Below are 56,073 nucleotides of genomic sequence, written 5' to 3' on the forward strand. Positions count from 1 at the left end.
CGGTTTCTCTGGCATGAAGTTCAAGGCGATTGCCACCCAGGACCAGGCCGGTTTCGATGCCTGGGTCGCCAAGGTGAAACAGTCCCCCAAGATGCTGAGCACCATGGGTGAGTTCGATGCCCTGGCCAAGAAGAGCGAAAACCACCCGGTTGAGTACTTCGCCAGCGCCGATCCCAAGCTGTTCGTCAATGTGATCAACAAGTTCATGGGCGGCATGTCCCATGGCGGCCATGACGCTGCAAAAGATGGCGCCATGGACCACGAGGCCATGAAGCATGACGCCGCGAAAGCAGAACCCATGGACCACAAGGCCATGAACCATGACGCTGCAAAAGCAGAACCCATGGACCACGCGGCCATGAGTCACGACGAGCATGCCGGACACATGGCCACGTCCATGGCTGACAAGAGTGTGAAAGCAGGATCCGAGGAATAATCGATGTTTGGAAAATTGACACTCGAGGCTGTTCCGTACCATGAACCCATCATCATGGTCACGATAGCCGGTATCATCTTGGGTGGGCTGGCGCTTGCCGGTCTCATCACTTATTACGGCAAGTGGCAATATCTGTGGAAAGAGTGGTTCACCTCGGTAGACCACAAACGCCTCGGTATCATGTATCTCATCCTGGGCATGGTCATGCTGCTGCGCGGCTTCGCCGATGCGGTCATGATGCGTGGTCAGCAGGTCATGGCCTCCGCCGGTAGCGAAGGCTACCTGAACGCGCACCACTACGATCAGATCTTCACCGCCCACGGCGTCATCATGATCTTCTTCGTGGCCATGCCGCTGGTGATCGGCCTGATGAACATCGTCGTGCCGCTGCAGATCGGTGCCCGTGACGTCGCCTTCCCCTTCCTGAACAACCTGAGCTTCTGGTTTACCGCCGCGGCCGTGGTGCTGATCAACGTCTCCCTCGGGGTCGGTGAATTCGCCCAGACCGGCTGGCTGGCCTATCCGCCCTTGTCGGGGCTGGAGTTCAGTCCCGGGGTCGGGGTCGATTACTGGATCTGGAGTCTGCAGATTTCAGGGTTAGGTACCCTGCTGACCGGTGTCAACTTCTTTGCCACCATCATCCGGATGCGTGCCCCCGGCATGACCATGATGCGTCTGCCGGTGTTCACCTGGACCGCCCTGTGCGCCAACATCCTGATCATCGCCTCCTTCCCGATCCTGACCGTCACCATCGCCCTGCTCACCGCAGACCGTTACCTGGGTACCCATTTCTTTACCAATGACATGGGTGGCAACATGATGATGTACATCAACCTGATCTGGGCCTGGGGCCACCCCGAGGTGTATATCCTGGTGCTGCCGGTGTTCGGGATCTTCTCCGAAGTGGTGGCGACCTTCTGCAAGAAGAAGCTGTTCGGCTACACCTCCCTGGTGTGGGCGACCGTGGCCATTACCGTGCTCTCCTTCGTGGTCTGGCTGCACCACTTCTTCACCATGGGGTCTGGCGCCAACGTGAATGCCTTCTTCGGCATCACCACCATGATCATCTCCATCCCGACCGGGGTGAAGATCTTCAACTGGCTGTTCACCATGTACCGCGGTCGCATCGAGTTCACCTCGCCCATGCTGTGGACCGTCGGCTTCATCATCACCTTCACCGTGGGTGGCATGACAGGGGTACTGCTCTCTGTGCCGGCCGCCAACTTCGTGCTGCACAACAGCCTGTTCCTGATCGCCCACTTCCACAACGTCATCATCGGCGGCGTGGTGTTCGGTTGCTTCGCCGGTATCACCTACTGGTTCCCGAAAGCGTTCGGCTTCAAGCTCGATGACGTCTGGGGCAAGCGTGCCTTCTGGTTCTGGATCACCGGCTTCTTCGTGGCCTTCATGCCGCTCTACGTGCTGGGCTTCATGGGCATGACCCGTCGTGTCAGCCAGAACATAGATCCCGAGTTCCACGGCTGGCTGGTAGTAGCCGCCTGCGGCGCCGGCCTGATTGCCATCGGCGTCTTGTGCCAGCTCATCCAGGTCGTGGTCAGTATCCGTGATCGCGAGAAGAACCGTGACTGGACCGGCGATCCCTGGGGTGGCCGTACCCTGGAGTGGGCTACTTCCTCTCCGCCGCCCTTCTACAACTTCGCCATCGAGCCCAAGGTGACCGGTCTGGACGCCTTCTGGGAAGCGAAAGAGGATGGCAGCGCCTATCGCCAGCCAGCCAAGTACGCTCCCATCCACATGCCGAAGAACTCAGGTGCCGGTGTCATCATCGCCGCCTTCAGCGTGGTGTTTGGCTTTGCCATGATCTGGCACATCTGGTGGATGGCCATCGCCGGCTTCGTCGGCATGATCGCCACCTGGATCATCCACAGCTTCAACGACGATGTGGACTACTACGTACAGGTTGACGAGATCGAGCGCATCGAAGGTCAGCATTTCGACAATATCAACAAGGTGGCTTAACTCCATGGCGACTGACGTTCTACATCACTCTCACGGTGCCCATGAGGATGGGCACCATGATGCCGGTGCCACCAAGGTATTCGGTTTCTGGATCTACCTGATGAGTGACTGCATCCTGTTCGCGACCCTGTTCGCGACCTATGCGGTCCTGGTCAACGGCACCGCCGGCGGCCCCACCGGCAAGGACATCTTCGAACTGCCGTTCGTGTTCGCCGAAACCATGCTGCTGCTGCTGAGCTCCATCACCTTCGGGTTCGGCATGCTGGCCATGAACAAGAACAAGGTCTCCGCGGTCAACACCTGGCTGCTGGTCACCTTCCTGCTTGGCGCCGGCTTCATCGCCATGGAGATCTACGAGTTCCATCATCTGATCGTCAATGATGCGGGCCCGGATCGCAGCGGCTTCCTGTCCGCCTTCTTCACCCTGGTCGGTACCCACGGTATCCACGTGACCAGCGGCCTTATCTGGATCATCGTGATGATGGTCCTGATCAGCAAGAAGGGGCTGACCGAGCGCAACCGCACGCGCCTGATGTGCCTGAGCCTGTTCTGGCACTTCCTGGACGTGGTGTGGATCTGCGTCTTCACCGTGGTCTATCTGATGGGGGTCATGTAAATGAGTCATTCTGTTGACAATATTGACTGTGCCAGCCACGACAGTGTCAGAACCTATCTGAAGGGGGTCATGTAAATGAGCACTCATTCCGTTGACAATCACGGCGCCAGCCACGGCAGCGTCAAGTCCTACATGACCGGCTTCGTGCTGTCACTCATCCTGACCGCAATCCCGTTCTGGATGGTGATGGACGGCTCCGCCTCCCATGCCATGGTGCTCGGCACCGTAGTGGCCATGGCGGTGGTGCAGATCTTCGTGCACCTGGTCTACTTCCTGCACATGAACACCTCCTCCGAGGAGCGCTGGAACCTGGTGGCACTGGTCTTTACCGTGCTCATCATCGCCATCGTGGTCGTGGGTTCCCTGTGGATCATGTACAACCTCAACATCAACATGATGGTTCACTGAGCGGGTTGATGTGATGATGAAGCAATACCTGCAAGTGACCAAGCCGGGCATCATCTTCGGTAACCTCATCTCGGTTATCGGCGGCTTCCTGCTGGCCTCGAAGGGGAGCCTGGATGTGCCCCTGTTCATCCTGACCATGGTGGGGGTGTCACTGGTGGTGGCCTCCGGTTGCGTGTTCAACAACTACATCGACCGGGACATCGACTGCATCATGGAGCGCACCAAGAACCGCGCCCTGGTGAGGGGGCTCATCGCCCCCGGTGTGTCGCTCTGGTATGCGACGGCCCTGGGCGTTGCGGGCATTGCACTGCTCTACTTCGCGGCCAATCCGTTGGCCGCCTTGCTGGCGGTGCTGGGCTTCCTGGTCTATGTGGGGGTCTACAGCCTCTACATGAAGCGTCATTCGGTCTATGGCACCCTGGTCGGCAGCCTCTCCGGCGCCGCGCCGCCCGTCATCGGCTACTGCGCGGTGAGCGGCCAGTTCGACTCTGGGGCGCTTATCCTGCTGGCGATCTTCAGCCTGTGGCAGATGCCGCACTCCTATGCGATTGCCATCTTCCGCTTCAAGGATTACCAGGCCGCCAACATCCCCGTGTTGCCGGTGGTGAAGGGGATCCCGGTGGCCAAGCTCCACATCACCCTCTACATACTGGCGTTCATGGTGCCGACCCTGATGCTGTTCCTCGGCGGCTACGCCGGTTATAAGTATCTGGTGGTGGCCACCGCGGTGAGCGTCTGGTGGCTGGGGATGGCGCTGTCTGGCTACAAGGCGGCGGTGGATGACTCCCTCTGGGCCCGCAAGCTGTTCATGTTTTCCATCGTCACCATCACGTGTCTGAGCGTGATGATGTCGGTGGACTTCCAGCCGGATGCTGCGCCCGTGCTGGTGAGCATGCTGCCCTGAGGCAGGTGCCAGCCAGACTCGGTGTTGTGATGCAACGCGGGAAAATCAATAGAATCCAGAGCCGGGAACCTTCCCGGCTCTGTTATTATGAGGCCCGCCCCACGGGGCACCCTGTCGGTTTTTTCGGGTGTGGCGTGCCTTGTCATCCGCCCCTTTCTGTCTCCTCTCCCTGACCTATCGAGGCCATCATGAATGATTTCACCATGACGAGGGGCGAGCGCCGCGCGACCTGGGCGCTTGGCTCTGTCTTCTCGCTGCGCATGCTCGGCATGTTCATGGTCCTGCCGGTGCTGACCACCTACGGCATGTCCCTGGCGGGCGCCTCGGAGGCGCTCATCGGCCTGGCCATCGGCATCTACGGCATGACCCAGGCGCTGTTCCAGATCCCCTTCGGCCTGCTTTCCGATCGCATCGGCCGCAAGCCCCTCATCGTCGGCGGCCTGCTGATGTTTGCGCTGGGCAGCGTCATCGCCGCCCTGAGCGACTCCATCTGGGGGATCATCGTCGGCCGCGCCCTGCAGGGGAGCGGCGCCATCTCCGCCGCCGTCATGGCGCTCCTGTCGGATCTCACCCGGGAGCAGAATCGCACCAAGGCCATGGCCTTCATCGGGGTGAGCTTTGGCATCACCTTCGCCATCGCCATGGTGACAGGCCCCCTGATCACCCAGGCGGTGGGACTCTCCGGTCTGTTCTGGCTCATCGCCCTGCTGGCGCTGGCGGCCATCGCCATGGTGATCTGGGTGGTGCCGACCCCGGCGGCTCACCTGCAGAATCGCGAGTCCGCCATGGTGCGCGGCGGTTTTCGCACCGTGCTGACCAACCCGCGCCTGCTCAAGCTCAACCTCGGCATCCTCTGCGTTCACACCCTGCTGATGTCGAGCTTCGTGGCGCTGCCGCCCCTGCTCGAACAAGCGGGGCTGGCTCGGGAGCACCAGTGGCAGGCCTACCTGGTCACCATGCTGGTCGCCTTCGTGAGCGTGGTGCCCTTCATCATCTATGCCGAGAAGCACCGCCAGATGAAGCGGGTCTTCATCGGGTGCGTGGGGGTGATGCTGGCCGCCGAGCTGGTGCTCTGGCAGAGCGGCCTGCAGCTCTGGGGCCTGCTCGCCGGGCTGCAGCTCTTCTTCGTCGGCTTCAACGTGATGGAGGCGCTGCTGCCGTCCCTCATCAGCAAGGAGTCCCCCCCGGGCTACAAGGGGACCGCCATGGGGGTCTACTCCACCAGTCAGTTCCTCGGGGTCGCCATTGGCGGCAGCCTGGGCGGCCTGCTCTACAGCCTGGGGGGCGGCCCCCTGGTGTTTGGCGGCTGCGCCGTGCTGGCCCTGCTCTGGCTCGGGGTGAGCCTCACCATGGCGGAGCCTCCCTATGTGAGCAGCCTGCGCATAGTGCTGCCGGAAGGGGTCGAGGCCACCCCGGCGCTGGAGCAGCGGATCCGCGCCTGCGACGGGGTGAGCGACGTGCTGCTGGTGCGCGAAGAGCACTCCCTCTACGTGAAGGTGGACAGCAAGCGCCTGACCCGCAGCGATCTGGAGCGGCTGGTCTCTCTCTGAGGGTGACCGGGCACCGAGGCGGCCAGGGGCACGGCTGCTATGCTGAGATCCTCAACCACAGGAGGAACCTCTCATGTCATATGTAGACGGATTCGTGATCGCCGTGCCCACGGTCAACAAGCAGGCCCTGATCGATCATGCGGGGCTGTTTGACCCCATCTTTCTCGAATATGGGGCCACCCGGGTGCTGGAGTGCTGGGGGGATGACGTGCCCCACGGCAAGCAGACCGACTTCTACCGCGCGGTGGCGGCGAAGGAGGACGAAGCCGTGGTCTTCTCCTGGGTGGAGTGGCCGAGCAAGGCGGTGCGGGACGAGGCCATGACCAAGATGATGAAGGACCCCAGGATGGATCCGGCCAGCCCCATGCACCAGACCATGCCCTTCGATGGGGCCCGCATGATCTTCGGGGGCTTCACCACAGTGCTGGAGCTCAAGGGCTGAGGGCCGTCAGCGACACCCAAGCACGCCTTTCAGCCTGATCTTGGGGCTTCACCATTGTGGCTGGAGCTCAAGGGCTGAGGGCCCGCCGCCGGTACAAAAAGCCCGCCATTCGGCGGGCTTTTTCATTGGGCGAGGTGACGTCGCGCGAGTCAGCTCGGGCGCCAGAATGGCTTGTCCCCGAGTATGGTGGCCCTGTGCATCACCCGGCGTGCCGGCAGGTAGTCGGCATTGGCATAGTGCTGGGTCACCCTGTTGTCCCAGATGGCGATGTCGTTCTCCTGCCAGCGCCAGCGCACCTGAAACTCGGGGCGGCGGATGTGCTCGAACAGAAAGCCGAGCAGTGCCTCGCTCTCCTTGGGGGGCAGCCCGGGCAGCCGGGTGGTGAACCCCTCGTTGACGAACAAGGCCTGCCGGCCGCTCACTGGATGGGTGCGGATCACCGGGTGGCGCAGGGGCGGGTGACGGGCCACGGCAGCCTGCCAGCGCTGGCGCTCCTCCTCGCTGTCATCATGGCGATGTGCCGGGAAGGACTTTGTGAAGTCGTGCTCGGCCTCCAGCCCCGCCAGCAGGGTTTGCAGGGGTGGAGAGAGGGCCGCCAGCGCCGCTATGCCGCTGGCCCAGAGGGTGTCCCCCCCAGTGGGAGGCAGCTGCTTGGCGGCCAGAATGGCCAGCGCCGGGGGCGTCTCGATAAAGGTCACGTCGGTGTGCCAGTTGTCGTTGTCCGGCGGATTGTCGTCGTGGGTATCGAGCACGATGATCTCCTCGGCCTCCTCCGTGTGGGGGTAGACGGGGTGGATGTGCAGATCCCCGAAGCGGTTCGCCAGCGCCCGCTGCGCTCGCGGGGTGATGGGCTGGTCGCGAAAGAACAGCACCTGGTATTTGAGCAGGGCGCGATGGATCTGCTCGAACTGCCCCTGGGTCAGGGGCTCGGCCAGATTGACCCCGGCGATCTCGGCGCCGATATGAGGGCCCAGGGGGCTGATGGTCAGCTTGTCGGTCATTGTCTTGCTCCATGCCAGGGGGCGCGCAGGCCCGGTTCCAATATGAAGGCGATGTGAAGGTTCGCGGTCAGCTTGTGGTTCATTGTCCTTCTCCATGCCTGGGGGTGAGCCTGCGCTGCAGGGCGCGCAGGCCCAGTTCCAATACGAAGGCGATGTGAAGGATCACCATGGGAGCGGTCAGCTTGTGGTTCATTGTCCTTCTCCGTGCCAGGGGGTGAGCCTGCGCTGCAGGGCGCGCAGGCCCAGTTCCAATAGGAAGGCGATCAGGGCGATCACCAGAATGCCTGCCAGCACCACGTCGGTGGCGAGGAACTCGCCGGCGGATTGCACCATGAAGCCCACCCCCCGGGTGGCGGCGATAAGCTCGGCCGCCACCAGGGTGGACCAGCCTACCCCGAGCCCGATGCGCAGCCCGGTCAGGATGTCTGGCAGGGCGCCTGGCAGGATCACGTGCCAGAGCACCTGGGGCCGGGATGCTCCCAGCGCCTGGGCCGCCCGTACTCGCACCGCGTTGGCGCTCTGCACCCCCGTCAGGGTCGCTAGGGCCACGGGGGCGAAGATGGCCAGATAGATGAGCAGCACCTTGGAGGTCTCGCCTATGCCAAACCAGATCACCATCAGGGGCAGGTAGGCGAGCGGCGGCACCGGGCGGTAGAGCTCGATGAGGGGGTCCAGCACGCCGCGCACCGTGGGGCTGAGCCCCATGGCGATACCCACAGTGATGCCAAAAAAGGCCGCCGCGACCAGGGCCACCAGGATGCGGCCCAGGCTCGCCCCCAGGTGTTGCCACAGGGTGGCATCCATAAAGCCCGTTGGGCCTGCGATGGTGATGAGCTGTGCCAGCACCCGCTCTGGGGGCGGCAGGAACAGGGGATCGACCCAGCCGAGCCGGGCTACCAGCCACCACAGGGCCAGCAGGACGAGCAGGGTGGTTAGGCTCAGGGTCAGACGACGGGGCAGGGGCCAGCTCGCTGCGCGTGCGTGGGTGACATCCCGTTGCCGGGCGAGAGCGAGGGTCATGGGAAGGCCTCCCGCTCTGCGAACACTCGCTCCAGCACGTATTCACGACGCTCGATGAAGGCCGGGTCGGACTTGATGCTGCGGCAGGGCTCCCCGGCGGCGAAGCGGCGACCGAACTCCAGGGTCAGTCGCTCCATCACCCGTCCGGGGGAGGAGGAGAGCAGCACCAGCTCGGTGGCCATGAAGATGGCCTCCTCGATGTCGTGGGTGATGAGCAGCACCTGGCGCCGATGCTCGTGCCACAGGCGCAGCAGCAGGGTCTGCATCTGCTCCCGGGTGAAGGCGTCCAGGGCGCCGAAGGGCTCGTCCAGCAGGAGCAGTCTGGGCCGGGTAGCCAGGGCTCGGGCGATGCCGACCCGCTGGCGCTGGCCGCCGGAGAGCTGCCAGATGGCGCGATCGCCGGCGCCTTCCAGCCCTACCTGACGCAGCAGTGCCAGGGCCTGTTCGGTGCGCTCGGCCCTGGGCACCCCCGCCAGTTGCAGGCCGAGGGTCACGTTGTCCAGCACGTTGCGCCAGGGCAGCAGCCCCTCGCTCTGGAACACCACGCCGCGCTCGGCGCCTGGGCCGGTGACCTGTTTTCCCTCGAGGCTTATCTGACCGTGGTGGCAGGGCTCGAAGCCTGCCACCAGGTTGAGGAGGGTGGTCTTGCCCGATCCCGAGGGGCCCAGCACCACCATCAGCTCCCCCTCGGGCAGGGAGAGGCTGATGTTGTCGAGCACCCGCCTGCCGGCGTACTCGGCGGACACATGAGAGAGCTGCAGCATGGTCGTCTCCTCCGATTTACTGGGCCACGGCTTTCACGAAGCGATCGGTCACGAACTGGCGGTAATCCGAGGCGGCGCTTGGCACCTTGCCCTGGCTCTCGAGGAAGCGGGCGGTGTCGATGATGGTCTGGTTGACCAGGCTGCCCAGCTCGGCGCTCTGGGCCTTCGCATCGAGATAGGTATTGCCCTTCACCAGGGCGGGGACGTCCGCCTCGGGAACGCCGCTCAGGGCCGCGAGCTTGCCAAGATGCTCGGGCTGGGCCAGCCAGCCGTCCGGGTTGGCGAGATAGGCCTGCTGGGCGGCCAGGGTACTGTTCACGAAGGCTTGCACCACCTCGGGATGGGCCTTGGCAAAGTCCTTGCGCACCACCCAGACATCCAGGGTCGGCGCCCCCCAGTCACCCACCTGGGCGGAGTCGGTCAACACCTTGCCCTCCCTGGTGAGCTGGTTGAGGGCGGGAGCCCAGACATAGGCGCCGTCGATGTCGCCCCGCTGCCAGGCGGCGATGATGGCCGGCGGTTGCAGGTTCACTATCTGCAGCGTCGCGGGGTCGACGTTCCAGTGCTTGAGGGCCGCCAGCAGGCTGTAGTGGGTGGTGGAGGTATAGGGCACGGCGATGCATTTTCCCGCCAGATCCTCTGGCCCGGTGAGCCCCTGCTTCACCACCAGGGCCTCGGACTCCCCGAGCTTGGAGGCGAGCAGGAACACCTCGATGGGCAGATTCTGGCTCGCCGCCACCGCCAGGGGGCTGGAGCCGATGTTGCCTATCTGCACATCGCCGGAGGCGAGCGCCCGTACCACGCTGGCGCCGCTGTCAAACTTGCGCCAATCCACGGTGGCGCCGCTCTCCCTGGCGAAGGTGTTGTCGGCCTGGGCTACCTTGGCGGGCTCGGCCGAGGTCTGGTAGGCCACGGTGACCTCGAGGGCCTGGGCGGACTGGCCGAGCAGCACTGAGGCCGCGAGCCACAGAGAGATGCCTTTTGCTGTCATGATGCACTTCCTTGTTGGGGGTGTTGGAAGCCACATCTTTATCTGAACATTCCCGAGTGCGAAGGAACGAGAAGGGTGCTCTCATGCCGTTTGGTTCTTAGAAAAAGAACGGTAAATCAATGATCTGTTTGAGATATGCCGGGAGGTGAATAGCTTGCTCGCCCACCGTCTATCGAATGGCTGGCGCAAGGGGCAAAGCGCCAGCCCCTAGGCGCTGGCAGGTGCGTGCAGGGGCAGGCCAACAGGGAGGGCAGAGGGGGCGCAGTGACTGGCAGGGGGAAGAGAGGAAAAGGCCCCGCCAGGGTGGCGGGGCCGGGGGATCAGCGCTCCACCAGCGGCGCCGAGCGGTAGCTCCACAGGCCATAGGTGCGCAGGGCGTCGCGGTAGATGCCAAGCCGCTCCTCCGGGCTCGCCTTGGCCAGGGCGGAGAGGGGCTTGTCCGGGTAGGCGACGCTGTCGATGCGGATAGTGGCCGGGCCGCTCTGCCAGCAGGCGATTTCCAGCAGGGTCTGGCCCCGGCGTACGTGGCTCGCCGAGCTCACCAGGGTGGCGTACTCAATCTCGTGGCGGGCGAGGACATAGCCGCTGTAGAGGGCGTTCTCCACCGTGCTGGTGGCGTAGTTCTCCTCGATGATACGGGAGCGGTCGATGCCCTTCTTCGCCAGCCAGTCCGCCATCAGCTTGCCCTCGGTCTGGCGGCTCTGGGGCACACCGCCGGTGAGGATGACGAGGGCCGCCGGATCGGCCTGGGCCAGGGCACGGGTGGTCTCGAGGCGCCCCAGCAGGATCTCGTGCATGGAGCCATCGGGATTGAGGGCATAGCCCAGGGTGACGATGGCGCGGCGCCCCTTCTTCTCGCCCCGTCCCTGACGCTCCTTGAGGGGGGTGGCGATCACCCGGTCCACGGTGGAGAACAGCCGCTGCAGATCGGCGGCGCGACCGGCGTTGAGCTCGCCGACCCGCTTGAGGTAGCCATCGGCCTTGGCCTGGTTGCCCTTGAAGCGCTGCCAGGTGGCCAGATAGGTGTTGATGTCCAGATCGTCCGGCGCGGCGCTCTGGGCCTGCTCGAACAGGGCGATGGCCCTGTCCACGTTGCCGTTGTAGATCTGGGCGTTGGCCGCCGAGACGAGCAGATCGGTGCGATAGGGCTCGAGCTGGTGCGCCTCCAGCAGCAGGGTGGTCACCTGCTCCATGTTACTCGGCATCTTGGCGGTGAAGCCCGCATCGGAGACCCGGGCGGGGGAGTGGAAGATGCGGGCGGCATCCGCCAGCAGCTGATCCACCACCTGGCGCTTGCTGATGAACTGCTCGTAATTCTGCTCCTTCTGCAGGGAGCGCACCGGGGCGGCCCAGGCATCGGGTGAGACAAAGAGCGGCAGCGCCAGCAGGCTGGCCAGGGTCAGGGCAATCGCGGTTTTCTTCATCATGGTACTCCACCTGGGGGGCCATGCCGTGGCATGACCCCGGAGTGCTTCTCCAATCAAAACAGATGCTTGGTTTGCTGCCTACTCTACTCCCTTCCCGATGAAAAAAACGTGAACCGTTCCGGTTATCGGGCCCTCAGCGCAGCCCCAGGCGCTCCTGCAGGAAGGCCAGCCAGGCCTCCACCTTGGCGGGCAGGTGGCGGCGCTTGGGATAGATGCACCAGATGCCGTGCTCGGGCAGGGCATGGTCTGGCAGCACGGGCACCAGCCGACCGGCGGCGAGATCCCGCGCCACGATGAAGTCCGGCATGTTGCCGATGCCGAGCCCCGCCAGCAGCGCGGTGTGGATGGCATCGCTGTTGTTGACCTCGAAATTGCCCCTGGGGGTGATGGCCACCTCTCCCTCGGGCCCGTGCAGCCGCCACTGGGTGCCGCCGCGAAACAGGGAGTAGAAGAGGCAGTTGTGGCGCTCGAGATCGGCCGGGGTACGGGGCGTGCCGGCCTGCGCCAGGTAGGTGGGGGCGGCGCACAATGTGCTGAGACAGGGGGCGAGGCGGCGGGCGACCAGGCTCGAATCCTCCAGCGCGCCGATGCGCACCGCCACGTCGAACCCCTCGGCCACCAGATCCTGCTGGGCGTCGCTCATCTCGAGCTGCAACTGCACCTCGGGGTGGAGGGCGAGAAACTCGGGGACAAGGGGGGCGATGTGGCGGCGGCCATAGACCATGGGCACCGTCACCCGCAGCAGGCCGCGGGGGACCGATTGCAGGGCGCCGATGGCATCTTCCCCGTCGCAGGCCAGGCGCACCGCATGGCGCACCGTTTCGAAGTAGCGCTCCCCCGCCTCGGTGAGGGTGAGGGAGCGGGTGGTGCGATAGAGGAGCTGGCAGCCGAGGGCCTGCTCGAGCTGGCTCACCTTCTTGCTCAGCACCGACTTGCTGAGACCGAGCTGGCGGGCGGCGCCGGAGAAGGTGCCCGACTCCACCACGGCGACGAAGGCCGGGAGCAGGGCGAAGGCTTCCTGGTTCATGCTGTTCTCGATGTGGAAACAATGTTGTTCCATGAGGGTAGATTATCCCCATATCAAAAACAATTTACCCTGCTCGTCAGTTCAACCAAGGAGCAACCCCATGATCCCCCCGCTTGTTGACCGCGGCCCCGGCCGCCCCGCCCTCGGCCAGACACTTGGCCAGACCCTGGGCGCCCTGGCTGCCTTCGCTGCCGGCCTGCTGCTGGCGCTGATGATCGCCCAGAACGGGGCCCTGTCCCGCGCCACCGACCCCTGGCTCGCGAGCTGGCTGGCCCACGGAGTTGGCAGTCTGGTGGCCGGGCTCCTGTGGTGGCTGGCCCCAAGGCCCCCGACGCCGGAGGCGGCCCCGCCCTGGGCCTGGCTCGGCGGTCTGCCGGGGGCGCTCACCGTGGTGCTGGCAGCCTTGTGCCTCAACTCGCCCCTGGGCATGGCGGGCACCCTGGCCCTGCTGCTGCTCGGCCAGCTGCTGTTTGGTGCCCTGTGCGATGGCCTCGGCTGGCTCGGGCTGGCCCGCCGCCGCCCCTCGGGAAAGGACGCGCTCGCCGCCCTGCTGGTGATGGCCGGCGCCCTGCTCATCGTACTGCATTAGGAGAGACACCATGACCCTATTGATCCTGCTGGGGCTGCTGAACGGCGTGGCGGTGAGCCTGTCGCGCACCCTCAATGGCCGCCTCGCCAGCGCCCGGGGCGCTATGACGGCGTCCCTTGCCAACCACCTGCTCGGCTTCGGGCTGCTCGGCGCCCTGCTCATCCTCAAGGGGGCGCCCTGGGAGCGGCTCGCCGGGCTCGATCCCTGGCTGTTGCTCGGCGGCGTGCTGGGGGCGCTCTTCGTCGCCATCAGCAGCTGGGCCATAGGCCGGGTCGGCGCCCTGGCCTGCGCCCTGCTCATCGTGACGGGCCAGCTGGCGGGGGGCGCCCTGCTCGATGCCCTGGCCGGACGGCTGGCCGCGAGCGATCTGCTCGGCATCCTGCTGGTGCTGGCGGGGGCTGCGCTGCAACGCTGGCAGGCCGGCAAGCCGCGCTCCTGAGAATGAGCGGTGCTGTGATGGTGCGGATAAACCAGCAGGGATGACAAGATCGCCGCCTTGCCTGGACGAAAAGGCCGTATACCAGCCGGATCAGGGCCCTGGCGGAAGGGAAAAAGGCGAAAGAAAGGGAGGGAAAGGAAGAAACAGGAAGGCAAAGGAGAACAAAGAAAGAGAACCCACCTATAAGCCAGGCCCGGCCCAAAACGCAGAACACCGGCGCTTGGCCGGTGCTCTGAAATAACAGGGTCGCACCCCTCAGGGGCGCGCTGTCAGGGCAGCTTAGGCGTAGAAGGCCTCGACGGTGCCCTTGACGGTGATCAGCATGGGGTTGCCGTAGCGATCCTTGGCCTTGGGGGAGGGGATCTTCACCCAACCTTCGCTGATGCAGTACTCCTCGACATTGGTGCGCTCCTTGCCGTTCACGCGAATGCCGATCTCGTGCTGGAAGCACTCCGCCACATGGTGCGGGCTGCGCGGGTTGGCCGCCAGACGGTCGGGCAGGGCAGGTTTGTTGTCGCTCATTTTATTTACCTGAGTGTGATAAAAAGTGGGTCATTGTAGGCAATGCCCGCCATGGGCTCAAGGCTGGCGGCACGCAACTTCACCTTCACTTCACCGAGCGGGGATAAGGTAGGCTCACGTTTTCAGTTGGAGCTTCACCTTATGCCCACCATCGTCACCCACGCCGCCGTCCCTCTCTGTCTTGGGCTCGGGCTTGGCAGCCGGATCATCCCGCCACGTCTGCTGCTGGCGGGGGTCGCCATCGCCATGCTGCCCGATGCCGATGTGCTCGCCTTCAAGTTGGGGGTTGCCTACGGCCATGTCTTCGGCCACCGCGGCTTTACCCACTCCCTGTTGTTCGCCTTTGCCCTGCCCACTCTGGCCGTGCTGTTTCACCGCCAATTTCGGGCGAGCGCCACCACCGTCTGGTCGTTTCTGCTGGTCTCTCTGCTTTCCCACAGCCTGCTCGATTCCCTCACCACCGGCGGCAAGGGGGTGGGCTGGCTCTGGCCGTGGCGTGACGAGCGTTTCTTCGCCCCCTGGCAGCTGATCCGGGTCGCCCCCTTCAAGCTGGAGGCCTATCTCACCGTCCGAGGTGAGGCGGTGATCCTCTCCGAGCTCTACTGGGTATGGCTGCCGGGGGTTGTATTGATGCTGGCGCTGATGGGGTGGCGGGTGTGGGGCAGGGGGCTAGTGGTTGGATTGGAAAGGATTATTGGGTATATCGTAAGCTGAGCCAAAAATAAAAACTTGGACACCCATCTTTGTAGTTTTCCTATGTATATCTTGCTGAGAAAGATAGGCATGCTAATTATTGCCTGCTGACATCCATTTATTGGTGATTTTTTAGGATAGTTTTCTGTTAACTTCTCATCCTTTATGCAACGGTTGATAATGTCCACCGCCAGATGAATAAGATCTTCAGCCTCTTCTATCTCATATATTTTTTCAGGATGATCAGTGGGGTTTCTAAATCTGACTCGCAAGTGATCAAGATGTGCCATTAATGTATCGTCAGGTTTTGGATTTTTGGGTTTGTTCTTAAGCTCTGATGTAAGACACCCCCAGGCTCTACCTGAATCCTCTTGGGAAGTATGCTCTAAAAAGAATGCGTACACACTCTTCTATTGCACGAAGAATATGAAATGCGGCAGCTGTTGGGCACTCAAAAGCAATACATTTACATGCCTGATTGATGTCATATTGAGCTTGGGCAGTTAGAAGGTCATAGACGCCCTTTCCCAATATTTCACCATGGTTCTCAAGTAGGTGGTTCAATATAAATCGTCTGGGGATTGGAGTTGCGATAATTCTTGTTTGTGCCTCGGCAAGAACAGTGTTTTCCATTTCAGCAATAGCATGTGTTAAATCGTTTTCTTGTTTTTCTGTAATTCTCCCTTCACTTTCTTTATTGTTATAAAGTGTTTCTATCTCTAAAAGTTCTTTTTCTATAGGGAGAACTTTAAAATTGTAAAGATTTTTAGAAACAGTGAACCCAAGTTCGGATAGGTCTTTTTGAACTCATTCAAATTGTCTAATATAAATCCATCACCAAAAACAAGATCTTGATTACTGCGGCCCATTAGATATCTCATTCTACCGCCGAGAGTCAAAAAACTTATGGGGTTCGTTATTTTCATAATCCATTCCTTATTTTATAGCGACCACTTAAATGGTTGCGAAAATATCATCCAACATATGAGTTCTATATATTATTTTTTGTTTGTTATTGAGTGAACTATAAATTGGCTGCTGGGTGGGCTGATATCAGTAAATGGTTTTATTTTTGATGGGTCAAAATCATCCAATATTATATTGTTTGTTTTTAGCAGTCTTTCCTCACATGGAGCATATATTTTTCCCATTCATTACGGAATAGCTCTTCAATTTTATATTGAATCTCGAAATCGCACATATTTTATAGACTTTCTCTTGTTTTGGCCAAAACTCAGAACCTTTCAAATCGGCCACCTGGTTTTTAGACCATTTCTCATCGTTTATTCTTTTGCTGAAGGCATTGTTAATACATGACTTTACTAATAAACTCTTAATAGATTTTTGTTTCAATAAATGCTGCTTCCCATGCTTCAAAGTTTGGGGTTGGGCATATTAAGTTCATTTTGTGTTTTTTTATGCCATTCTTGTATTGAGAGTAAAGTTTATATTTTGCAGCTTGGTTGATACCTTTTGCTGATTTATACGAATCATATAGCCTGGCTAAGTTTTCATTTGCATGCTTCAAGGGGGATAAATATGTTTTTCTAATTTTTCTTTAATGGATGCTTCATTTTCAAAATGAAATATGTCATATGATGAACCCGTGTTGTTTAATATTAAAATAAGATTGTCAGGTAATCTGGTTTTCCTAATAAAGTCTCTTTATGTAGTTCTAAAGGTCACTGGTTGCAACATTCACACTAGCTTTAGTCTTGACTAATTCAATATGGGTTTGATTATATTCACTTTTGATTTTATCAAGATTTGAACGTGATTTTTCTTTTTCTTGACTTAATTCTTCGATATCTAATAATAGTTGTTTTTTAGAGTCAATTAGTTTTTTTAACTCTATGTTTTTTTGATCTATTTTATGGGTTGCCTCGTTGAGCTGTTTATCCCATGATTTCTTTTCTAACTCAAGTTCAGCAAGTTGCTCAGAAATTTGTTCTTTTTGAACTACTGGTAATACTGTGTATATATAGCCATAAATAACTACAAGAAGCATGGCAACTTGCGACCAGTTAGCAAAAAACAATCCTAGTCTTTCATATTTTGGTTTCTGTCCTGCTAATCCACCTATCTGTTTTGATATTTTCTCTAATAATATCGTGGTTTCATTTTTAGTTTTTTTAAATGCCATTTTTTCTAAATTTAATCCTTGAGTTGAAATTTATTAGCAGGCGTGGATATTAAATCGATAGTAGGGGGCTTAATAAGGTTCCATAACGTTCTGATAATTGCCTCTAAAGATTTATTTTGATGGTCTCATATGCTTTGCTAAAAATCGTAGGTTGGTGCTGAACGAAGTGAAGCCCAACGTTTACCACGAAATGTATCTGTAAATCTGTTTTGCGGATCTGGCACGTCCTTGTTTATCCGGAGAGGGTTGGCGTAATAATGCTCGCCTGTTGGGCTTCGCTATGCTCTGCGCCAACCTACAAAAACCACGCTACCGCCCCTGAGTGACAGCTCCCAGTTCGCTGCTGTTAACCTGCGAGATAGCAACAATCGCAGCCATGGTGCGCTCCCGAGTGAGGGATTGTCGTTTGGCTATCTTAAGGGCGAGGGGAGAGGGTTGAGAAGCATGTTTTGGCGGGAATCTGTGTTGGATCAATAAATTAGTCATTAGGGCGTACGCTGAGTGAGCAACTCATTTGGCTGGGAATGCACCATCCCCTCACCCCAGCCCTCTCCCGTAGGGAGAGGGGGCAAGACGCCGAGATCTGCAAGCGGGGCGAGCGAGATAAAAAGAAAGGGAGCCGGTCTGGCTCCCTTTGATACGGAGATGCAACGATGGCTGCTATGCGTAATGTGGATACGCAGCCGGATCACTCACGGCCAATGGCATTTTGACCCATGCCGCCCCTTATCGGTTGGTCGCGGCCTTCATCCCTTCCACAAACTCCTTCAGACGGGTGAGCATATGCTCCGGGTTCTGGTGGTGGGTCTCGATGATCTTCACCACGGCGGAGCCGGAGATGGCGCCGGCGGCCCCGGCCTTGATGGCATCGCGTACCTGAGCCGGTTCGCTGATGCCAAAGCCGAGCAGGGCGGGGGGGGCCTTGAACTCGCGCAGGGTATTGATGAGGCCATCCACCGGCATGCCGGCCTTGGTCTCGGCGCCGGTCACGCCGGCGCGGCTCACCAGATAGGTGTAACCGGAGCCGAGCTCTGCCACGGCCTTGAGCGTCTCGGTGTCACCGTTCGGCGGGGCAATAAAGATGCTGTCGATGCCGAACCTGTCGGCGGCCGCCTTGTAGGGCTCGCACATCTGCACCGGCACGTCGGCCACCAGCACGGAGTCCACCCCCGCCTGCTGGCACTTCTCGTAGAAGCCGTCGATGTGGCGCACATAGACGAGATTCGCGTAGACCAGCAGGCCAATGGGCAGCTCCGGGTACTTGGCGCGGATGCGGCCAAGCAGGCCGAAGCAGTCGTCCGGGGTGGTGTGGCTGGCAAAGGCACGCAGGGCGGCACCCTGAATGGTGGGGCCATCCGCCACCGGATCGGAGAAGGGAATGCCGAGTTCGAGGGCGTCGGCGCCCCCTTCGACCAGGGCATCGACGATGGCGAGCGACAGCTCGGGGGTGGGGTCACCCAGCATCACGAAGGGCACGAAGGCGCCCTGATTGGCCTTGTCCAGACGGGAGAAGAGTTGTGCGTAGCGATTCATGACAAGGTTCCTTCTTTTTCAAAGATGTCGGCGACGGTGAAGATGTCTTTGTCGCCACGGCCGGAGAGGTTGACGATGAGCACCTGCTCTTTCTCGGGTTCACTGCGGGCCATCTTGAGGGCGTGGGCCAGGGCGTGGGAGGATTCCAGCGCCGGTATGATGCCTTCGGATTTGGCCAGCTCCTGGAAGGCGTCCAGCGCCTCCTTGTCGGTCACCGAGGGATACTCGGCGCGGCCGATGGCGGCCAGGTGAGCGTGCTGGGGGCCGACGGAGGGGAAGTCCAGCCCCGCCGAGACGGAGTAGGACTCCTGGATCTGGCCCTGGCTGTCCTGCATCAGGTAGGAGTGCATGCCAAAGAAGACCCCCTTGCTGCCGTGACCGAGCGGCGCGCCGTGCTCGCCGCTCTCTATGCCGTGACCACCGGGCTCGACCCCGATCAGACGCACCGAAGGCTCATCGATAAAGTCAGCAAACATGCCGATGGCGTTGGATCCGCCGCCGACGCAGGCGATCACGGCGTCGGGCAGGCGCTCCTCCTTCTCGAAGCACTGGGCCTTGGCCTCTTCCCCGATCATCTTCTGGAACTCCCGCACGATAGTGGGGAAGGGGTGGGGGCCGGCGGCGGTGCCGAGCAGGTAGTGGGCGGTCTCGTAGTTGGCAGCCCAGTCGCGCAGCGCCTCGTTGCAGGCATCCTTGAGGGTGGCGGAGCCGGAGTGCACAGGTATCACTGTGGCCCCCATCAACTTCATGCGAAACACATTGGGTTTCTGGCGCTCGCAATCCTTGGCACCCATATAGACCCGGCACTTGAGGCCGAGCAGGGCGCAGGCCAGGGCGGTGGCGACCCCGTGCTGACCGGCGCCGGTCTCGGCGATGATCTCGCTCTTGCCCATGCGCTTGGCGAGCAGGGCCTGACCCAGCACCTGGTTGGTCTTGTGAGCGCCGCCGTGCAGCAGATCTTCACGCTTGAGGTAGAGGCGGGTCTTGGTGCCCTTGGTCAGATTGCGGGTGAGGGTCAAGGGGGTCGGGCGACCGGCATACTCGGTGAGCAGGGACTGAAACTCGGCGACGAAGGCCGGATCATCCTTGGCATCGACGAAGGCCTTCTCCAGCTGGAGCAGGGCGGGGATGAGGATCTGGGGCACATACATGCCGCCAAATTCACCAAAAAACGGGTTGAGCAGGGTCATAGATTATTCCTTGTGCTTATAGGCAAATGCAGTTCATTAATTTGGTGCATGTTCAGAGGGTGCGCAGGGCACTCTTACAGTTGGCGCAGGGCGCCAAAGGCCGCCGCCAGCTTGTGCGCATCCTTCTGGCCCGGGGCACTCTCCACCCCGGAGTTGAAATCAAGGCCCACGCAGCCCACCCGGGCCGCCTGCAGGGCGTTGTCGGGGTTGAGCCCCCCCGCCAGCATCAGCTTGGCTTTATCGAGACTTCCCAGCAGGGCCCAGTCGAATGCCTGGCCGGTGCCGCCGCTCTGGCTGCCCACTTTTGTATCGAGCAGCAGGCGATCCGCCGGGTAGTCGAGGGAGGGCAGGGGCTCGCCGCTTTCCTTGCCAAGAGAGACGCCTACCGCTTTCCAGATCTGGCAGCCTGCCGGCAGCAGGGGGCGCAGGGTCTCGATATAGGCGGCGTCCTCGTCCCCGTGCAGTTGCACGGCGGCGAGGTTCAGGGCCTCCACCGTCTTGGCAATGGTGGCGGGCTGGGCATTGCGAAACACCCCCACATAGGAGAGCGGCGCACCCGCCATGACGGCGCGGGCGGCGGGAATGTCCACGTAGCGCGGGCTCTTGGCGACGAAGATAAGGCCACCAAACACGGCCCCCGCCTGATGGGCTGCGGCGGCATCTTCGGGGCGGGTGAGGCCGCACACCTTGTTCTGGCCGAGCACCAGCTTGCGCACCGCCGCCTCCAGATCCGGCTCGCTCATCAGGGAGGAGCCCACCAGGAAGCCCTTGGCATGGGCGCGCAGCTCCGCCACCTGGGCGCGGTGGTTGATGCCGGACTCGCTGATGACCACCCGATCGGCGGGGATCTCGGCCGCCAGCTGTTGGGTACGGGCGAGATCCACGCTCAAATCCCGCAGATCCCGGTTATTGATGCCAATCACGGGGGCGCCGAGGGCGACGGCGCGATCCCGCTCCTCTGCATTGCTCACCTCGGTGAGCACCCCGAGGCCTAACTCTTTCGCCACCTTGAACAGGGCGCGATAGCCCTCGTCGGTGAGCACGGAGAGCATCAGCAGGATGGCGTCCGCCTGATAGTGGCGGGCCAGATAGACCTGATAGGGGTCGATCATGAAGTCCTTGCACAGCACCGGCTGCTTGACCCGGCCGCGCACCCTGGGCAGGAAGGCAAAATCCCCCTGGAAGAACTGCTCGTCCGTCAGCACAGAGATGGCGGTGGCGTAGTTGCCATAGATGTCGGCGATGGCCTCCGGGCTGAAGTCGTCGCGGATCAGACCCTTGGAGGGGGAGGCCTTCTTGCATTCGAGAATGAAGCGGGTGGAGCCTGCACGCAGGTCGCCCTCGAAGTCCCGATCGCTTGGCACCAGGGCGCCCTGGAAGCTCTCCAGGGGCTGGGTCAGCTTGCGGGCCGCGACCCACTCCTGCTTGGCGGCCACGATTTTGCCGAGAATGGTCTGGTTGATGGACGCCCGATTCAGGAAGGCATCGGGGGAGGAGAGGGGGTCGAGCATCTCGATATCCTTGCTAAGAGTGGTACTGCCTTGTTGGCTGCCGTGAGTACTGACTGACATCATGCCTCCTGATGGCTCAGGGTGGCGAGGGCCTGGGCGAGCAGGCGGGTTTCACCGCTTGCAAGCTTGGCCAGCACCTGCGCGGCCGCCTGCTTGAAGTCCGGGGCCTTGCCCGCCATCACCAGGAGCGGCGCCACGTTGGCGGCGATGGCGGCGTTGTGGGCCGCTGTGCCTTCCCCTGCCAGTATGGCGTCCGTGATGGCGCGGTTCTCTTCCGGCTCCCCCCCTTGAATGGCGCTGACCGGGTAGGTCTCGAGGCCAAAGTCGGCCGGGGTGAGCAGGTATTCGCGAATTTCGCCGTCACGGATCTCGGCCACCTGGGTCGGACCGTGAATGGCCACTTCGTCCAGCCCGGCGCCGTGTACCACCATACCGGTTTTCAGCCCCAGTGCCAGCAGGGTTTCGGCGATGGGACGCACCAGCTCGGGGGCATAGACCCCCATCAGCTGGTAGCTGGGGCGGGCGGGGTTGATAAGCGGCCCCAGGACGTTAAATAGCGTCCTGGTTTTCAAGGCCTGGCGCACCGGCATGGCGTGGCGCACCCCGGCGTGGTACTGGGGGGCGAACAGGAAGCAGATGCCGAGCTCGTCCAGACAGCGGCGAGCCTGGGCCGGGCTCATGTCGAGCTTGATCCCCATCTTGTCCAGCAGATCGCTCGAACCCGATTTGCTCGAGACGGAGCGGTTGCCGTGCTTGGCGACTTTCAGGCCGCAGGCGGCGGCCACCAGGGCCGAGGTGGTGGAGACGTTGATGGTGTTGAGGCCGTCGCCACCTGTGCCGACGATGTCGCAGAACGCATAGTCCGGGCGCGGGAAGGGGCGGGCCTCCGCCAGCAGGGCCTCGGCGGCGCCGGCGATCTCCTCCGGGGTCTCCCCCTTGAGCTTGAGGGCGGTGAGCAGGCTCGCCAGCACGATGGGATCCACTTCGCCACGGACCACCTGGCCGAAGGCGTCGCGAGCGGCGTCGCGGGTGAGAGACTGCCCCTGATAGAGGGTGTTGAGATGTTGATGCATGGGGTCTCCTTACCGCACGTGGCTTTCTGGACGGGTGATGTGGGCGAGGGCCTGGGTCAGCAGGCGGGCCCCTTCCGAGGTCATGATGGATTCCGGGTGGAACTGGAAGCCCAGCACCCGCTCGTCCCGTTGTTCTATGGCCATGGGCATGCCCTGATAGTGGGCAATCACCTGCAACTCCTCCGGCACATAGGTCGCCACCAGGGAGTGGTAGCGGGCCACCGGCAGCGGGCTCGGGAGCCCCGCGAAGGCGCCGTGACCGTTGTGCTCGATGAGCGAGCGCTTGCCGTGGACGATTTCCCCGGCCGCCCCGACTGTGCCGCCGTAGGCTTCGCACAGGGCCTGATGACCGAGGCAGATGCCGAGGATGGGCACCCGGCCGCGGGCCAGCTTGATGAGGTCAATCAGGCAGCCCGCCTCGTGGGGGGCGCCCGGCCCCGGGGAGAGCACCAGCACGGCGTCACCGTCACAGGCTTCTATCTCCTGCATGATGCGGCTCGCCGGGAGGCTGTTGCGGTAGATGCGCACCGGATAGCCCAGGGTGCGGAACTGGTCCACGAGGTTGTAGGTGAATGAATCGAAGTTGTCGAGCAGGAAGATGTTAGTCATGGGTCTGCTCCTTCGAAGTGCGGAACTGATCGGCCAAGGCGTTGTAGGTAAACGAGTCGAAGTTATCGAGCAGGAAGATGTTAGTCATGGCTCACGTCCTTATGTTGCTCCTGCTGGGCGCTCAGGGCTTGCAGGGAGGTGCCATGGCTGGCGGCGATGGCGGCCAGCACGGCGGCCGCCTTGGCGCGGGTCTCATCCGCTTCGGCTTGGGGCTTGGAGTCATAGACCACGCCGGCACCGGCCTGGACATGGGCCAGACCCGCTTTCACGAAGGCGGAGCGGATGACGATGCAGGTGTCCATCTCCCCCGCGCCGTTGAGGTAGCCCACGGCGCCGCCGTAGCTGCCGCGGCGCTTGCCTTCCACCATGCGGATCAGCTCGCTGGCCCGCAGCTTGGGGGCGCCGGTCAGGGTGCCCATGTTCATGCAGGCCTGATAGGCGTGCAGGGCATCAAGGTCGGCACGAAGGCGGCCCACCACCCGGGAGACCAGGTGCATCACGTGGCTGTAGCGATCCACTTTGAGCAGATCCTTCACGTAGCGGGTGCCGGGCTCGGAGATGCGGGCGATGTCGTTGCGACCCAGATCCACCAGCATCAGGTGCTCGGCCACCTCTTTCTCGTCCTGGCGCAGCTCCAGCTCGATGCGACCGTCGAGATCCAGATTGATGCTGCCATCTGGGTTGAGGCCGCGGCGGCGGGTGCCAGCGATGGGGTACATCTCCACCTGGCGGCTGGCGGCGCAGAACTTGACCGCGCTCTCCGGGGAGGCGCCAAACAGAGTGAAACCCTCGTCCTGTACATAGAACATGTAGGGGCTGGGGTTGGTCTGCTTGAGGCGGCGATAGGCGGCCAGCGGGTCTGGGCAGGGGAGGGAGAAGCTGCGGGACGGCACCACCTGGAAGATGTCCCCACGGCGGATGAAGCCCTTGAGCTTCTCCACCTCGGCGCAGAACTGCTTGTCGCTCTTGTCGATCTGGAGGTTGCCGGTGAGCGGCTTGGCGCCCTGTGCCCCCGGTTGCGGCTGCTGGCAGGCCTGCTTGAAAGCCTCGAGGCGTGCGGTCAGCTGGGCGTAACGCTCATCGAGCTGGCGCTCGTCCTGCTCGCCGCCAAAGAGGCAGGCCAGCAGGGCCGTGCTCTGCTTGATGTGATCTATGGTGATCAGGGTCTCGGCCACATAGAAGCAGTAGTCGGGGCAGTCGTTGCTTCCTTCAGGCACCTCGGGCAAGTCTTCAAAGGAGGCGATGAGGTCGTAAGCGAAGCTGCCCCCCATGAAGAGGGCCTCTTTGCCCTGCTGGCACTGCAGCTCCCGTTGCAGGGTGCGCAGCACATCCAGCACGCTGCTGCCCTTGAGGCGGCTGTCTTCGTCAAGGGTGCGGTCGGAGGCCGGGAAATCGAGCTGCAGCTCGTCCGCCACCCGGGTCTGGGTGATGACGGCGGGGAGGCGCTGCTCGAGCAGGCGCTGCAGCGCGGCGCCGTTGCTGGTGAGGGCGCGGACCCGCACCGTGCGGCCACGGCACTCGATGCGCAGGCAGGCGTCCACCAGCAGCAGGCTCTGGGTGCCGGCCTTGGAGTCGATCTCCACCGATTCCAGCAGCAGGTTGTTGGGCTTGTGCTGGCAGAGCTGGGTGTAGAGCGCCAGGGGATCTGTCACATAAGGGGCATTGAGCCTGATGGTGTCGAATTCGCCCAGGGGTAACCGGGTCTTGTTGCCTGTCATAATGCCTTCCCTTGCATGTGTTGTGTGTAACCGATGGTCATGGCGTTTCTCTCGAGTTGGGATTGGGTTTTCGTCACGTCAGCGAGTTCGCCATCGCCATGTCAGTGCACTTGTCTGAATTGTCGGTTTCATCACAGGTCCATTTGCCGGATAATAAAAAAGCCCGCTGGGGTCAGCGGGCTTTTTCTTTGGGTTCTTAATTTGCTGTCAGATTACAGGTACAGCAACGACCACACGCCCGCATGTCAGGGAGTGTGCCACCACCAGATGGTCAGGATGGAAGTCGTTTGCATGATAGCGTCCTGTAAAAAGATGTTTGCAATGAAGTGCCTACAGAAAACGATAAAGCCGCGGCCAAGTCAAGTCGCTTTTTTGCCTTCTTTTTCCCAAGCAGGCCCCCTGATGAGAGCGAAACAAGCCGATGAGATTCGATCTTCACTGTCATACCACGGCCTCGGATGGCGTGCTGAGCCCTGCCGACCTGGTGCGCCGCGCCGCCGAGAAAGGGGTGGAGGTGTTAGCGGTCACTGACCACGACACCCTTGACGGGCTTGATGAAGTCCGTCAGACGATCCAGAACGAACAGTTGCCGCTGCGACTGGTGAGCGGGGTCGAGATCTCCACCGGGTGGGAGCACCACGAGATCCACATAGTGGCGCTCGGGGTGGATGAAAAAAATCCGCAGCTGGTCACCTTCCTGGCCGGTCAGCGGGCCCGCCGCGAGGCGCGCGCCCAGGAAATAGGGCGCCGTCTGGAAAAGTGCCTCATCCCGGGCACCTATGAAGAGGCCAAGCAGCTCGCCGGTGACGCCGCCGTGACCCGGGCCCATTTTGCCCGGGTGCTGGTGGCGCGCGGGGTGGCCGACAACATGCAAAAGGTATTCAAAAAGTACCTGAGCCGGGGCAACAAGGGCTATGTGCCCGCCGAGTGGCCCGAGATGGGGGAGGCCATCGCGGCCATTCATGCCGCTGGCGGGCTGGCGGTGCTGGCCCACCCGAGCCGCTACAGCCTCACCGCCAAGTGGATCAAGCGGCTGCTGGTGGCCTTCAAGGCGGCCGGTGGCGATGCCATGGAGGTCTCCCTGCCCCAGCAGAGCCCACAGGAGCGGGCCAACCTCGGTCAGTGGGCCAAGGATCACGATCTCTATATCTCGGTGGGGTCCGATTTTCACTTCCCCTCCAACTGGACCGAGCTGGGCCGCCATCTGTGGCTGCCCAAGGAGGGCATGCCGCTCTGGCTCGGCCACCCCGATCACTTCGGGCTCAGCCAGGAGCAGCACGCCAGCCTGCTGGCCAGCCGCTGAGCACAATGAGCGGGCACGGATCTTTGGTACGGGCGAGTCTGTGCCAAACAGGTTAAGGTAGTGTCATGGGCCAAGGGGCCCTTGACCATGAAGCGGGCACCCGGCGTGCCCCTATCGCGAGAAGAGCATATGAGTCAGCATTTTTACGTACACCCGGACAACCCCCAGGTTCGCCTCATCAGCCAGGCGGTGCAGATACTGCAAAACGGCGGCGTCATCGTCTATCCCACCGACTCCGGTTACGCCCTGGGCTGCCAGATGGGCAACAAGGATGCGCTGGAGCGCATCTGCCGTATCCGCCGCATCGAGCCAAACCACGACTTCACCCTGGTGTGCCGGGATCTCTCGGAGATCTCCACCTACGCCAAGGTGGACAACACCGCCTTCCGGCTGGTGAAGAACAACACCCCAGGGCCCTACACCTTCATCTTCAAGGCCACCAAGGAGGTGCCGCGTCGCCTCATGAACGAGAAGAAGAAGACCATCGGCATCCGGGTACCCGCCAACAATATCGCGCTCGCATTGCTCGAGGCGCTCGGTGAGCCGCTGCTCTCCACCACTCTGATCCTGCCGGGCTCCGAGATGGCGGAGTTCGACCCCGAAGAGATCGCCGACAAGCTCGGCAAGCAGCTGGATCTGGTGGTCAACGGCGGCTATCTGGGCGAGCAACCCACCACTGTGGTGGACTTCTCCGACGACGAGCCCGTGCTGCGCCGTCGCGGTGCCGGGGATCCGACGCCGTTTGAGTGATACTGCCGAGCCCGTACCCGAGGCGGTGATCGCACCGGGTGCGACGGGGGAGGCCCTGCTTCCCCCGCCCATCGCGAAAGTACTGGGGCAGCCCTACCATGAGCTGCCCCAGGATTTGTTTATTCCGCCCGATGCGCTCGAGGTGTTCCTCGACACCTTCGAGGGGCCGCTGGATCTGCTGCTCTACCTCATCCGCCGTCAGCAGCTCGACATCCTGAACCTGCCTATCCTGCAGATCACCGCCCAGTACATGGAGTACGTGGAGCTGATGCAGGGGCTCAATCTGGAGCTGGCGGCGGAATACCTGCTGATGGCGGCCTGGCTCGCGGAGATAAAATCCCGCCTGCTGTTGCCCAAGGCACCTGAGCTGGAGGACGAGGAGGAGGGGGAAGACCCCCGCGTCACCCTGATCCGCCGGCTGCAGGAGTACGAGCGCTACAAGCTGGGCGCAGAGCGGGTCAACGCCCTGCCGAGGCTGGAGCGGGAGATCTTCATCGCCACCGCCCTGCCACCGGATTTTGGCGCCTTGAAGCCGCTGGCCCCCGATGTTTCACTGGTTGAGCTCGCCCTTTACATGCAAAGTGTGGTAAAACGCGCGACTCATTTTGAACATCACCAGATCCGCCGCGAGCAGATCCCGACCCGGGTGCGCATGGCGGAGATCCTCGCCATGTTGTCCCTGGGGCAGACCCTGCGGCTGGAGCAGGTGCTGCGGGCCGAGGAGGGGCGCATGGGGGTGCTGGTGACCTTCCTGGCCCTGCTGGAGCTGTGCAAGGAGCAACTGATCTGGATCCTGCAGGCCGAGCCGTTGGGTCCCATCCATTTTGCATTGGCCGAGCAGGGCGAGGAGGGCAACCGTGGCGCTGCCCACTGAACGGTTGAAGAGGCCGATGTTGCGAGGAGCAGACCATGGCGCTGCCGGCTGAACGGCTGAAGACCCTGATCGAGGCGGCGCTGTTCGTGGCGGGTCGTCCGCTCAATGTCAGCGAGCTGAAAAGCAGCGTGCTGGTGGACTACCCTGTCACCAGTCGCTATGTGCAGCTGCTGCTGGCGGAGCTCAGGCAGGACTACAGCGAGCGGGGGGTGGAGCTCAAGGAGGTCGCCTCCGGCTGGCGCTTCCAGGCCCGCCAGGAGTACGCCGAGGAGCTGTCGCGCCTGTGGAGCGAACGGGCGCCCCGATATTCGCGCGCCGTGTTGGAAACCCTGACGCTGATTGCCTATCGTCAGCCCATCACCCGGGCCGAGATAGAAGCCATCCGCGGGGTGGCGGTATCGAGCCAGATCATCAATACCCTGAAAGAGCGCGGCTGGGTGCGCAGCATAGGTCACAAGGAGGTGGTGGGCCGCCCCGAGCTGCTCGCCACCACCCGAGAGTTTCTGGACTATTTCAATCTGCAGAGTCTGGAGCAGCTCCCCGAGCTGGATCCCGAACTGCACTCCCCCTTGCCGGTCATGCTGGGCGAGGGGAGCGACGGTCAATAAGCGGCAGGCCGTCTTGAGAATGAACGTGGTGACGATGCCCGATGGCGCGTCACAGGAGTCAATGTTGTCCGCTATGTCAGCGGGCAGCGATCAACAATCAGGTAAACCCGATGAGTGAAAAACTGCAAAAAGTATTGGCCCGCGCGGGTCAAGGCTCCCGTCGTGAGATGGAGGCCCTGATCACCGCAGGTCGGGTCAGCGTGGATGGCAAGGTCGCCATGCTGGGGGATCGCGTCGAAGTGAACGCCGTGATCCGGGTGGATGGTCACCAGGTCAAGACCCGTGCGGCCGAGGAGCAGATCTGCCGCGTGCTGGCGTACCACAAGCCCGAAGGGGAGATGTGTACCCGCCACGATCCGGAAGGTCGTCCCACCGTGTTTGATCGTCTGCCCAAGATGGACGGGGCCCGCTGGATTGCGGTGGGTCGCCTCGACGTCAACACCTCCGGCCTGCTGCTGTTCACCACCGACGGCGAGCTGGCCAACCGGCTGATGCACCCGAGCCACGAAGTGGAGCGGGAATACGCGGTGCGCGTCTTTGGCGAGATCACCGAAGCCATGCTGCAGCGCCTGCGCAAGGGCGTGCAGCTGGAAGACGGCATGGCCAAGTTCAACAAGATCAAGCCGGCCGGCGGTGAAGGGCTGAACCAGTGGTTCAACGTCACCCTGACCGAGGGTCGCAACCGTGAAGTGCGCCGCCTGTGGGAATCCCAGGAAGTGCAGGTGAGCCGCCTGATGCGCATTCGCTACGGTGACGTCACCCTGGATCGCGGCATCCCCCGCGGTGGCTGGCAGGAGCTCAAACTGCCCGAGGTGAACTACCTGCGCGGCCTGGTCAACCTGCCCAACGAGACCGAGTCCAAGGTCGACCTGCAGCAGGATGGCAAGAGCACCCGCCATAAGCAGGCCGCCCAGATCCGTCGCGCCGTCAAGCGCCACAAGGAGATGCAGGGCAAGGAGCCGCGCGCCCGTGCCACCACGGCCCGCCGCAAGCCGCAAGCCTCGACCCGCAACTCGGGCACCGGCAGCAAGTAATTCCCGCCACTGCCGCTCAAGAGCCTACCCCGCGAGGGGTGGGCTTTTTTTATGGGCGCTCGGGCAACTAGAGGGAGGCGGCGGCCCTTGACGCCTGATCATAGAGGCTGGCAAACAGCCGCAGTTGCTGCGCGATTTCCGCCGTCGAGCCGTTCGCCCCGGCCAGCCCGCTCTCCACGATGACCTGGATCAGACACTGCTCGCGGATCTCGCTGTACTGGTGGCACAGGGCGGCCCCGGCCGGGGTGGTGCTGAAATGCACCTCCTTGCCCACCTTGGTGCGCGCCGCATAGCCCAGGGTCACCAGCTTCTTCAGGGCATAGGTGGCGACATGGGTGTCCTCTATGTTCAGCACGAAACAGATATCGGCCAGCCGCTTGGGGCGATCCCGGTGATTGATGTGATGGATGAGCAGCACCTCCAGCGCGGTCAGCCCCTTCTCCCCGGCGGCCCCCATGCAACGCACGACCCAGCGGTGAAACGAGTTGTTGAGCACGGTCAGGCCGAATTCCAGCTCGGAGAGGGCGGGGGCCTGGGCCGAGACGAGATGGGCCGATGAGACGATGGAGGGAGACTTGTTCATGGGGATTCCTTTCCTGATGAGATGCCTGGGACGCGCAACGGCTTGCGCACCCAATGATGACTTATTGTAGATAAATTATCGATGTTTTATCGATATGTTTGCTGTATGTTAACTGTGTGTTTCGTTATCGGGGGTTGTATGGGATCGAGTGAGTGTCGCCTCTACCCGCTGGGAGAGCGGGCCCTGGTGCTGGAGGCGGAGCCGGAGGCCGGGTTTGTCGGCCAGCGGCGGATCTGGTGGTTGGCGGAGCGACTTCGTCAGCAGGAAGGTAAGGGGCAGGTGTCGGCTGAGCCGGCGTTGGAGGAGTTAGTGCCGGGGATGAACAACCTGACCCTGGTGTTCGATCCCGAGGTGACGAGTTTTGCCCGTCTGGAGCGGCGACTGACCGAGCTGTGGCATCAGGGCGAGGAGCTTGACTACCACCCGCGGGAGCGGGAGATCCCGGTACACTACGGCGGCGAATGGGGGCCCGATCTGGAGGAGGCCGCCCGGCATTGTGGCCTGACGCCGGCCGAGCTGGTGGCGCGCCACAGTGGCGGCGACTACCGGGTCTACTTTCTCGGCTTCCAGCCCGGCTTCGCCTATCTGGGTGGTCTGGATCCGGCGCTGGCCGTGCCACGGCGCAGAGAGCCACGGCTGCGGGTACCCGCCGGCAGCGTCGGCATCGGCGGGGCCCAGACCGGCATCTATCCGGCGGCCAGCCCCGGCGGCTGGCAACTCATCGGGCGCACGGATCTGGTGTTGTTCGACCCGAACCGTGACGAGCCCTCCTACCTGCTGCCCGGCGATCGGGTGCGTTTCGTCCCAGTGGGAGGCTCGCCATGCTAGAGGTGGTTCGCCCCGGACTGCAGAGTACAGTCCAGGATCTCGGTCGCCCCGGTTTTCGCCATCTCGGCATTGCTCTGGGGGGCGCCCTGGACAGGGAGGCGCTGATCCTGGCGAATCGGCTGGTGGGCAATCCGGCCGGTGCTGCGGCCATCGAACTGGTGCTGGGGGCGGCCGAGTTTCGCTTCCTGCGTGACGGCTGGTTGGCGCTGACCGGGGCCGATTGTGGCGCCACCCTGGACGGAGAGCCCGTCTGGCACGGCTGGCGCTGGCGGGTACGGCGCGGCCAGCGCCTGCTGTTGCCCGCGCCCCGCCATGGCATGCGCAGCTACCTTGCCCTGGATGGCGGTGTGGCCGAGCCCCTGGTGATGGGGTCGCGTGCCACCGAGTTGCAGGCCGCCTTCGGTGGCCATCAGGGCCGGGCCCTACGGGCGGGCGATCGCCTGCCGCTGGGGGAGCCGCTGCACCATGATGGCGCCATCGGCGCCCTGCTGCGGACGTCGGATCAGTGTCTGCGCGTCTTGCCGGGCCCGGAATTCGACGAGTTTGACGCGGCCGCCGTGAACGCGCTCTGGCAGGCGTACTGGCGGCCCAATTCCGCCAGCAACCGCATGGGGGTTCGCCTCAATGGGCCCGAACTGGTCCGCAGCCGTGGACGGGAACTGCCCTCCCACGGGGTCCTGCCCGGCGTCATCCAGGTGCCCCCTGGTGGACAACCCATAGTGCTGCTGGCCGATGCCCAGACCACCGGGGGCTACCCGCGCATCGGCTGCGTCATCGAGGCCGATCTCTGGAAGCTGGCTCAGGCTCGTCCGGGGGAGCGGCTGCGCTTCGTCTCCCAGACCAGGGAGCAGGCCCTGGCGGCGCGCCGTGAATGGCGGCTCTACCTCAATCGTTTCGAATGGAAGGCTTATGGACAGATGCATTGATCTCAACGCCGATGTGGGCGAAGGCTATGACTCGGACGCCGCGCTGCTGGACTGTGTCAGCTCGGCCAACATCGCCTGTGGCTGGCACGCGGGGGATGCGTCCCTGATGGGCGAGACAGTCCGGCTGGCGCTGGCCAGGGGCGTCGCCATCGGCGCCCATCCCAGCTTCCCGGATCGGGAACACTTCGGGCGGGCCCCCATGGTGCGGGAGCCGGCGAAGGTCTATGCCGACGTGCTCTATCAGGTGGGGGCCCTGGCCGCGCTGGTCAAGGCGGCCGGGGGCCGGCTGGCTCATGTCAAACCCCATGGTGCGCTCTACAACCAGGCAGCCCGGGATGGGGCCCTGGCCGATGCCATCGCCAGCGCCGTCGCCAGTCTGGATCCCAGCCTCAAGCTGATGGGGTTGGCGGGCAGCGAGCTGATCGCCGCCGCCCGGCGCCATGGGCTGACCCCCATCGCCGAGGTCTTCGCCGATCGCGCCTATCTGGCCGATGGCTCCCTGGCGCCTCGGGGCCAGCCCGGCGCCGTCATCGACGACGAGACGAAGGCGCTGAGCCAGACCCTGCGCCTGGTGCGGCTGGGGGAGGTGGAGACCCTGGAGGGGACCCTGCTGTCGCTGCTGCCCCAGAGCATCTGCCTGCACGGGGATGGCGCCCATGCCGTTGCCTTTGCCCAGCGCCTGCGCGAGGGCCTGATGTCGAACGGAATATCGATAAGACCTCATTGAGGAGGTCAATCTCAAGCCACCGCGGTGGCGTCTAGATGGAATGGAGAGGCTCACATGGATGGAAGTGTATTATTGCCACTGATAGGGATCCCCGTGGTGGTGCTGGGTTTTGCTTTGAAATTCAATCCGTTGCTGGTAGTGACGGCAGCGGGGTTGGCGACAGGTCTGGCGACTGGCATGTCCCTGACCGGGCTGCTGGAGACCTTCGGCGAGAAGTTTCTCAACAGTCGGCAATTGGCCACCCTGATCCTGATCCTGCCGGTGATCGGCCTGCTGGAACGCTATGGCCTCAAGGAGCGGGCGCAGAGCTGGATCGCCGGCATCCGCAAGGCCACCTCGGCCCGCATCCTGATGCTCTATTTCGTGTTGCGCCAGGGCACGGCCATGCTGGGGTTGCTGAGCCTGGGGGGTCATGCCCAGACGGTGCGTCCGCTGATCGCCCCCATGACAGAGGGGGCCGCGGTGCATCGTCATGGTGACTTGCCCAAGCATATTCGTGACAAGATCCGGGCCCATGCTGCCGCCTGTGACAACGTGGCGGTCTTCTTCGGTGAAGACATCTTCCTCGCCTTCGGTGCCGTCTTGCTGATGAGTGCCTTCCTCCAGGAGAACGGCATCACCCAGGTCGAGCCCCTCTACATAGGGTTGTGGGGAATACCGACCGCCCTGTGTGCGCTGCTGATCCACATGGGTCGTCTGCTCAGGCTCGATGCCAGCATTGCCCGCGACGTGGCCGCCTGGCAGGCGGGCGAACAGGCCAAGGCCCCCGAACAAGCCGTGCTGGAGCGTGCATGATGAACAGCCTGATCACTCTCAATGATATCTACTACCTCATCGGTCTCATCGTCATGCTGCAGGTAGGCATGACCCTCTCGGACAGGCATAACCCCAAACGCTATACGACGGCTCTGTTCTGGTTCTGCTTCGGCGCCATCTTCCTGTTCGGCGACCTGCTGGTCAGCCAACTGGGTAGTCAGATTGCCTACCGGATAGTGGGTGTGCTGGTGATCCTGATCGCCCTGCTGGCCGGCACCGGTCAGCTGGCGATGGGGCGTTACTCCCAGCGCACTGATGCCGAGCGGCAAGATTCGGCGGGCAAACTGGGTAACCGTCTGTTCCTGCCCGCCGTCATGATCCCGGTGGCGACTGTGATCAGCACCGTACTGCTGGGGCATGCCACCCTGGGGGATTACTTCGTGCTGGATCAGAAGAACATCACCCTGACCTCCCTGGCCATAGGGACGCTGGCGGCCCTGCTGCTAGGCTGGAGGCTGACCGGTGGCACCCCTCTGCAGGCGGTGCGTGAATCGAGACGGTTGGTGGACTCCATCGGTTGGGCCGCCATCCTGCCGCAGATGCTCGCCATGCTGGGCGGGGTCTTCGTGGTCGCCCAGACGGGGGAGTCGGTGAAGGAGGTGGTGAATCTGTTTGTCACCCCCAACAATCTGTTCTTGATGGTGACCATCTACTGTGTCGGCATGGCGCTGTTCACCATGATCATGGGTAATGCCTTCGCGGCCTTTCCCGTGATGACGGCGGGTATCGCCATCCCCTTCCTCATCATGGGGGCCCACGGCAACCCCGCCGCCGTCGTCGCCATTGGCATGCTCTCCGGTTATTGCGGTACCCTGATGACCCCCATGGGGGCCAACTACAACATAGTGCCCGCCGCCCTGCTCGAGCTGGATAACAAGTATCAGGTCATCCTGGTACAGATCCCCACCGCCATCCTGATGCTTGGCTGCAACATATTGCTGATGTACTTCCTGGCGTTTCGTTAATGCGTCATGACGAGGGCCACCCACTCGGGCGGCCTCGTCTCCTCAGGATCATGCGTATTGCTGTGGGGGCGCCGTGGCCGGCCGCATGTCGAAACAACCCAGAAGGATATGATAATGAAGACCATTTTACTGACCGGTTTCGAGCCCTTCGGTGGCGAGCCGCTCAACCCGTCCTGGGAGGCGGTCAGGGGACTCGATGGCCAGCACCTCGGTGAACAGCATCTGATCCGGACGGTGCGACTGAGCTGTGTCTTCGACCTGGCCCTGGCGGAACTGGAGGCCGAACTGACACAGCACCAGCCCGTGCTGGTGCTGGCGGTGGGTCAGGCGGGGGGGCGCAGCGAACTCAGTCTGGAGCGGGTCGCCATCAATCTGGATGACGCCCGCATCCCGGATAACGCCGGTGCTCAGCCCATTGACAGGCCCATAGTGGCGGATGGCCCCGCGGCCTATTTCACCACCCTGCCCATCAAGGCCATGGTGCTGGCACTGCGTGAGGCGGGGTTGCCCGCCGCCGTCTCCTACAGCGCCGGGACCTATGTCTGCAACCATCTGTTCTACGGCCTGATGCATAGGATTGCCCGGGACGGATTGTGCTGCCGGGGCGGTTTCCTGCACATCCCCTATCTGCCAGAGCAGGCGGCGCGGCAGCTGGCGGGTACCCCCTCGATGAGCCTGACCCAGATAGTGCAGGGGCTGACGATCGGCCTGGACGCGGCACTGAATCACGAGCAGGACCTGGCGATCGGTGGCGGCACGACCCACTGAGAGAGGGGGGAGGTTGCCTCGGCACGGTCTCCTTGTTAGCCTTTCGCGCACAGATACAGGAGAAACCAATGAGCAAGGTACTGGATGAGCTGCTGGCACTGCTGGCGCTTGAGAAGATCGAGGAGGGCCTGTTTCGGGGCCAGAGCCAGGATCTCGGGTTGCGATCCGTGTTTGGCGGGCAGGTAATGGGGCAGGCCTTGTCAGCCGCCAAGCAGACGGTGGCCGGGGATCGCCAGGTGCACAGCTTCCACTCCTACTTCCTGCGTCCGGGGGATGCCAACAAGCCCATCGTCTACGACGTGGAGAACATCCGCGACGGTCAGACCGTCTCCACCCGCCGGGTCAAGGCCATCCAGGGCGGCAAGCCCATCTTCTACCTCAATGCCTCCTTCCAGGTGGAGGCCGAGGGCTTCGAGCATCAGGCGCAGATGCCCGAAGGCATTACGCCCCCCGAGCAGCTCAAGAGCGAGCTGGAGCTGGTGCGTCCCTACGAGCAGCTGATCCCGGCGGCCCTTAGGGACAAGATCCTGTGCGAGAAGCCCCTGGAGATCCGCCCCGTGACCCTGGTCGACCCCATTCGCCCGGATGTACACGAGCCCCTGCGCTACACCTGGTTCAAGGCCAACGGCACTGTGCCGGACGATCAGCGGGTCCACAACTACCTGCTGGCCTATGCCTCCGACTTTCACTTCCTGTTTGCCGCCCTGCAGCCCCACGGAGTGTCGTACTGGGAGCCGGACATGCAGGTGGCCACCATAGATCACTCCATGTGGTTCCACCGGGAGTTCCGGCTGGATGACTGGCTGCTCTACGTGGTGGACAGCCCGAGCGCCAGCGGCGGTCGTGGCCTGGTACGCGGCCAGTTCTTCACCCGCGACGGCGTGCTGGTGGCGAGCACCATGCAGGAAGGGGTGATCCGCCGCCGGGGTTGAACCTTGGTTCATCGAGGGTCCATCAACAAAAACGGGAGCCACTGGCTCCCGTTTTTTTATTGTGGCGCAGGCCCTCAGGCGGCGTCCTGCTCCGGTGCGGCCAGGGGCGCTTCGCCCTGGGCGAAGCGGTCGGCCCAGAGGGCGATGACGCCATCCCCGGTGACGTTGCAGGCGGTGCCGAAGCTGTCCTGGGCCAGGTAGAGGGCGATCATCAGGGCGATGGAGGCCTCACCGAAGCCGAGCATGGAGGTGAGCAGGCCGAGTGCCGACATGACGCCGCCGCCGGGGGCGCCTGGCGCCGCAATCATGATGACGCCGAGCATCATGATGAAGGGCAGCATGGTGCCATAGCCCGGAATGGCCAGGTGCTCGGAGAGGAACATCACCGCGGTGGCGCAGGTCACCAGCGTGATGGTGGAGCCACAGAGGTGAATGGTGGCGCACAGGGGCACGGTGAAGTTGGCGATGCCGTCGCTCACGCCGTTGTTCTTGCTCGCCTGCAGGGCCACCGGGATGGTGGCGGCGCTGGACATGGTGCCAAGGGCGGTGAAGTAGGCGGGCAGCATGTTCTTGATCAGCATGGCGGGGGAGCGACCCAGCGCCAGCCCGGTGCCGATGAAGAGCAGGCTGAGCCAGAGCCAGTGCATGACGATGGCCATCACCAGCACCACGCCAAAGGTCTTGAGAGTGGCGAAGACGGTGCCTTCCACCGTCATCTCGACGAAGACCCCGGCGATGTAGAAGGGCAGCAGGGGAATGATCACGCGGGCCAGCAGGCGGTCGATGATGTCACGCCCCTGATCGGCGACCCGGCGCAGGTCGGTGGCCTGGGTGGCGCTGATGCCGATGCCGAACACGAAGGCGGCGGCCAGGGCTGACATCACCCCGAACAGCGGCGGGATCTCGAGATTGATGTAGGAGCTGAGCTTGATGGCGGCTTGCGCCGTGGGCTCGGCGGCCGTGGTCAGCTGCGGGATCAGCTGACTCGCCACCGTGAAGGCGAACAGGCCCGCCAGTATGGTGGAGCAGTAGGAGAGGGCCACCGTCTTGCCGAGCAGCTTGCCGGAGTTCTTCGGCAGGCTGGCGATGCCGCTCATGATGAAGAACAGGATGATGAGCGGAATAGTGAAGGTGATCAGCTGACCTATCACCGTCTTGGCCGTGAACAGCACCCGTGCGACCCATTCCGGGGCGTAGAGGCCGAGCAGGAGACCGGCGAGGATGCCGGCAATCAGATTGAGGACGAGTTTCATGGGGGGAATCCAGGTGTTGGTGTCTGTTTTGTTATTTAATCTTGATTTTAATGCCGCTTTTTAACACAAATGCCGCATCTTGTCTGCCATCACCTGGTTAACTCAGAGTTAAATATTGTTATCTGGATGCTGAATCACGTCGGGCACTCTGTCTGGAACGACGGCCGCGATATTGATTGATGGTGGCGGGATTGGGGTCGCGGATCAGCAGGGCATGGAGCCAGCGGCCGTGCACCGCATCGTCGCTGCACCAGCTCTGTTGCAGCTCAAACGGCAGGGGGGCGATCAGCTGCCGCAAGCGGACCTCATCGAGCCGGGTCAGCAGCGGGTAGTCGTCCTGTGAGGGGGGCAAGGGGCTGCCGGGGTCATTCTCGCCATAGGGGAAGGAGCAGTAGAGGGGGCCCTGGGGTTTGAGCAGACCCGCGAGGTGCATCAGGGCGGGGGCCAGCTCATCCTCGGTGAGGCAGGGCAGCGAGCCGCTGGCCCAGATGCCGTCATAGGGCAGCACGTTGTGCATCTGCTCGAAGCGGCAGACCCGCACCGGCTGGCCGCACAGGCGCGAGGCGGTGCTGGCCTGGCTCAGGCTGGCATCGAAGGCGGTGACCATGAACCCCAGCTCCCGAAAATGGTGCAGATCCTCCCCCGCGCCGCAGCCGGCTTCCAGCAGGTGGGCGCCCGGCTGCAGGCGGGCCAGGAAGGGGGAGTGGGGGTTGTTTTTGATATATAAAAGAGGTGGGAGAGGAAGAGGAGAGGGGAGAGCGCCTGGGTGCCTTGGGCGGGTGACGTGGCAGTGGCATAGGGCTCGTCTCTTGGGTGGGCGGCTACTCTAGCAAATTTGCCCCCTGCTGTTCAGCTCTGCTGAGGATCCTCCCCGGCCCTGCGCGCCTTCAGCGCCATCAGGGGCGGCGCAAGAGCGAGGGAGAGGGGTTGGCGAGCAGACCAAACAGGGTGTCGAGCAGGAAGTCGGCCTCCCGAATCAGGTTGATGCGCTCCGGGAAGTGCAGCCAGTTGATGATGTAACCGTCCAGGGTGCAGTGCAGCAGGGTGGCGGCGCGGTGCAGATCCAGGGTCTGGGGCAGGTGGCCGAGGCGCACGGCGTTGGCCAGGGTGATCTCCAGATCCCGGAAGAAGTTGAATGATTGCACGCGCATGTGATCCCGCAGGGAGATGGCCTCTCCTTCCAGCGACTCCAGATTGAACATGATGGTGAACATCTGCTGGTGGGCGGGCTCGGTGCTGATCTTGTGCATCACCTCCTTGAGGAAGCTGTGCAGCTTGCCGAGGGGATCCGGCTCCTGCTCATCCACGCAGGCGTCTAGCTGGTGGGAGAGGGGGGCGCACAGCTCCTCCCACAGGGTGACGAACAGCTCCTCCTTGTTCTTGAAGTGCCAGTAGATGGCGCCCCGGGTCAGGTCTGCCGCCTTGGCGATGTCGGTCAGGTTGGTCTTCGCCAATCCCTGTTGGCAGAACAGATTCAGGGCCGTGCTCATGATGTGGCAGCGGGTCTGCTGCGCTTCTTCTTTGGTTCTTCTGGCCATCGGATCTGTACCTGTTAAAAGGGGAAAAAGTTACTTACATACATTTATGAATGTATGTATATTGCCTCATCTTCGCAGTTTTACCAACAGGGGCCCTATAAACCCTGTGGTTTTGTGGTTTTTTTTGTTTGAAACAGAGGCTCAGAAACTCCATGCATAAACACATTCTCGCACGTTCGGTGGGCCTTGCCTTGTTGGCAAGCGGCCTGCTGGCTGGTTGTGGCGACAAGGGCGAGGCAGGGCAAGGGGCGGGCGAGATGCCGCCTGCCGCCGTGGACGTGGTCACCCTCCATGCCGCACCGCTGCAACTCATGTCCGAGCTCACCGGCCGTACCGCCCCCCTGCGGGTGGCCGAGGTACGTCCCCAGGTGAATGGCATCATCCTCAAGCGCCTGTTCACCGAAGGCAGCGACGTCAAGGCCGGCCAGTTGCTGTACCAGATCGATCCCGCCGTCTATCAGGCCGCCGTCGCCAGTGCCAAGGCCAATCTGGCCAAGGCGCAGGCCAACGAGCAGAGCGCCCGTCTCAAGGCCCAGCGTTATGCCGAGCTGGTGAAGGTGAAAGCCATCAGCCGTCAGGAGTATGACGACGCCGACGCGGCCTGGAAGCAGCAGGTTGCCGAGATCGGGGCCGCCAAGGCCGCCCTGCAGAGCGCCAACATCAACCTGGCTTATACCAGGATCACCGCCCCCATCAGCGGCCGCATCGGCAAGTCTGCGGTGACCGAGGGTGCCCTGGTCACCGCCCAGCAGGCGGACAGCCTCACCTCCATCTCCCAGCTCGATCCCATGTATGTGGACGTGCGTCAGTCCACCGCCGATCTGCTGCGCCTCAAGCGCCAGGTCGCAGCCGGCAAGCTGACCCAGGGCCAGCAGGATGGCGCCAAGGTCAGCTTCCAGCTGGAAGATGGCAGCCAGTACGGCGAGCAGGGGACCCTGCAGTTCTCCGACGTGACAGTGGACGAGACCACCGGCATGGTGACCCTGCGGGTCCTGGTCCCGAACCCCCATGATCTGCTGCTGCCCGGCATGTTCATGCGCGCCACCCTGCAGGAGGGCGAGCGCCCGCAAGGCCTGCTGGTGCCCCAGACCGCCGTGACCCGCACACCGAAAGGCGGTGCCACCGTCATGGTGGTGACTGCGGACAACAAGGTCGAGCTGCGGGAAGTGCAGCTCAGCCGCGTGGTTGGCGACAGCTGGGTGGTGGAGTCCGGTCTCGATGCCGGCGAGAAGGTGATAGTGGCCGGTCTGCAGAAGGTCAAACCCGGTGCCCTGGTGGCGCCCGCTGAGCGCACCAGCACCACCACGACAGCACAAGCCGATCAGACCCAGGTCACCAAGCAGTAGGATGGAGTAGTCGCCTCATGGCACGATTTTTCATAGACAGACCCATTTTCGCCTGGGTGATTGCCCTGGTGATCATGTTGGCCGGGGCCATGGCCATCATAGGCCTGCCGGTCGCCCAGTACCCGACCATAGCCCCGCCGGCCGTCGGCATCTCCGCCAGCTACCCGGGGGCGTCCGCCAAGACGGTGGAAGACTCGGTGACCCAGATCATCGAGCAGAACATGACGGGGCTGGATCACCTGCTCTACATGTCTGCCCAGTCGGATTCTTCCGGCAACGTCAGCGTGACCCTCACCTTCAAGCCGGGTACCGATCCCGACATCGCCCAGGTGCAGGTACAGAACAAGCTGCAACAGGCCATGTCGCTCCTGCCCCAAGAGGTGCAGCAGCAGGGCGTGCGGGTCCAGAAGACCTCCAGCAGCTTCCTGATGGTGGCCGCCTTCATCTCCACCGACGGCACCATGACCAACGATGACCTGGCGGACTATGTGGTGGCCAACATCAAGGAGCCCCTGAGCCGTCTGGACGGGGTGGGTGACATCACCTTGTTCGGCAGCCAGTACTCCATGCGCGTCTGGCTCGATCCCCACAAGCTCAATCGGGTGCAGATGACCCCGGCCGACGTGCAGGCCGCCATCCAGGCCCAGAACGCCCAGGTGGCCTTCGGCAAGCTGGGTGGCACCCCTGCGGTGAGCGATCAGCAATTTACCGCCACCATCATGGGCCAGACCCGGCTCTCCACCGTGGAGGAGTTCAACAACATACTGCTGCGGGTGAACCAGGACGGCTCCAAGGTGCTGCTCAAGGACGTGGCCCGGGTCGAGCTCGCCGGTGAAAACTACGACGCGACCGCGCTCTACAACGGCCAGGCCACGGCGGCGGTGGCCATCAAGCTGGCGACCGGAGCCAACGCTCTGGACACCGCCGAGCATGTCCGGGCCAAGCTGGGTGAGCTCTCCGAGTACTTCCCGGCCAACATGGAGATCGTCTACCCCTACGACACCACGCCGTTCGTGAAGATCTCCATCGAGGAGGTGGTGCAGACGCTGATCGAGGCCATCTTCCTGGTGTTCTGCGTCATGTATCTGTTCCTGCAGAACTTCCGGGCGACCCTGATCCCGACCATAGCGGTGCCCGTGGTACTGCTCGGTACCTTCGGGGTCATGGCGGCCTTCGGCTTCTCCATCAACACCCTGACCATGTTCGGTCTGGTGCTGGCCATCGGCTTGCTGGTGGATGACGCCATCGTGGTGGTGGAGAACGTGGAGCGGCTGATGAGCGAGGAGGGGCTCTCCCCGCTGGAGGCGACCCGCAAGTCCATGACCCAGATCACCGGCGCCCTGGTGGGCATCGCCCTGGTGCTGTCGGCGGTGTTCGTGCCCATGGCCTTCTTCGGCGGCTCGACCGGTGCCATCTATCGCCAGTTCTCCCTCACCATAGTCTCGGCCATGGTGCTCTCTGTGCTGGTGGCGCTGATCCTGACCCCGGCGCTCTGTGCCACCCTGCTCAAGCCCATGAAACACGGGGAGTTCGGTGCCCAGCGCGGCTTCTTCGGCTGGTTCAACCGCTTCTTCGACACCAATGCCAACCGTTACCAGAACGGCGTGCGCAAGGTGATCAAGCAGGGGACCCGTTACAGCATCATCTACCTGGCCATGCTGGCGGTGCTGGCGGTGCTCTTCATGCGCCTGCCCACCTCCTTCCTGCCGGAAGAGGATCAGGGGGTCATCATGTCCATGGTGCAGCTGCCGGTGGGGGCCACCAAGGAGCGTACCGAGGTGGTGCTGGCCGACATGCGCGACTACTTCCTCAAGAACGAGAAGGAGAACGTCGACTCCGTGCTGACGGTGGCGGGCTTCAGCTTCGCCGGTAGCGGCCAGAACAGCGGCATGGCCTTCATCAAGTTGAAGGACTGGAGCGAGCGCCAAGGGGAAGAACGCAGCGCCAACGCCATCATAGGCCGCGCCATGGGCTATCTGTTCAGCATCAAGGAGGCCCAGGTGTTCGCCTTCAACCTGCCTCCCATCCCTGAACTCGGCACGGCCACCGGCTTCGACTTCTTCCTGCAGGACCGCGGTGGTCTGGGGCACGAGAAGCTGATGCAGGCTCGTAACCAGTTGCTCGGCATGGCGGCGCAGGATCCCAACCTGGTGCGGGTACGCCCGAACGGGATGGAAGACACTCCCCAGCTCGACATCAAGATCGATTACGAGAAGGCGCTGGCCCAGGGGCTCTCCATCAGCGACATCAACAACACCCTGTCGGCGGCCTGGGGCTCTTCTTACGTGAACGACTTCGTCGACAGAGGCCGGGTCAAGAAGGTCTACCTGCAGGCGGATGCCCCCTTCCGGATGAACCCGGAGGATCTGAAGCTGTGGTACGTGCGCAACAGCGCGGGTCAGATGGTGCCCTTCTCCGCCTTCGCCAGCACCGAGTGGAGCTTCGGCTCGCCCCGTCTTGAGCGTTACAACGGCGTCTCCGCCATGGAGATAGTCGGTGAAGCGGCGCCGGGCAAGAGTACGGGTGACGCCATGGCGGCCATAGAGCAGATGGTGAAACAGCTGCCGGAAGGGATCGGTATCGAGTGGACCGGGCTCTCCTTCCAGGAGCGTCAGGCAGGCTCCCAGGCGCCGGCCCTCTACGCCATCTCCCTGCTGGTGGTCTTCCTCTGTCTGGCGGCCCTGTACGAGAGCTGGAGCATTCCGTTCTCCGTCATGCTGGTGGTGCCGCTCGGGGTACTGGGCGCCATACTGGCGGCTACCCTGCGCGGGCTCGAGAACGACGTCTACTTCCAGGTGGGCCTGCTCACCACTATCGGGCTCTCGGCCAAGAACGCCATCCTGATCGTGGAGTTCGCCAAGGAGCTCCATGACAAGGGGATGAAGCTCGGCGATGCGGTGGTGGAAGCCTCCCGTCAGCGTCTGCGTCCGATCCTGATGACCTCCCTCGCCTTCATCCTCGGCGTCTTGCCGCTGGTGATAAGCACAGGTGCCGGGGCCAGCAGCCGCAACGCCATCGGCACCGGCGTCATGGGGGGGATGATCACCGCGACCGTGCTCGCCATCTTCTTCGTGCCGCTCTTCTTCGTGCTGGTGATGCGTTACTTCACCAAGCAGAGTTCAGCCGAGGAGCGCGCCGCGCTGACCAAGGAGACCCAACATGACTAAGACCCTGGTCGCCCTGAGTGTGACGCTGCTGCTGGGGGCCTGCTCCATGGCCCCCGATTACCAACGCCCCGAGGTGCCGCAAGGCGCCTCCTGGCAAGAGAACCTCGCCACCCAGGGGGCGCTGGCGCCCTGGCAGCAACAGTTCCTCGATCCGGCGCTGCAAAAGCTGATCGACACCGCGCTCGAGAACAACCGGGATCTGCGGCTCGCGGCCCTCAACGTCGAGGCCTATGAGGCCAGATATCGGATCCAGCGGGCGGCCCAGTTGCCGACCCTGGCCGCCAGCGGCTCCGGCACCCGTCAGCAGGGATCCGACGATCTCAGCAGCACGGGGCAGGGGAGCATCAGCAGCCAGTACGGCGCCGACATCGGCATCACCGCCTATGAGCTGGACCTGTTTGGCCGGATCCAGAGCCTGAAAGATCAGGCGCTGGAGAACTACCTGGCGCAAATCGAGACCCAGCGCAGCACCCAGATAGCGCTGATCGCCTCGGTGGCGAACGCCTATCTCACCCTGCTGGCGGATCAGGAGCTGCTGGCCCTGAGCCAGGCGACGCTGGCGACCGAGCAGGAGAGCTATGCCCTGACCCAGCACAAGTACCGGCTGGGGGCGGCTTCCGAGATGGAGCTGGCGCAGGGGCGCACGGCGCTCGAGAACGCCCGGGTCAGCCAGGCGCAATACCAGCGTCAGGTGAAACAGGACAGAAACGGTCTGGCCCTGCTGCTCGGCACAGAAGTGCCTGTGCTGGAAGGGCAACCGGCGACCCTGGCCGAGGTGAAGCTGGCGCCGATCCCGGTGGGGGCCCCCTCCAGCCTGCTGCAACAGCGGCCCGACATACTGGCGGCGGAGCACAGCCTGAAGGCGGCCAACGCCAATATCGGCGCGGCCCGTGCCGCCTTCTTCCCGACCATCTCGCTCACCGCGACGGCGGGCACCGCCAGCAACCAGCTGAGCGGGCTGTTTGACGGCGGCACCGGCACCTGGACCTTCATGCCCCAGATAAACCTGCCCATCTTCGACGGTGGCAAGCGCGTGGCGGATCTGGACGTGGCCGAGGTCGGCACCAAGCAGGCGGTGGCGAACTACGAGAAGAGCATCCAGACCGCCTTCAAGGAGGTCGCGGATACCCTCGGCGCCCAGGCGGACTACCAGCAGCAGCTGCAGGCCCAGCAGGATCTGGTGGACGCCAACCAGACCTACTTCAAGCTGGCGGAGTTCCGTTACGAACAGGGGGTGGACAGCTATCTGACGAGGCTGGATGCCCAGCGCTCCCTGTTCAGCGCGCGGCAGGGGCTGATCAGCACCCGCCTGGCCCAGCTCAGCAACCAGGTCGCCCTCTACAAGGCGGTCGGCGGTGGCTGGCAGGCCCCCAAGGAGGCCCCGGCGGCATCCGAAGGGCAGGGCTAGTCTCTCATCCGTTGCTGACAATGTGACAAAACGGGGCGAACCGCAGGGTTCGCCCCGTTTTTATGTGTAAATGGCCGCCTCTTCTGGACACTTCGCTGCCGAGCGCAGGCCCGGTTCGCGAACGCCAGGCTTGCCCAGACCGAGATAGAAAAAGGCCCGCATCGCTGCGAGCCTTCTCATCTATCTGGTGCCGGAAACAGGAGTCGAACCTGCGACCTTCGCATTACGAATGCGCTGCTCTACCAACTGAGCTACACCGGCTTGTCCCTAGATTCCCGAAAATGTGCAGGCAAGTCAATGAGCCCTGACTGTATTTATGAGCCTGCTCATGGAGTTACGGGCACATGTCAGAGATCGACGAATTCCGGAATGTGGGCGCGGCCACGGCTCTCTAGAAACGCGAGCAGGGCGCGGGGGGAGCGTGCCAGGATCCGCTCCTCGGGGAAGCCAGCCTCGGTCACCAGCCGGTGGCAGTGGTCGAAATCCCCGAGGCTGAAGGCCACGTGGGAGTCTGAGCCGAAGGTGAGATAGGCACCGAGGTCGCGCGCTGCCTCGACGATGGCGCGGCAGTTGCCTTCACTGCCAGGACGGGAGTGACTGAAGGAGGAGTTGTTGATCTCCAGCGCCACCCGGTATTCGGCGGCGGCCCTGACCACGGCCTGGATGTCGATGGGAAACGCGGGGTTGCCCGGGTGGCTTATCATGTCGACCCGGCCGCTCTTGATGGCGTTGATCATGGCCTGGGTATGGGTTGCCTGATCGCAGGGGGGAAACACGGGTTCATGGAAGCCAGCCATGATCATGTCGAGGCGCGACTCGTAGCGTTCGGGGAAGTCGATTTCGCCGTCTATGTTCTTGATGTTGGCCTCGATGCCGCGCAGTATGCCGACCCCGTCCACCACCCGCGGCAGCACGTGCAGATTGACGAAGTGCCAGAAGTGAGGGGCATCGGCCATGTCGGGGCCGTGATCCGTGGTGGCGAACAGCTTGATCCCCTTGGCCCTGGCAATGGGCAGGTAATCGTGAATGGTGCTGTAGGCATGGGTGCTGGCGACGGTGTGCGTGTGGGTATCGACCGTATACTTCATCTTCTCTCCCCTCTGGCATGAGGCGCCAGCATAGCAAAATTGGCGGACTCGGGCCATGTGGCGGCCTGCCATACTTTGTCACAAATTACGCCAGGACTGACAAAGTCTGACCACTTTTGTCTGCGAGCATAGCCCCATCGATGCAAGCCTGAACTCTCATCGATGAGTCGAAACTGGATGATTCGACTCACTTTTCCCCACCGTCGCCCCTGCGACGGTTTTTTTTCGCCCGCAATCTTCGCCGCCATCCGGATAAAAAAATGCCCAACTAGCATGGCGCAAGTTGGGCGAGACTTAATGTTTAATTGCAGTGGCATAGATATAGAGTCCGGCCTGGCCGCTAAGTTCCCATCTTGTTCCCGCTTTTTTGGTTGAAAACATTTCGCCAACACCTGTTCACATTCTCTTGACATGGCTGGGCGTGAAACGTACTTTTTAAACATTCGTTTAAGTGAGGTGTCCAGTGAGTAAAATCGATACCAAAAACCGTATTCTCGATGCCGCCGAGGTGCTGTTTGCCGAGCGGGGATTCGCCGATACCTCGTTGCGTCTGATCACCAGCGAGGCCGATGTGAACCTGGCCTCGGTCAACTACCACTTCGGCTCCAAAAAGGAGCTGATCCAGGCGGTGCTCGATCGCTACCTGAGTATCTTCATGCCGGCGCTGGATGCGCGGTTGCAGACCCTGATGGTGCAGGAGCAGCTGACCCTGCTGCAGGTGTTCGAGAGCTTCGTCGATCCCCTGATGAAGCTGGTGGCGGTGCGGGCCAACGGCCCGGCGCTCTTCATGCAGTTGCTGGGGCGCGGTTACATCGACAGTCAGGGCCACCTGCGCCGTTTCATCACCACCCACTACGGGGCGACCCTGCACGGGATCACCCAGGCGATTTCCAAGGCCAACCCGGCCCTGTCGCCGGCGGATCTGTTCTGGCGCCTGCACTTCACCCTGGGCACAGTCGTGTTCACCATGGCTTCCGCCGATGCCCTGCGTGACATCGCCCAGGCCGATTTTGGCCAGCAGCTCGATGTGGAAGGGCTGGTGCGCAACGTTATTCCTTATCTGGCGTCCGGTGTCGGGGCGCCCGTGGAGTCGACCAGGCTCTCCCTGGCCGTGTAACACCTAACAATAATCAACGGAAACAGTGAAATAGAAGGAACTTCGGTATGATCACATTGCTTGTCCTGCTGGTGCTGGCGATAGCCGTGGTGCTCGGCGTGCCCGCCATCCGTAAAAAGGTGGTAACCCGTCCCGTGTTCGGCATCTTCAAGAAGATACTGCCGCCCTTGTCGGCCACCGAGCGGGAGGCCATGGAAGCCGGCTCCGTCTGGTGGGATGGCGAGCTGTTTCGCGGCAACCCGGACTGGAAGAAACTGCATGGTTACGGCAAGGCGACCCTGAGCGCCGAGGAGCAGGCCTTCATCGACAATCAGGTGGAGACCCTGCTCGCCATGGTGGACGACTTCAAGATCGTCAACGAGACCAAGGACCTGCCCGAGCCGGTCTGGGACTACCTGAAGAAGGAAGGCTTCTTCGCCCTGATCATCCCGAAATCCTATGGCGGCCGCGAATTCTCGGCCATTGCCAACTCCACCATAGTCACTCGCATTGCCACCAAGAGCCTGAGCGTGGCGGTCACCGTCATGGTGCCCAATTCCCTGGGCCCGGGTGAACTGCTGATGCACTACGGCACCCAGGCCCAGAAGGACTTCTGGTTGCCGGGGCTGGCCAACGGCAAGGAAGTACCCTGCTTCGCCCTGACCGGTCCGGAAGCGGGCTCGGACGCCGGCGCCATCCCGGACAAGGGGATCGTCTGCAAGGGCATGTACAAGGGGGAGGAGGTCCTCGGGCTTCGCCTGAACTGGAACAAGCGCTACATCACCCTGGCGCCCCGTGCCACCGTGCTGGGTCTGGCGTTCAAGATGTACGATCCGGACAAGTTGCTGGGTGACAAGGAAGAGATCGGCATCACCTGTGCCCTGATCCCCACCAACCACCCGGGTGTGCGGGTCGGCGATCGCCACTACCCCATGGGGCTGGCGTTCCTGAACGGTCCGACCTTCGGCAAGGATGTGTTCATTCCGCTCGACTGGATCATCGGCGGCCCTGAATACGCCGGCCGCGGCTGGCGCATGCTGGTGGAGTGCCTCTCCGCCGGTCGCGGCATCTCGCTGCCTGCCCTGGGCACCGCCTGCGGCCACATGGCGAGCCGCACCGTGGGCGCCTACTCCTATGTGCGCAAGCAGTTCGGCATGTCCATCGGCAAGTTTGAAGGGGTACAGGAAGCGCTGGCCCGCATCGGCGGTCTCACCTACCAGCTGGAAGGGGCACGTCGCATGACGGCAGGTTCCCTGGATCTCGGTCAGGCGCCCGCCATCGTCACCGCGATTTCCAAGTACCACATGACCGAAATGGCGCGCCAGATCATGGATGACTCCATGGACATCCACGCCGGTCGCGCCATCCAGCTGGGCCCGAAAAACTACACCGGCTACGCCTACATGGGCATTCCGGTCGCCATCACGGTGGAAGGGGCCAACATCCTGACCCGCAACTTGATGATCTTCGGGCAGGGTGCCACCCGCTGCCATCCCTACGTGTTTGCCGAGCTGGAAGCGGCCGCCGACACCGACGTGGAGCGCGGTCTCGAGAAGTTTGATGCCCTGCTGATGAAGCACATCGCGTTCGGCACCGGCAACTTCTTCGGCGCCCTGTTCCAGGGGCTGACCCTGGGGCAGTTCAACAATGCCCCCGTGGGAGGGGAAACCGCCCGCTACTACAAGCAGCTCTCTCGCATGAGCAAGGGGCTGGCCCTGTGCGCCGATGTCTCCATGCTGATGCTGGGTGGCGATCTCAAGCGCAAGGAGATGATCTCCGCCCGTCTGGGTGACGTGCTGAGCCACCTCTATCTGGCCTCCGCCACCCTCAAGCACTACGAGGATCAGGGCCGCATGGTCTCGGATCTGCCGTTCGTGCAGTACGCGGTTGAGCGCAACCTCTACCTGATTGGCAAGGCGTTCGAGGGCTTCTTCCAGAACTTCCCGAACAAGGTGGTGGGCGCCGTGCTCAAACGGGTGGTGTTCCCGTTCGGCGTGGGCTACAAGATGCCGGCAGACGAGCGTTGCCACGCCATCTGTCTGGCCATGATGACGCCGGGGGAGTTCCGCGACCGCCTGACCGCGCTCTGCTACGTGGGCAAGGACGACGCTGATCCTGTCGGTCTGATGGAGCGCGCCTTCCAGGCCATGGTGGCGGTGCAGCCCATCGAGAAGAAGCTGGTGCAGGCCCAGAAAGAGGGCAAGCTACCCCGCAAGATGGCCCTGCCGGAGCTGGTGGCCGCGGCCCTGTCCCAGTCCATCCTCGGCAAGGAGGAGGCCGACAAGCTGCTGGCCGCCGATGCCCTGCGCTACGAGGCGATCCAGGTAGACAACTTCGCCCCGGGCGAGCTGGAAGGGTTGTCTCAAGCGAACCCGGTCGTGCACGCCGCCTGACCCCGAGAGTGAACCGACAACCGGCCCATGTGGCCGGTTTTTTGTTTGTTAACCAGGCATTTACAACCTCGATTAATTCCAGTTAAATGCAATGGCCCCCACCCTTGGGGCAGGAAGCAAGGCCAGCGGAATGGCCAACAACAACAAACTCAGGAAGAGTGAATGAACCTCGCCAAAACGGCGATCGAACGCCCCATCTGGGCGGTGGTCTCGGTCGTGCTGATTTTTTTGCTGGGCCTGCTCAGCATCCGGGGACTGCCAGTCCAGCTGTTTCCCGACATTGACCGTCCTCACCTCAACATCTCGGTGGACTGGCGCTCGGCCTCGCCCCAGGAGATGGAGTCGGAGATAACCGACCCCATCGAGCAGGAGATGCAGGGGGTACAGGGGCTCAAGAGCCTCACCAGCAACAGCTACCCCGGCTTCACCGAGATCGACATGGAGTTTGCCCTCGGCACCGACATGCAGCGGGCCCAGCTCGACGTCATCTCGCGCCTGAACCGGGTCTCCGGCCTGCCGGACAACATCGGCGGTCCCTACGTCAACAACTACAGCAGCAACGACACCCTGACCTTCTTCTTCATCCAGCAGTTGCCCGGCGCCAAGGGGGAGATAGACGATCACCAGGCGCTGATCGAGGCGAGGGTCAAGCCGGAGCTTGAGCGCATCCCAGGGGTATCGACCGTGGAGGTGGAGGGGATCAACGAGCGCCAGATCCAGATCCGCTTCGACCCCTATCGCGCCGCCGAGCTGGGGGTGGAGATACCCGTGCTCGCCAGCCGGGCAACCACCGACTGGGATGTTTCTGCCGGTACCCTCGACATCGGCCGCTGGGAGTACAAGCTGCGCTTCGCCGGTCGCTACGATGTGACAACCCTGGGGGACAAGGTGGTGGACTGGCGGGACGGCCTGCCCATCTATCTGCGGGATGTGGCCGAGGTGAGGCTGGCCCGGGAGGAGAACCCTGTGCTGCGCATCCAGAACGGCAACACCGCCATCGCGGCGCAGATCTTCAAGGAGAGCGGGGCCAATGCCCTGGCGGCGCTGGAGGGGATCAAGGCCAAGGTGGATGAGCTCAACCGGGAGGTGCTGGAGCCGGTCGGGCTGCACATGGAGCAGTCGTTCGATGCCTCCCTCTACATCAACCGGGCGGTGGGCATGGTGACCGCGAACCTGGGGCTCGGCGTGCTGCTCTCCTGCGCCATCCTCTGGGTCTTCCTGCGCCAGCTCAAGGCGACCCTGATGATAGCGATCGCCATCCCCATCAGCATCATGCTCACCTTCTGCCTGCTCAAGGTGATGGGCCGCACCCTCAACATCATCTCCCTGGCGGGGATCGCCTTCGCCGTCGGCATGGTGCTCGACGCGGCCATCGTGGTGCTGGAGAGCATCTATCGGCGCCACGAGCGGGGGGATTTGAACAAGGCCGAGGCGGCGCTGGCGGGCACCCGGCAGGTGTGGACCGCCCTGGTGGCCTCCACCCTGACCACGGTCGCCATCTTCCTGCCGGTACTCTTGCTCAACGACGTGGAGGGGCAGCTGTTCGCAGACCTGGCGCTCACCATCGCCTGCGCCGTCACCGTCTCCATGGTGGTGGCGGTGACAGTGCTGCCGGCGGTGGCGGCGCGCTGGATGGGGTCTGAGCGGCTGCTGGATCCCTATGACAGCCAGTGGCAGCGCATCACCCGCCACCTGATCCGCTGGACCGGCACGGCTCCCCGGCGCTGGGCCATCATCGCCCTGATGATGACGGGGCCAGTGCTGGCCAGCTGGCTGCTGCTGCCCAAGATGAACTACCTGCCGGACGTGAAGCGTGACGCCATCGATGTGTGGATGAGCTTCACCCCCGGGGTCAACCTCAAGGCCCAGCGCGAAGAGGTGATAGACACCCTGATCGCCCGCCTCGATCCCTACATGAAAGGGGAGAAGGAGCCGGCCCTCAAGAACTACTACATATTGCGCTACCCGGGCGGCGCCCAGATCGGGGTGCGGCCAAAAGAGGAGAGTCGGATCAAGGCGCTGGAACAGCTCCTGATGAAACAGCTGCTGGTGGGGATCCCCGATACCCGGGCCTTCGGCGGTCAGGGCTCCCTGTTTGGCGGCTTCGACAGCGAGAACGGCATCTCACTGCTGATCCAGGGGGGCGAGCTGCCGGCGCTCTATCAGGCGGCGCGGGAGAGCATGGCCATAGTGCAGCGGGACTTGCCGGGGGCCCAGATAAGGCCTGAGCCCGGGCTCGATTTCACCGCCCCCGAATTGCGGCTGGTGCCCCAGGACAGGCGTCTGGCCGAGGTGGGCTGGGATCGCAGCCCCATGCCCGCCATCATCCAGACCTTCGGCGACGGCCTGCGGGTCGGCGAATATTTCGACGGGGAGGAGCGGCTCGACATCCTGCTGATGGGTCAGGCCTCCGCCAACCCGGACGAGCTGAAGGCGGTGCCGCTCGCGACGCCGTCCGGGCGCATCGTCCCCCTCGGCGAGCTGCTGCGGGTGGAGCCCGGCCTCGGGCCTGAAAGCATCTTCCGGGCCGACGGGCGGCGCAGCATCAGCCTGCAGATCACCCCGCCTGAGGGGATGAGCATGGAGCAGGTGCTGGAGACCCTGCAGACCAAGAGCTTTGCCGCCATCCGGCCGCTGCTGCCCGCCGGTGGCGAGCTGAGGGTCGCCGGCAATGCCGACAGCCTGCAGCAGGCGCTGGACAACCTGGGGAGCATCTTCCTGTTTGCGGTGATGATACTGCTCATCTTGCTGTGGGGGGTCTTCGCCTCCCTCAAGGATGCCGTGCTGGTACTGCTCACCCTGCCGCTCGCCTCGGTGGGCGGCGTGCTGGCATTGCACCTGAGCGGCCTCCTGGTGCCGCTGCCGATGGATCTCTTGACCATCATCGGCTTCGTCATCCTGCTGGGGCTGGTGGTCAACAACGCCATCCTGCTGGTGCACCAGACCCGCATGGCCGAGCGGGACGGCCTGAGCCGCCAGTCGGCGGTGGCCGATGCCCTGCAAAGCCGGATGAGGCCCATCGCCATGACCAGCCTCACCAGCATCTTCGGCATGCTGCCCCTGATGCTGAGCCCGAGCGAGGGGAGCGAAATCTACCGGGGGCTCGCCACCGTCATCGTCGGCGGCATGAGTTGTAGCACCCTGTTCACCCTGATCCTGTTACCCGCCTTCCTCCGTCTCGGGGAGCAGGCGGAGATCCCACAACCCCTGCGCCAGCGGGCCTGAGCTAGGAGCTTATCGATGACGCATATATTCACAAGGATGATGGTGGGGGCCCTGCTGCTGGCAGGGGGGCTGCCCGCGCTGGCACAAGACAAGATGGTGACCCTGGCGGATGTAACCCAGGGGGAGGCGGGGGCCAGCATCTGGGTCAGCGGCACTGTGGCGAGCCGCCAGCAGGCGGCGCTCAGCGCCGAGGTGAGTGGCCGGGTGGAGTGGATTGCCGAGTTCGGCAGCCGGGTGAAGGCGGGGGACGAGCTGCTGCGCCTGGACAGCGCGACCCTGCGCCTCTCCCTGGAGCAGTCCCGGGCCGAGCAGGCGAGAGAGGCGAGCAACCTGCGCTACGCCCGCGCCGAGTTCCAGCGCCTGGATCGGTTGCACCAGCAGAAGAGTGCCTCCCAGAGCCAGTACGACAAGGCGCGCTATGACGTGGAGCAGGCGGAGCTGGCCGAGCAGCTGGCCCGGGTACAGGTGCGCCAGATCGAGGCGCAGTTGCAAAGGACCCACATCTTCGCCCCCTTCGACGGTGTGGTGAACGAGCACTTCATCCAGCCGGGGGAGCACGTGGACGCGGGCGAGCGGGCGCTGGAGCTGGTCAACCCGGCGCAGCCTGACATCCGGCTGCGGGCACCCATCGTCTGGGCCAGCCAGCTGGAAGCAAAGGCCAGGTTGCGGGTGGAAGGGGAGCAGCTCAGCGGCCACGCCGTCTATTACCAGCGGGCGGCGAGCGCCGATCCCAAGTCGCGCCTTATCGAGCTGCGCCTCAGGCCAGAGCCGGGCCGCTTCATCATAGGCTCGCCGGTGCGGGTGGCGTTGCCCCTGGGAGAGCAGCAGACCATGCTGCTGCCACGGGATGCCCTGGTGCTCGGCACCGAGGGGAGCGTGGTCTATCAGGTGGAGCAGCACGGCGAGGCGCTGACCGTGAACCGGGTGCCGGTCACAGTGCTGTTCGGCGACAGCCGGCAGGTGGCGGTGAGCGGCGCCCTCAAGCAGGGGGACAGGGTGGTGGTGCGCGGCGCCGGCAGCCTGCAGGATGGCGACAAGGTGGCGCTGTTTCGCGGCTGAGGCGGCAGTTTCGCCATAAAAAAAACGGCTCCCGCGGGAGCCGTTTTTGGTGCCAGTGAAGGGAAATTACTCGACCATCATCACCTTGCAGGTGTTGGTACTGCCCACGGTTTCCATCTTGTCGCCGTGGGTCAGCAGCACCATGTCGCCGCTCTGGACCAGGCCCTTGGCCTTGAGCACGTCCAGTGCCTCGCGGCACACCTCGTAGACAGGTTTGCTCTCGTCCCCGTCGAACAGCACAGGGGTGACGCCGCGATAGAGGTTGGTCCAGGCCAGCGTCTTGTTGTGGGGGGACATGGCGAAGATCGGCAGGCCGGAGCTGATGCGGGACATCAGCAGCGGTGTGGTGCCGGACTCGGTCAGTGCCACTATCGCCTTGACCCCTTCCAGGTGGTTGGCGGCATACATGGTGGACATGGCCACGGCCTCTTCCACCGAGGTGAAGGTGTAGCTCATGCGGTGGTTGGAGACGTTCAGGCTAGGGTGTTTCTCGGCGCCCACGCAGACGCTGGCCATGGAGGTGACCGTCTCGATGGGGAACTGGCCGGCGGCGGTCTCGGCGGAGAGCATCACAGCATCTGTACCGTCCAGCACGGCGTTGGCCACGTCCATGACTTCGGCACGGGTCGGCAGCGGCGCGTTGATCATGGACTCCATCATCTGGGTCGCGGTGATGACCACGCGGTTCAGGCGGCGGGAGTGGCGAATCAGCTTCTTCTGCACGCCCACCAGCTCGGGGTCGCCTATCTCGACGCCGAGATCCCCCCGGGCCACCATGACGGCGTCGGAGCCGAGGATGATGTCTTCCATCGCCTCGTCGCTGGCAACGGTCTCGGCGCGCTCGACCTTGGCCACTATCTTGGCGTTGGAGCCGGCTTCGCGGGCCAGCTCGCGGGCGTAGCGCAGATCATCGCCGCTGCGGGGGAAGGAGACCGCCAGGTAGTCCACGTTCATGCGGGCGGCGGTCTTGATGTCTTCCTTGTCCTTCTCGGTCAGGGCCGGTGCGGAGAGGCCGCCCCCTTTCTTGTTGATGCCCTTGTTGTTGGAGAGGGGGCCCGCCACCGTCACTGTGGTGTGGATGCGGGTGCCTTCGACCTGTTCGACTTTCAGTTGCACGCGACCATCGTCCAGCAACAGGATGTCGCCGGCCACCACGTCGTTTGGCAGGCTCTTGTAGTCGATGCCGACCTGCTCCTGGCAGCCTTCGCCCTTGCCGAGGTCGGCATCGAGGATGAACTTGTCACCGATGGCGAGATAGACCTTGCCATCCTTGAAGGTGGAAACGCGGATCTTGGGGCCTTGCAGGTCCCCCATGATGGCCACATGACGGCCCAGCTTGGCGGCGATTTCACGCACCTGGTTGGCGCGCAGGATATGATCTTCAGGAGTGCCGTGAGAGAAGTTCATCCGCACCATGTCGGCCCCGGCGCGAATGATCCCCTCGAGGATGCCGTCGCGATCGGTCGCCGGACCGAGTGTGGTTACAATCTTTGTACGTCTTGGCATGAAAGACTCCGATGTGAAGTTGATATGACTTGAAATACTGCCCCGTCAAGCATGTGGCATGGCGCCTGCTTGCAGGCCATCTGAGTGGCCTTGTGTTATTAAATTACGATACTACACCAAGCCCGGTGGCATAGACAGTCGGGGGCGGACCCCCGAATGATTCAGGAATTATGCGGGGTATCAAAGCGGGATTCGCGCAAACCTTCTTTGACTTTCTTCAGGTTTTCGCGAAATTTCATGCCACGGCGCAGGGTGAAGCCGGTTGCCAGCACGTCCACCAGGGCGAGCTGGGCGATGCGCGACGCCATGGGCATGTAGACGTCGGTGTCTTCCGGCACGTCCATGGAGAGCACCAGGTTGCACTCGCGGGCCAGGGGGGAATCCTTGGCGGTCATGCCGATGACGGTGGCATCGTTTTCACGGGCCAGGGCCGCGATTTCCACCAGCGCCTTGGTGCGGCCGGTGTGGGAGATCAGCACCACCACATCCCCTTCGCTGCTGTTGATGCAGCTCATGCGCATCATGACGATGTCGTCGAAACTCACCACGGGGATGTTGAAGCGGAAGAACTTGTTCTGGGCATCCCGGGCCACGGCGGAAGAGGCGCCGAGGCCGAAGAAGCTGATCTTCTTGGACTGGGTCAGGATGTCGACGCAGCGGTTGATGGCGGAGATGTCCAGGCTGTTCTTGGCGGCATCGAGGCAGGCCATGGTGGATTCGAAGATCTTGGCGGTATAGGTGTCGGGCCCGTCTTCCGCTTCCACGTGGCGGTTCACATAGGGGGTGCCGTTGGCCAGGCTCTGGGCCAGGTGCAACTTGAAGTCGGGGAAGCCCTTGGTATCGAGACGACGGCAGAAGCGATTGACGGTCGGTTCGCTGACATCGGCCAGCTTGGCGAGGGTGGCAATGCTGGAGTGAATGGCGGTCTGGGGCGACGCCAGGATCACTTCAGCCACCTTACGCTCTGATTTACTGAAACTTTCCAAATTGTTCGTAATTTTATCGAGGGTATTCATCATTACCACCAGGCATTTTTGTAATTTAACTTCAGTGTCTGTGCACTAAATTCACAGCTCAAGCAGGTTTCCAATCTACTTGATGACTATACAAGACAAGCGCTTATCGGAACTAATCTCGTCCCTACAAAGTATGACTCATGTCTAATTATTTCGTGCTTTTGGTTACAAACTTCCATCTGTCCCTTGAAAACGCTTACAAATGTTGCAAAGCAACAACACTGTGAGCGGGCGCACAGTTGCATTCATCCGACGCGCCGCAAGGGAAGGGGCTCGGG

The 56,073-nt window shown here is 62.7% G+C and carries 50 protein-coding genes and 1 tRNA gene (1 of these 51 only partly in view); 29 read left to right on the plus strand and 22 right to left on the minus strand.

Annotated features, from left to right (window positions below; all coding sequences use genetic code 11):
- The 7 genes from cyoA to ACWPWQ_RS15335 form a co-directional block, all read left to right on the plus strand.
- On the plus strand, positions 1-436 hold the 3' end of the coding sequence (gene cyoA / locus ACWPWQ_RS15305) for a cytochrome o ubiquinol oxidase subunit II (protein WP_139436390.1). Its footprint begins 638 nt before the window's first position; the window shows 436 of its 1,074 coding nt (coding positions 639-1,074); the start codon falls outside the window, past its left edge; it ends in the stop codon at positions 434-436.
- Between the two features lie 3 nt (positions 437-439).
- On the plus strand, positions 440-2,416 hold the full coding sequence (gene cyoB / locus ACWPWQ_RS15310) for a cytochrome o ubiquinol oxidase subunit I (protein WP_139436392.1): 1,977 nt from the start codon (positions 440-442) through the stop codon (positions 2,414-2,416).
- Positions 2,337-3,032, plus strand: coding sequence for a cytochrome o ubiquinol oxidase subunit III (locus ACWPWQ_RS15315; protein WP_139436394.1), 696 nt, complete (start codon positions 2,337-2,339; stop codon positions 3,030-3,032). Before cyoB ends, ACWPWQ_RS15315 begins: the two co-directional genes overlap by 80 nt.
- Positions 3,033-3,107: 75 nt before the next feature.
- Positions 3,108-3,440: a cytochrome o ubiquinol oxidase subunit IV gene (locus ACWPWQ_RS15320; protein ID WP_139436396.1), complete on the plus strand. Its 333-nt coding sequence runs from the start codon at positions 3,108-3,110 to the stop codon at positions 3,438-3,440.
- A gap of 10 nt (positions 3,441-3,450) precedes the next feature.
- Entirely contained in the window at positions 3,451-4,344 is an 894-nt protein-coding gene (gene cyoE, locus ACWPWQ_RS15325; protein WP_010673685.1) for a heme o synthase, read from the plus strand.
- 188 nt (positions 4,345-4,532) lie between these two features.
- On the plus strand, positions 4,533-5,894 hold the full coding sequence (locus ACWPWQ_RS15330) for an MFS transporter (protein WP_454010179.1): 1,362 nt from the start codon (positions 4,533-4,535) through the stop codon (positions 5,892-5,894).
- Between the two features lie 73 nt (positions 5,895-5,967).
- Positions 5,968-6,336 carry a DUF1428 domain-containing protein gene (locus tag ACWPWQ_RS15335; RefSeq protein ID WP_043133720.1) on the plus strand — a complete coding sequence of 123 codons (369 nt, stop codon included), beginning with the start codon at positions 5,968-5,970 and terminating at the stop codon, positions 6,334-6,336.
- Between the two features lie 149 nt (positions 6,337-6,485).
- Here ACWPWQ_RS15335 and tauD read toward each other — a convergent pair whose 3' ends face one another.
- The 6 genes from tauD to ACWPWQ_RS15365 all read right to left on the minus strand — a co-directional run bounded on the left by tauD (position 6,486) and on the right by ACWPWQ_RS15365 (position 12,599).
- Positions 6,486-7,337 carry a taurine dioxygenase gene (tauD, locus tag ACWPWQ_RS15340; RefSeq protein ID WP_429158283.1) on the minus strand — a complete coding sequence of 284 codons (852 nt, stop codon included), beginning with the start codon at positions 7,335-7,337 and terminating at the stop codon, positions 6,486-6,488.
- A gap of 189 nt (positions 7,338-7,526) precedes the next feature.
- Positions 7,527-8,357: a taurine ABC transporter permease TauC gene (tauC, locus tag ACWPWQ_RS15345; protein ID WP_454010180.1), complete on the minus strand. Its 831-nt coding sequence runs from the start codon at positions 8,355-8,357 to the stop codon at positions 7,527-7,529.
- Positions 8,354-9,121 (minus strand): taurine ABC transporter ATP-binding subunit, encoded by a 768-nt coding sequence (tauB, locus tag ACWPWQ_RS15350; protein ID WP_454010181.1) that lies wholly within the window; start codon positions 9,119-9,121, stop codon positions 8,354-8,356. Before tauB ends, tauC begins: the two co-directional genes overlap by 4 nt.
- A gap of 16 nt (positions 9,122-9,137) precedes the next feature.
- Positions 9,138-10,112 carry a taurine ABC transporter substrate-binding protein gene (tauA, locus tag ACWPWQ_RS15355; RefSeq protein ID WP_454010182.1) on the minus strand — a complete coding sequence of 325 codons (975 nt, stop codon included), beginning with the start codon at positions 10,110-10,112 and terminating at the stop codon, positions 9,138-9,140.
- A 320-nt stretch (positions 10,113-10,432) separates the two neighbouring features.
- Positions 10,433-11,536, minus strand: coding sequence for an ElyC/SanA/YdcF family protein (locus ACWPWQ_RS15360; RefSeq protein WP_454010210.1), 1,104 nt, complete (start codon positions 11,534-11,536; stop codon positions 10,433-10,435).
- 136 nt (positions 11,537-11,672) lie between these two features.
- Complete coding sequence (locus ACWPWQ_RS15365) at positions 11,673-12,599, minus strand: LysR family transcriptional regulator (RefSeq protein ID WP_454010183.1); 927 nt, start codon at positions 12,597-12,599, stop codon at positions 11,673-11,675.
- Between the two features lie 67 nt (positions 12,600-12,666).
- On the opposite strand from ACWPWQ_RS15365, the gene ACWPWQ_RS15370 reads away from it, so the two are divergent.
- Positions 12,667-13,155 carry a DMT family transporter gene (locus ACWPWQ_RS15370; protein WP_408858815.1) on the plus strand — a complete coding sequence of 163 codons (489 nt, stop codon included), beginning with the start codon at positions 12,667-12,669 and terminating at the stop codon, positions 13,153-13,155.
- 10 nt (positions 13,156-13,165) lie between these two features.
- The gene (locus tag ACWPWQ_RS15375) at positions 13,166-13,594 is read left to right on the plus strand and encodes a DMT family transporter (protein WP_454010184.1); all 429 of its coding nucleotides are present in this window, start codon (positions 13,166-13,168) and stop codon (positions 13,592-13,594) included.
- Positions 13,595-13,873: 279 nt separating this feature from the next.
- On the opposite strand, the gene ACWPWQ_RS15380 is transcribed toward ACWPWQ_RS15375, so the two are convergent.
- Complete coding sequence (locus tag ACWPWQ_RS15380) at positions 13,874-14,116, minus strand: DUF3297 family protein (protein ID WP_005302916.1); 243 nt, start codon at positions 14,114-14,116, stop codon at positions 13,874-13,876.
- 141 nt (positions 14,117-14,257) lie between these two features.
- Between ACWPWQ_RS15380 and ACWPWQ_RS15385 the strand changes: the two genes are divergently transcribed.
- A complete protein-coding gene (locus ACWPWQ_RS15385; protein WP_454010185.1) occupies positions 14,258-14,830 on the plus strand; it encodes a metal-dependent hydrolase in 573 nt (190 codons plus the stop codon).
- Positions 14,831-16,484: 1,654 nt separating this feature from the next.
- Here ACWPWQ_RS15385 and ACWPWQ_RS15390 read toward each other — a convergent pair.
- The 7 genes from ACWPWQ_RS15390 to ACWPWQ_RS15420 all read right to left on the minus strand — a co-directional run bounded on the left by ACWPWQ_RS15390 (position 16,485) and on the right by ACWPWQ_RS15420 (position 24,586).
- Positions 16,485-16,952: a hypothetical protein gene (locus ACWPWQ_RS15390; RefSeq protein WP_454010186.1), complete on the minus strand. Its 468-nt coding sequence runs from the start codon at positions 16,950-16,952 to the stop codon at positions 16,485-16,487.
- A 726-nt stretch (positions 16,953-17,678) separates the two neighbouring features.
- The gene (gene trpA, locus ACWPWQ_RS15395; protein WP_454010187.1) at positions 17,679-18,485 is read right to left on the minus strand and encodes a tryptophan synthase subunit alpha; all 807 of its coding nucleotides are present in this window, start codon (positions 18,483-18,485) and stop codon (positions 17,679-17,681) included.
- Positions 18,482-19,675: a tryptophan synthase subunit beta gene (trpB, locus tag ACWPWQ_RS15400; protein ID WP_454010188.1), complete on the minus strand. Its 1,194-nt coding sequence runs from the start codon at positions 19,673-19,675 to the stop codon at positions 18,482-18,484. The genes trpA and trpB overlap by 4 nt, the downstream gene beginning before the upstream one ends.
- A 74-nt stretch (positions 19,676-19,749) precedes the next feature.
- Entirely contained in the window at positions 19,750-21,249 is a 1,500-nt protein-coding gene (trpCF, locus tag ACWPWQ_RS15405; protein ID WP_454010189.1) for a bifunctional indole-3-glycerol-phosphate synthase TrpC/phosphoribosylanthranilate isomerase TrpF, read from the minus strand.
- A complete protein-coding gene (trpD, locus tag ACWPWQ_RS15410; RefSeq protein WP_139439552.1) occupies positions 21,246-22,259 on the minus strand; it encodes an anthranilate phosphoribosyltransferase in 1,014 nt (337 codons plus the stop codon). Before trpD ends, trpCF begins: the two co-directional genes overlap by 4 nt.
- Positions 22,260-22,268: 9 nt before the next feature.
- Entirely contained in the window at positions 22,269-22,868 is a 600-nt protein-coding gene (locus ACWPWQ_RS15415) for an aminodeoxychorismate/anthranilate synthase component II (RefSeq protein WP_005323478.1), read from the minus strand.
- 80 nt (positions 22,869-22,948) lie between these two features.
- Positions 22,949-24,586, minus strand: a complete 1,638-nt coding sequence (locus ACWPWQ_RS15420) for an anthranilate synthase component 1 (RefSeq protein ID WP_454010190.1) — start codon at positions 24,584-24,586, stop codon at positions 22,949-22,951.
- 421 nt (positions 24,587-25,007) lie between these two features.
- On the opposite strand from ACWPWQ_RS15420, the gene rnm reads away from it, so the two are divergent.
- The 5 genes from rnm to rluB all read left to right on the plus strand — a co-directional run bounded on the left by rnm (position 25,008) and on the right by rluB (position 29,155).
- A complete protein-coding gene (gene rnm / locus ACWPWQ_RS15425; RefSeq protein WP_202046712.1) occupies positions 25,008-25,889 on the plus strand; it encodes an RNase RNM in 882 nt (293 codons plus the stop codon).
- 129 nt (positions 25,890-26,018) lie between these two features.
- Positions 26,019-26,639 carry an L-threonylcarbamoyladenylate synthase gene (locus ACWPWQ_RS15430; protein WP_010673702.1) on the plus strand — a complete coding sequence of 207 codons (621 nt, stop codon included), beginning with the start codon at positions 26,019-26,021 and terminating at the stop codon, positions 26,637-26,639.
- Entirely contained in the window at positions 26,632-27,513 is an 882-nt protein-coding gene (locus ACWPWQ_RS15435; protein WP_454010191.1) for a segregation and condensation protein A, read from the plus strand. Before ACWPWQ_RS15430 ends, ACWPWQ_RS15435 begins: the two co-directional genes overlap by 8 nt.
- Before the next feature lie 35 nt (positions 27,514-27,548).
- Entirely contained in the window at positions 27,549-28,121 is a 573-nt protein-coding gene (gene scpB, locus ACWPWQ_RS15440; protein ID WP_454010192.1) for an SMC-Scp complex subunit ScpB, read from the plus strand.
- A 110-nt stretch (positions 28,122-28,231) separates the two neighbouring features.
- Positions 28,232-29,155, plus strand: a complete 924-nt coding sequence (gene rluB, locus ACWPWQ_RS15445; RefSeq protein ID WP_139439557.1) for a 23S rRNA pseudouridine(2605) synthase RluB — start codon at positions 28,232-28,234, stop codon at positions 29,153-29,155.
- A 67-nt stretch (positions 29,156-29,222) separates the two neighbouring features.
- On the opposite strand, the gene ACWPWQ_RS15450 is transcribed toward rluB, so the two are convergent.
- The gene (locus ACWPWQ_RS15450) at positions 29,223-29,738 is read right to left on the minus strand and encodes a winged helix DNA-binding protein (protein WP_202046709.1); all 516 of its coding nucleotides are present in this window, start codon (positions 29,736-29,738) and stop codon (positions 29,223-29,225) included.
- 138 nt (positions 29,739-29,876) lie between these two features.
- Here ACWPWQ_RS15450 and pxpB point away from each other — a divergent pair, with 138 nt between their 5' ends.
- The 7 genes from pxpB (at position 29,877) to tesB (ending at position 35,700) form a co-directional block, all read left to right on the plus strand.
- A complete protein-coding gene (gene pxpB, locus ACWPWQ_RS15455) occupies positions 29,877-30,566 on the plus strand; it encodes a 5-oxoprolinase subunit PxpB (protein WP_454010193.1) in 690 nt (229 codons plus the stop codon).
- Entirely contained in the window at positions 30,560-31,492 is a 933-nt protein-coding gene (locus ACWPWQ_RS15460) for a 5-oxoprolinase subunit C family protein (protein ID WP_454010194.1), read from the plus strand. Before pxpB ends, ACWPWQ_RS15460 begins: the two co-directional genes overlap by 7 nt.
- Entirely contained in the window at positions 31,476-32,219 is a 744-nt protein-coding gene (gene pxpA, locus ACWPWQ_RS15465; protein ID WP_454010195.1) for a 5-oxoprolinase subunit PxpA, read from the plus strand. The genes ACWPWQ_RS15460 and pxpA overlap by 17 nt, the downstream gene beginning before the upstream one ends.
- A gap of 54 nt (positions 32,220-32,273) precedes the next feature.
- Positions 32,274-33,014 (plus strand): DUF969 domain-containing protein, encoded by a 741-nt coding sequence (locus ACWPWQ_RS15470; protein ID WP_218290780.1) that lies wholly within the window; start codon positions 32,274-32,276, stop codon positions 33,012-33,014.
- Positions 33,011-34,000 carry a DUF979 domain-containing protein gene (locus ACWPWQ_RS15475; protein WP_454010196.1) on the plus strand — a complete coding sequence of 330 codons (990 nt, stop codon included), beginning with the start codon at positions 33,011-33,013 and terminating at the stop codon, positions 33,998-34,000. The genes ACWPWQ_RS15470 and ACWPWQ_RS15475 overlap by 4 nt, the downstream gene beginning before the upstream one ends.
- A gap of 114 nt (positions 34,001-34,114) precedes the next feature.
- Positions 34,115-34,768 (plus strand): pyroglutamyl-peptidase I, encoded by a 654-nt coding sequence (gene pcp / locus ACWPWQ_RS15480; protein WP_454010197.1) that lies wholly within the window; start codon positions 34,115-34,117, stop codon positions 34,766-34,768.
- 68 nt (positions 34,769-34,836) lie between these two features.
- Entirely contained in the window at positions 34,837-35,700 is an 864-nt protein-coding gene (gene tesB, locus ACWPWQ_RS15485) for an acyl-CoA thioesterase II (RefSeq protein WP_454010198.1), read from the plus strand.
- A gap of 74 nt (positions 35,701-35,774) precedes the next feature.
- Here tesB and ACWPWQ_RS15490 read toward each other — a convergent pair whose 3' ends face one another.
- From ACWPWQ_RS15490 to ACWPWQ_RS15500, 3 genes are all read right to left on the minus strand, one after another.
- Positions 35,775-36,953, minus strand: coding sequence for a dicarboxylate/amino acid:cation symporter (locus tag ACWPWQ_RS15490; protein WP_139439560.1), 1,179 nt, complete (start codon positions 36,951-36,953; stop codon positions 35,775-35,777).
- 118 nt (positions 36,954-37,071) lie between these two features.
- A complete protein-coding gene (locus ACWPWQ_RS15495; protein WP_454010211.1) occupies positions 37,072-37,674 on the minus strand; it encodes a class I SAM-dependent methyltransferase in 603 nt (200 codons plus the stop codon).
- A 175-nt stretch (positions 37,675-37,849) separates the two neighbouring features.
- Positions 37,850-38,491 (minus strand): TetR family transcriptional regulator, encoded by a 642-nt coding sequence (locus ACWPWQ_RS15500; protein ID WP_454010199.1) that lies wholly within the window; start codon positions 38,489-38,491, stop codon positions 37,850-37,852.
- Between the two features lie 152 nt (positions 38,492-38,643).
- On the opposite strand from ACWPWQ_RS15500, the gene ACWPWQ_RS15505 reads away from it, so the two are divergent.
- The 3 genes from ACWPWQ_RS15505 to ACWPWQ_RS15515 are packed head-to-tail and all read left to right on the plus strand — an operon-like array spanning position 38,644 to position 44,412.
- A complete protein-coding gene (locus tag ACWPWQ_RS15505; protein ID WP_454010200.1) occupies positions 38,644-39,837 on the plus strand; it encodes an efflux RND transporter periplasmic adaptor subunit in 1,194 nt (397 codons plus the stop codon).
- A gap of 17 nt (positions 39,838-39,854) precedes the next feature.
- Positions 39,855-43,004, plus strand: coding sequence for an efflux RND transporter permease subunit (locus tag ACWPWQ_RS15510; RefSeq protein ID WP_202046698.1), 3,150 nt, complete (start codon positions 39,855-39,857; stop codon positions 43,002-43,004).
- Complete coding sequence (locus ACWPWQ_RS15515; protein ID WP_454010201.1) at positions 42,997-44,412, plus strand: efflux transporter outer membrane subunit; 1,416 nt, start codon at positions 42,997-42,999, stop codon at positions 44,410-44,412. The genes ACWPWQ_RS15510 and ACWPWQ_RS15515 overlap by 8 nt, the downstream gene beginning before the upstream one ends.
- 185 nt (positions 44,413-44,597) lie before the next feature.
- Here the strand turns inward: ACWPWQ_RS15515 and ACWPWQ_RS15520 are convergent.
- Together ACWPWQ_RS15520 and ACWPWQ_RS15525 are read right to left on the minus strand one after the other, a co-directional pair.
- Positions 44,598-44,673 (minus strand) — tRNA-Thr (locus tag ACWPWQ_RS15520).
- 86 nt (positions 44,674-44,759) lie between these two features.
- A complete protein-coding gene (locus tag ACWPWQ_RS15525; protein WP_139434773.1) occupies positions 44,760-45,500 on the minus strand; it encodes a phosphatase in 741 nt (246 codons plus the stop codon).
- Positions 45,501-45,963: 463 nt separating this feature from the next.
- Here ACWPWQ_RS15525 and ACWPWQ_RS15530 point away from each other — a divergent pair, with 463 nt between their 5' ends.
- The 4 genes from ACWPWQ_RS15530 (at position 45,964) to ACWPWQ_RS15545 (ending at position 53,273) form a co-directional block, all read left to right on the plus strand.
- On the plus strand, positions 45,964-46,617 hold the full coding sequence (locus tag ACWPWQ_RS15530; protein ID WP_025327582.1) for a TetR/AcrR family transcriptional regulator: 654 nt from the start codon (positions 45,964-45,966) through the stop codon (positions 46,615-46,617).
- A 47-nt stretch (positions 46,618-46,664) separates the two neighbouring features.
- The gene (locus tag ACWPWQ_RS15535; RefSeq protein ID WP_454010202.1) at positions 46,665-48,989 is read left to right on the plus strand and encodes an acyl-CoA dehydrogenase; all 2,325 of its coding nucleotides are present in this window, start codon (positions 46,665-46,667) and stop codon (positions 48,987-48,989) included.
- Between the two features lie 162 nt (positions 48,990-49,151).
- Positions 49,152-52,214: an efflux RND transporter permease subunit gene (locus ACWPWQ_RS15540; RefSeq protein WP_454010203.1), complete on the plus strand. Its 3,063-nt coding sequence runs from the start codon at positions 49,152-49,154 to the stop codon at positions 52,212-52,214.
- Between the two features lie 15 nt (positions 52,215-52,229).
- Positions 52,230-53,273, plus strand: coding sequence for an efflux RND transporter periplasmic adaptor subunit (locus tag ACWPWQ_RS15545; protein WP_454010204.1), 1,044 nt, complete (start codon positions 52,230-52,232; stop codon positions 53,271-53,273).
- A 66-nt stretch (positions 53,274-53,339) separates the two neighbouring features.
- On the opposite strand, the gene pyk is transcribed toward ACWPWQ_RS15545, so the two are convergent.
- Positions 53,340-54,779, minus strand: coding sequence for a pyruvate kinase (gene pyk, locus ACWPWQ_RS15550; protein WP_454010205.1), 1,440 nt, complete (start codon positions 54,777-54,779; stop codon positions 53,340-53,342).
- 161 nt (positions 54,780-54,940) lie between these two features.
- A complete protein-coding gene (locus ACWPWQ_RS15555) occupies positions 54,941-55,795 on the minus strand; it encodes a MurR/RpiR family transcriptional regulator (protein ID WP_167402227.1) in 855 nt (284 codons plus the stop codon).
- Positions 55,796-56,073: the final 278 nt, after the last annotated feature.

It is taken from the genome of Aeromonas sp. Marseille-Q7275, assembly GCF_965119515.1.

Bases quoted from the DNA above. Each gene is read 5' to 3' on its own strand.
- ACWPWQ_RS15470 (WP_218290780.1), top strand. From the start codon at position 32,274: ATGGATGGAAGTGTATTATTGCCACTGATAGGGATCCCCGTGGTGGTG.
- ACWPWQ_RS15365 (WP_454010183.1), bottom strand. From the start codon at position 12,599: ATGGAACAACATTGTTTCCACATCGAGAACAGCATGAACCAGGAAGCC.
- tesB (WP_454010198.1), top strand. From the start codon at position 34,837: ATGAGCAAGGTACTGGATGAGCTGCTGGCACTGCTGGCGCTTGAGAAG.
- ACWPWQ_RS15540 (WP_454010203.1), top strand. From the start codon at position 49,152: ATGAACCTCGCCAAAACGGCGATCGAACGCCCCATCTGGGCGGTGGTC.
- ACWPWQ_RS15460 (WP_454010194.1), top strand. From the start codon at position 30,560: ATGCTAGAGGTGGTTCGCCCCGGACTGCAGAGTACAGTCCAGGATCTC.
- ACWPWQ_RS15430 (WP_010673702.1), top strand. From the start codon at position 26,019: ATGAGTCAGCATTTTTACGTACACCCGGACAACCCCCAGGTTCGCCTC.
- pyk (WP_454010205.1), bottom strand. From the start codon at position 54,779: ATGCCAAGACGTACAAAGATTGTAACCACACTCGGTCCGGCGACCGAT.
- ACWPWQ_RS15420 (WP_454010190.1), bottom strand. From the start codon at position 24,586: ATGACAGGCAACAAGACCCGGTTACCCCTGGGCGAATTCGACACCATC.
- ACWPWQ_RS15505 (WP_454010200.1), top strand. From the start codon at position 38,644: ATGCATAAACACATTCTCGCACGTTCGGTGGGCCTTGCCTTGTTGGCA.
- tauB (WP_454010181.1), bottom strand. From the start codon at position 9,121: ATGCTGCAGCTCTCTCATGTGTCCGCCGAGTACGCCGGCAGGCGGGTG.
- pxpB (WP_454010193.1), top strand. From the start codon at position 29,877: ATGGGATCGAGTGAGTGTCGCCTCTACCCGCTGGGAGAGCGGGCCCTG.
- scpB (WP_454010192.1), top strand. From the start codon at position 27,549: ATGGCGCTGCCGGCTGAACGGCTGAAGACCCTGATCGAGGCGGCGCTG.
- pcp (WP_454010197.1), top strand. From the start codon at position 34,115: ATGAAGACCATTTTACTGACCGGTTTCGAGCCCTTCGGTGGCGAGCCG.
- ACWPWQ_RS15335 (WP_043133720.1), top strand. From the start codon at position 5,968: ATGTCATATGTAGACGGATTCGTGATCGCCGTGCCCACGGTCAACAAG.
- ACWPWQ_RS15525 (WP_139434773.1), bottom strand. From the start codon at position 45,500: ATGAAGTATACGGTCGATACCCACACGCACACCGTCGCCAGCACCCAT.
- ACWPWQ_RS15375 (WP_454010184.1), top strand. From the start codon at position 13,166: ATGACCCTATTGATCCTGCTGGGGCTGCTGAACGGCGTGGCGGTGAGC.
- pxpA (WP_454010195.1), top strand. From the start codon at position 31,476: ATGGACAGATGCATTGATCTCAACGCCGATGTGGGCGAAGGCTATGAC.
- trpB (WP_454010188.1), bottom strand. From the start codon at position 19,675: ATGACCCTGCTCAACCCGTTTTTTGGTGAATTTGGCGGCATGTATGTG.
- ACWPWQ_RS15555 (WP_167402227.1), bottom strand. From the start codon at position 55,795: ATGAATACCCTCGATAAAATTACGAACAATTTGGAAAGTTTCAGTAAA.
- ACWPWQ_RS15490 (WP_139439560.1), bottom strand. From the start codon at position 36,953: ATGAAACTCGTCCTCAATCTGATTGCCGGCATCCTCGCCGGTCTCCTG.
- ACWPWQ_RS15385 (WP_454010185.1), top strand. From the start codon at position 14,258: ATGCCCACCATCGTCACCCACGCCGCCGTCCCTCTCTGTCTTGGGCTC.
- ACWPWQ_RS15535 (WP_454010202.1), top strand. From the start codon at position 46,665: ATGATCACATTGCTTGTCCTGCTGGTGCTGGCGATAGCCGTGGTGCTC.
- trpD (WP_139439552.1), bottom strand. From the start codon at position 22,259: ATGCATCAACATCTCAACACCCTCTATCAGGGGCAGTCTCTCACCCGC.
- ACWPWQ_RS15450 (WP_202046709.1), bottom strand. From the start codon at position 29,738: ATGAACAAGTCTCCCTCCATCGTCTCATCGGCCCATCTCGTCTCGGCC.
- ACWPWQ_RS15380 (WP_005302916.1), bottom strand. From the start codon at position 14,116: ATGAGCGACAACAAACCTGCCCTGCCCGACCGTCTGGCGGCCAACCCG.
- tauC (WP_454010180.1), bottom strand. From the start codon at position 8,357: ATGACCCTCGCTCTCGCCCGGCAACGGGATGTCACCCACGCACGCGCA.
- ACWPWQ_RS15390 (WP_454010186.1), bottom strand. From the start codon at position 16,952: ATGGCATTTAAAAAAACTAAAAATGAAACCACGATATTATTAGAGAAA.
- ACWPWQ_RS15545 (WP_454010204.1), top strand. From the start codon at position 52,230: ATGACGCATATATTCACAAGGATGATGGTGGGGGCCCTGCTGCTGGCA.
- cyoB (WP_139436392.1), top strand. From the start codon at position 440: ATGTTTGGAAAATTGACACTCGAGGCTGTTCCGTACCATGAACCCATC.
- ACWPWQ_RS15315 (WP_139436394.1), top strand. From the start codon at position 2,337: ATGTGGACTACTACGTACAGGTTGACGAGATCGAGCGCATCGAAGGTC.
- ACWPWQ_RS15475 (WP_454010196.1), top strand. From the start codon at position 33,011: ATGATGAACAGCCTGATCACTCTCAATGATATCTACTACCTCATCGGT.
- ACWPWQ_RS15415 (WP_005323478.1), bottom strand. From the start codon at position 22,868: ATGACTAACATCTTCCTGCTCGACAACTTCGATTCATTCACCTACAAC.
- ACWPWQ_RS15370 (WP_408858815.1), top strand. From the start codon at position 12,667: ATGATCCCCCCGCTTGTTGACCGCGGCCCCGGCCGCCCCGCCCTCGGC.
- ACWPWQ_RS15500 (WP_454010199.1), bottom strand. From the start codon at position 38,491: ATGGCCAGAAGAACCAAAGAAGAAGCGCAGCAGACCCGCTGCCACATC.
- tauD (WP_429158283.1), bottom strand. From the start codon at position 7,337: ATGACCGACAAGCTGACCATCAGCCCCCTGGGCCCTCATATCGGCGCC.
- tauA (WP_454010182.1), bottom strand. From the start codon at position 10,112: ATGACAGCAAAAGGCATCTCTCTGTGGCTCGCGGCCTCAGTGCTGCTC.
- rluB (WP_139439557.1), top strand. From the start codon at position 28,232: ATGAGTGAAAAACTGCAAAAAGTATTGGCCCGCGCGGGTCAAGGCTCC.
- trpCF (WP_454010189.1), bottom strand. From the start codon at position 21,249: ATGATGTCAGTCAGTACTCACGGCAGCCAACAAGGCAGTACCACTCTT.
- ACWPWQ_RS15515 (WP_454010201.1), top strand. From the start codon at position 42,997: ATGACTAAGACCCTGGTCGCCCTGAGTGTGACGCTGCTGCTGGGGGCC.
- trpA (WP_454010187.1), bottom strand. From the start codon at position 18,485: ATGAATCGCTACGCACAACTCTTCTCCCGTCTGGACAAGGCCAATCAG.
- ACWPWQ_RS15330 (WP_454010179.1), top strand. From the start codon at position 4,533: ATGAATGATTTCACCATGACGAGGGGCGAGCGCCGCGCGACCTGGGCG.
- ACWPWQ_RS15510 (WP_202046698.1), top strand. From the start codon at position 39,855: ATGGCACGATTTTTCATAGACAGACCCATTTTCGCCTGGGTGATTGCC.
- ACWPWQ_RS15320 (WP_139436396.1), top strand. From the start codon at position 3,108: ATGAGCACTCATTCCGTTGACAATCACGGCGCCAGCCACGGCAGCGTC.
- ACWPWQ_RS15360 (WP_454010210.1), bottom strand. From the start codon at position 11,536: ATGAAGAAAACCGCGATTGCCCTGACCCTGGCCAGCCTGCTGGCGCTG.
- rnm (WP_202046712.1), top strand. From the start codon at position 25,008: ATGAGATTCGATCTTCACTGTCATACCACGGCCTCGGATGGCGTGCTG.